This window comes from Ectobacillus sp. OTK, from assembly GCF_059698935.1.
Genome location: NZ_AP048547.1, coordinates 1,940,245 through 1,990,000, shown reverse-complemented (window position 1 = coordinate 1,990,000; position 49,756 = coordinate 1,940,245). Strand labels below are relative to the sequence as shown.

Annotated in this window: 48 protein-coding genes (1 of these 48 cut by a window edge); 13 read left to right on the top strand and 35 right to left on the bottom strand. The window is 43.2% G+C overall.

What is annotated here, in order from left to right; all coding sequences use genetic code 11:
* From AC6HZ4_RS09685 to AC6HZ4_RS09635, 11 genes are all read right to left on the bottom strand, one after another.
* Window positions 1-608, bottom strand: the 5' portion of a protein-coding gene (locus AC6HZ4_RS09685) for an inositol monophosphatase family protein (RefSeq protein ID WP_497494780.1). 142 nt of this gene lie to the left of the window's left edge; 608 of the gene's 750 nt are visible here — the first part of the coding sequence; its start codon is at window positions 606-608; its stop codon lies off the left edge, out of view.
* Between the two features lie 164 nt (window positions 609-772).
* Window positions 773-1,237, bottom strand: a complete 465-nt coding sequence (locus AC6HZ4_RS09680) for a nucleoside deaminase (protein WP_497494778.1) — start codon at window positions 1,235-1,237, stop codon at window positions 773-775.
* A gap of 32 nt (window positions 1,238-1,269) precedes the next feature.
* On the bottom strand, window positions 1,270-3,015 hold the full coding sequence (gene ade / locus AC6HZ4_RS09675; protein ID WP_497495660.1) for an adenine deaminase: 1,746 nt from the start codon (window positions 3,013-3,015) through the stop codon (window positions 1,270-1,272).
* Between the two features lie 12 nt (window positions 3,016-3,027).
* Window positions 3,028-3,561: a (2Fe-2S)-binding protein gene (locus tag AC6HZ4_RS09670; protein ID WP_497494777.1), complete on the bottom strand. Its 534-nt coding sequence runs from the start codon at window positions 3,559-3,561 to the stop codon at window positions 3,028-3,030.
* Window positions 3,543-5,825: a xanthine dehydrogenase subunit D gene (gene pucD, locus AC6HZ4_RS09665; protein WP_497494776.1), complete on the bottom strand. Its 2,283-nt coding sequence runs from the start codon at window positions 5,823-5,825 to the stop codon at window positions 3,543-3,545. Before pucD ends, AC6HZ4_RS09670 begins: the two co-directional genes overlap by 19 nt.
* Before the next feature lie 14 nt (window positions 5,826-5,839).
* Window positions 5,840-6,709, bottom strand: a complete 870-nt coding sequence (locus AC6HZ4_RS09660; RefSeq protein ID WP_497494775.1) for an FAD binding domain-containing protein — start codon at window positions 6,707-6,709, stop codon at window positions 5,840-5,842.
* A gap of 48 nt (window positions 6,710-6,757) precedes the next feature.
* Entirely contained in the window at window positions 6,758-7,786 is a 1,029-nt protein-coding gene (locus AC6HZ4_RS09655; RefSeq protein WP_497494774.1) for an XdhC family protein, read from the bottom strand.
* A 389-nt stretch (window positions 7,787-8,175) separates the two neighbouring features.
* A complete protein-coding gene (gene trxA / locus AC6HZ4_RS09650; RefSeq protein WP_497494773.1) occupies window positions 8,176-8,490 on the bottom strand; it encodes a thioredoxin in 315 nt (104 codons plus the stop codon).
* Window positions 8,491-8,584: 94 nt separating this feature from the next.
* Window positions 8,585-8,980: an IDEAL domain-containing protein gene (locus AC6HZ4_RS09645; RefSeq protein ID WP_497494772.1), complete on the bottom strand. Its 396-nt coding sequence runs from the start codon at window positions 8,978-8,980 to the stop codon at window positions 8,585-8,587.
* A gap of 223 nt (window positions 8,981-9,203) precedes the next feature.
* Entirely contained in the window at window positions 9,204-9,623 is a 420-nt protein-coding gene (locus AC6HZ4_RS09640) for an RrF2 family transcriptional regulator (protein ID WP_497494771.1), read from the bottom strand.
* Window positions 9,624-9,751: 128 nt separating this feature from the next.
* Window positions 9,752-10,774, bottom strand: coding sequence for an NADH:flavin oxidoreductase/NADH oxidase (locus AC6HZ4_RS09635; RefSeq protein WP_497495659.1), 1,023 nt, complete (start codon window positions 10,772-10,774; stop codon window positions 9,752-9,754).
* Window positions 10,775-11,003: 229 nt separating this feature from the next.
* On the opposite strand from AC6HZ4_RS09635, the gene AC6HZ4_RS09630 reads away from it, so the two are divergent.
* The 3 genes from AC6HZ4_RS09630 to AC6HZ4_RS09620 all read left to right on the top strand — a co-directional run bounded on the left by AC6HZ4_RS09630 (window position 11,004) and on the right by AC6HZ4_RS09620 (window position 13,431).
* Window positions 11,004-11,366 (top strand): winged helix-turn-helix transcriptional regulator, encoded by a 363-nt coding sequence (locus tag AC6HZ4_RS09630; RefSeq protein WP_497494770.1) that lies wholly within the window; start codon window positions 11,004-11,006, stop codon window positions 11,364-11,366.
* Between the two features lie 285 nt (window positions 11,367-11,651).
* Window positions 11,652-12,509, top strand: coding sequence for a carbon-nitrogen hydrolase family protein (locus AC6HZ4_RS09625; protein WP_497494769.1), 858 nt, complete (start codon window positions 11,652-11,654; stop codon window positions 12,507-12,509).
* 250 nt (window positions 12,510-12,759) lie between these two features.
* A complete protein-coding gene (locus AC6HZ4_RS09620) occupies window positions 12,760-13,431 on the top strand; it encodes a GNAT family N-acetyltransferase (RefSeq protein WP_497494768.1) in 672 nt (223 codons plus the stop codon).
* A gap of 83 nt (window positions 13,432-13,514) precedes the next feature.
* On the opposite strand, the gene AC6HZ4_RS09615 is transcribed toward AC6HZ4_RS09620, so the two are convergent.
* The 5 genes from AC6HZ4_RS09615 to AC6HZ4_RS09595 form a co-directional block, all read right to left on the bottom strand.
* A complete protein-coding gene (locus AC6HZ4_RS09615; protein ID WP_497494767.1) occupies window positions 13,515-13,691 on the bottom strand; it encodes a hypothetical protein in 177 nt (58 codons plus the stop codon).
* Between the two features lie 122 nt (window positions 13,692-13,813).
* Window positions 13,814-14,191, bottom strand: coding sequence for an SHOCT-like domain-containing protein (locus tag AC6HZ4_RS09610; protein WP_497494766.1), 378 nt, complete (start codon window positions 14,189-14,191; stop codon window positions 13,814-13,816).
* Between the two features lie 11 nt (window positions 14,192-14,202).
* Window positions 14,203-14,574 carry a DUF2089 domain-containing protein gene (locus AC6HZ4_RS09605; RefSeq protein ID WP_497494765.1) on the bottom strand — a complete coding sequence of 124 codons (372 nt, stop codon included), beginning with the start codon at window positions 14,572-14,574 and terminating at the stop codon, window positions 14,203-14,205.
* A 296-nt stretch (window positions 14,575-14,870) separates the two neighbouring features.
* Entirely contained in the window at window positions 14,871-15,068 is a 198-nt protein-coding gene (locus AC6HZ4_RS09600) for an IDEAL domain-containing protein (RefSeq protein ID WP_497494764.1), read from the bottom strand.
* 327 nt (window positions 15,069-15,395) lie between these two features.
* Window positions 15,396-16,817 carry an aminotransferase-like domain-containing protein gene (locus tag AC6HZ4_RS09595; RefSeq protein ID WP_497494763.1) on the bottom strand — a complete coding sequence of 474 codons (1,422 nt, stop codon included), beginning with the start codon at window positions 16,815-16,817 and terminating at the stop codon, window positions 15,396-15,398.
* 99 nt (window positions 16,818-16,916) lie between these two features.
* Here AC6HZ4_RS09595 and AC6HZ4_RS09590 point away from each other — a divergent pair, with 99 nt between their 5' ends.
* Window positions 16,917-17,519, top strand: a complete 603-nt coding sequence (locus tag AC6HZ4_RS09590; protein WP_497494762.1) for a LysE/ArgO family amino acid transporter — start codon at window positions 16,917-16,919, stop codon at window positions 17,517-17,519.
* A 328-nt stretch (window positions 17,520-17,847) separates the two neighbouring features.
* On the opposite strand, the gene AC6HZ4_RS09585 is transcribed toward AC6HZ4_RS09590, so the two are convergent.
* The 6 genes from AC6HZ4_RS09585 to AC6HZ4_RS09560 form a co-directional block, all read right to left on the bottom strand.
* A complete protein-coding gene (locus AC6HZ4_RS09585) occupies window positions 17,848-18,357 on the bottom strand; it encodes an SRPBCC domain-containing protein (RefSeq protein ID WP_497494761.1) in 510 nt (169 codons plus the stop codon).
* Between the two features lie 19 nt (window positions 18,358-18,376).
* Window positions 18,377-18,715, bottom strand: a complete 339-nt coding sequence (locus AC6HZ4_RS09580; RefSeq protein ID WP_497494760.1) for an ArsR/SmtB family transcription factor — start codon at window positions 18,713-18,715, stop codon at window positions 18,377-18,379.
* Window positions 18,716-19,292: 577 nt separating this feature from the next.
* A complete protein-coding gene (locus AC6HZ4_RS09575) occupies window positions 19,293-19,574 on the bottom strand; it encodes a hypothetical protein (protein ID WP_497494759.1) in 282 nt (93 codons plus the stop codon).
* Between the two features lie 67 nt (window positions 19,575-19,641).
* A complete protein-coding gene (locus tag AC6HZ4_RS09570; protein ID WP_497494758.1) occupies window positions 19,642-20,430 on the bottom strand; it encodes an ABC transporter permease in 789 nt (262 codons plus the stop codon).
* A gap of 1 nt (window position 20,431) precedes the next feature.
* Window positions 20,432-21,205, bottom strand: coding sequence for an ABC transporter permease (locus AC6HZ4_RS09565; RefSeq protein WP_497494757.1), 774 nt, complete (start codon window positions 21,203-21,205; stop codon window positions 20,432-20,434).
* Window positions 21,195-22,175 (bottom strand): ABC transporter ATP-binding protein, encoded by a 981-nt coding sequence (locus AC6HZ4_RS09560; protein ID WP_497494756.1) that lies wholly within the window; start codon window positions 22,173-22,175, stop codon window positions 21,195-21,197. Before AC6HZ4_RS09560 ends, AC6HZ4_RS09565 begins: the two co-directional genes overlap by 11 nt.
* A 354-nt stretch (window positions 22,176-22,529) precedes the next feature.
* On the opposite strand from AC6HZ4_RS09560, the gene AC6HZ4_RS09555 reads away from it, so the two are divergent.
* Window positions 22,530-23,591 (top strand): lactonase family protein, encoded by a 1,062-nt coding sequence (locus AC6HZ4_RS09555; protein ID WP_497494755.1) that lies wholly within the window; start codon window positions 22,530-22,532, stop codon window positions 23,589-23,591.
* Between the two features lie 743 nt (window positions 23,592-24,334).
* On the opposite strand, the gene AC6HZ4_RS09550 is transcribed toward AC6HZ4_RS09555, so the two are convergent.
* The 3 genes from AC6HZ4_RS09550 to nirB all read right to left on the bottom strand — a co-directional run bounded on the left by AC6HZ4_RS09550 (window position 24,335) and on the right by nirB (window position 30,028).
* The gene (locus tag AC6HZ4_RS09550) at window positions 24,335-25,339 is read right to left on the bottom strand and encodes a DUF3231 family protein (RefSeq protein ID WP_497494754.1); all 1,005 of its coding nucleotides are present in this window, start codon (window positions 25,337-25,339) and stop codon (window positions 24,335-24,337) included.
* 157 nt (window positions 25,340-25,496) lie between these two features.
* On the bottom strand, window positions 25,497-27,647 hold the full coding sequence (gene nasC / locus AC6HZ4_RS09545; RefSeq protein WP_497494753.1) for an assimilatory nitrate reductase catalytic subunit NasC: 2,151 nt from the start codon (window positions 27,645-27,647) through the stop codon (window positions 25,497-25,499).
* Between the two features lie 20 nt (window positions 27,648-27,667).
* Window positions 27,668-30,028 (bottom strand): nitrite reductase large subunit NirB, encoded by a 2,361-nt coding sequence (nirB, locus tag AC6HZ4_RS09540; protein WP_497494752.1) that lies wholly within the window; start codon window positions 30,026-30,028, stop codon window positions 27,668-27,670.
* 916 nt (window positions 30,029-30,944) lie between these two features.
* Here nirB and AC6HZ4_RS09535 point away from each other — a divergent pair.
* A complete protein-coding gene (locus AC6HZ4_RS09535) occupies window positions 30,945-32,012 on the top strand; it encodes a permease (RefSeq protein WP_497494750.1) in 1,068 nt (355 codons plus the stop codon).
* 74 nt (window positions 32,013-32,086) lie between these two features.
* Here AC6HZ4_RS09535 and AC6HZ4_RS09530 read toward each other — a convergent pair whose 3' ends face one another.
* Window positions 32,087-32,812 (bottom strand): M50 family metallopeptidase, encoded by a 726-nt coding sequence (locus AC6HZ4_RS09530; protein WP_497494749.1) that lies wholly within the window; start codon window positions 32,810-32,812, stop codon window positions 32,087-32,089.
* Between the two features lie 162 nt (window positions 32,813-32,974).
* Between AC6HZ4_RS09530 and AC6HZ4_RS09525 the strand changes: the two genes are divergently transcribed.
* The 4 genes from AC6HZ4_RS09525 (at window position 32,975) to AC6HZ4_RS09510 (ending at window position 38,073) form a co-directional block, all read left to right on the top strand.
* Window positions 32,975-34,405: a hypothetical protein gene (locus AC6HZ4_RS09525; protein ID WP_497494748.1), complete on the top strand. Its 1,431-nt coding sequence runs from the start codon at window positions 32,975-32,977 to the stop codon at window positions 34,403-34,405.
* 19 nt (window positions 34,406-34,424) lie between these two features.
* Window positions 34,425-35,174, top strand: coding sequence for an oxygen-insensitive NADPH nitroreductase (gene nfsA / locus AC6HZ4_RS09520; protein ID WP_497494747.1), 750 nt, complete (start codon window positions 34,425-34,427; stop codon window positions 35,172-35,174).
* A gap of 850 nt (window positions 35,175-36,024) precedes the next feature.
* Window positions 36,025-37,137 carry a hypothetical protein gene (locus tag AC6HZ4_RS09515; RefSeq protein ID WP_497494746.1) on the top strand — a complete coding sequence of 371 codons (1,113 nt, stop codon included), beginning with the start codon at window positions 36,025-36,027 and terminating at the stop codon, window positions 37,135-37,137.
* 579 nt (window positions 37,138-37,716) lie between these two features.
* Entirely contained in the window at window positions 37,717-38,073 is a 357-nt protein-coding gene (locus tag AC6HZ4_RS09510) for a DUF805 domain-containing protein (RefSeq protein ID WP_497494745.1), read from the top strand.
* 221 nt (window positions 38,074-38,294) lie between these two features.
* Here the strand turns inward: AC6HZ4_RS09510 and alr are convergent, their stop codons facing one another.
* The 3 genes from alr to AC6HZ4_RS09495 form a co-directional block, all read right to left on the bottom strand.
* Window positions 38,295-39,434 (bottom strand): alanine racemase, encoded by a 1,140-nt coding sequence (gene alr, locus AC6HZ4_RS09505; protein WP_497494744.1) that lies wholly within the window; start codon window positions 39,432-39,434, stop codon window positions 38,295-38,297.
* 48 nt (window positions 39,435-39,482) lie between these two features.
* Window positions 39,483-40,616, bottom strand: a complete 1,134-nt coding sequence (ald, locus tag AC6HZ4_RS09500) for an alanine dehydrogenase (RefSeq protein WP_497494743.1) — start codon at window positions 40,614-40,616, stop codon at window positions 39,483-39,485.
* Window positions 40,617-40,719: 103 nt separating this feature from the next.
* On the bottom strand, window positions 40,720-41,931 hold the full coding sequence (locus AC6HZ4_RS09495) for a PucR family transcriptional regulator (protein ID WP_497495658.1): 1,212 nt from the start codon (window positions 41,929-41,931) through the stop codon (window positions 40,720-40,722).
* A 300-nt stretch (window positions 41,932-42,231) separates the two neighbouring features.
* On the opposite strand from AC6HZ4_RS09495, the gene alaP reads away from it, so the two are divergent.
* Window positions 42,232-43,626 carry an alanine permease AlaP gene (gene alaP, locus AC6HZ4_RS09490; RefSeq protein WP_497494742.1) on the top strand — a complete coding sequence of 465 codons (1,395 nt, stop codon included), beginning with the start codon at window positions 42,232-42,234 and terminating at the stop codon, window positions 43,624-43,626.
* Between the two features lie 278 nt (window positions 43,627-43,904).
* Here alaP and AC6HZ4_RS09485 read toward each other — a convergent pair whose 3' ends face one another.
* Window positions 43,905-44,372: a hypothetical protein gene (locus tag AC6HZ4_RS09485; protein ID WP_497494741.1), complete on the bottom strand. Its 468-nt coding sequence runs from the start codon at window positions 44,370-44,372 to the stop codon at window positions 43,905-43,907.
* Between the two features lie 455 nt (window positions 44,373-44,827).
* Here AC6HZ4_RS09485 and AC6HZ4_RS09480 point away from each other — a divergent pair, with 455 nt between their 5' ends.
* A complete protein-coding gene (locus AC6HZ4_RS09480) occupies window positions 44,828-45,373 on the top strand; it encodes an HD domain-containing protein (protein ID WP_497494739.1) in 546 nt (181 codons plus the stop codon).
* A 55-nt stretch (window positions 45,374-45,428) separates the two neighbouring features.
* Here the strand turns inward: AC6HZ4_RS09480 and AC6HZ4_RS09475 are convergent, their stop codons facing one another.
* Genes AC6HZ4_RS09475 through AC6HZ4_RS09465 form a run of 3 tightly spaced genes read right to left on the bottom strand, consistent with a single transcriptional unit; the run spans window position 45,429 to window position 47,223 of the window.
* On the bottom strand, window positions 45,429-45,971 hold the full coding sequence (locus AC6HZ4_RS09475) for a hypothetical protein (RefSeq protein WP_497494738.1): 543 nt from the start codon (window positions 45,969-45,971) through the stop codon (window positions 45,429-45,431).
* 1 nt (window position 45,972) lies between these two features.
* Window positions 45,973-46,854 carry an FAD:protein FMN transferase gene (locus AC6HZ4_RS09470; RefSeq protein WP_497494737.1) on the bottom strand — a complete coding sequence of 294 codons (882 nt, stop codon included), beginning with the start codon at window positions 46,852-46,854 and terminating at the stop codon, window positions 45,973-45,975.
* Window positions 46,855-46,857: 3 nt separating this feature from the next.
* A complete protein-coding gene (locus tag AC6HZ4_RS09465) occupies window positions 46,858-47,223 on the bottom strand; it encodes a hypothetical protein (protein WP_497494736.1) in 366 nt (121 codons plus the stop codon).
* A 182-nt stretch (window positions 47,224-47,405) separates the two neighbouring features.
* Here AC6HZ4_RS09465 and AC6HZ4_RS09460 point away from each other — a divergent pair, with 182 nt between their 5' ends.
* Entirely contained in the window at window positions 47,406-47,525 is a 120-nt protein-coding gene (locus tag AC6HZ4_RS09460) for a DUF4023 domain-containing protein (protein ID WP_497494735.1), read from the top strand.
* A gap of 76 nt (window positions 47,526-47,601) precedes the next feature.
* On the opposite strand, the gene AC6HZ4_RS09455 is transcribed toward AC6HZ4_RS09460, so the two are convergent.
* Together AC6HZ4_RS09455 and AC6HZ4_RS09450 are read right to left on the bottom strand one after the other, a co-directional pair.
* Window positions 47,602-48,921, bottom strand: a complete 1,320-nt coding sequence (locus tag AC6HZ4_RS09455) for an ABC transporter permease (RefSeq protein WP_497494734.1) — start codon at window positions 48,919-48,921, stop codon at window positions 47,602-47,604.
* Entirely contained in the window at window positions 48,908-49,588 is a 681-nt protein-coding gene (locus AC6HZ4_RS09450; protein ID WP_497494733.1) for an ABC transporter ATP-binding protein, read from the bottom strand. Before AC6HZ4_RS09450 ends, AC6HZ4_RS09455 begins: the two co-directional genes overlap by 14 nt.
* Window positions 49,589-49,756: the final 168 nt, after the last annotated feature.

Below are 49,756 nucleotides of genomic sequence, written 5' to 3'. Positions count from 1 at the left end.
ATAACCGCATCCCAACGGCCAGCCGCAATATAAGGAAGCGTCACTGCCGCCGTCCCGATAATGCGAACCCGATATACTTCATTTACAATTTTACTTAGCATACCCAAGCGCTCTTCATTACTTTGCTTATCTCCATCCTTCGCAAAATCACCGAAGGATAAAAACGATTCAGACAGATCAACATCTCTCACTCGAATCCGTTCTCCATTTAGAAAAGCACCTTCTCCTTTTACAGCCCAAAACAACTCATCTAAAGCAGGTAAAGAAATGGCAGCCACAACTGGTTCGCCTTGATATGTAAGAGCAATCGAAACCCCGTATAAAGGAAAGCCTATACTATAATTAATCGTACCATCAATTGGATCAATGACCCATTCAAAATCCTCTGTTCCCGAAAGCGAACCTGCTTCTTCACTGAAGATGCGATGGCTCGGATACTGTTCTTTAATGCGATCAATAATGAACTTCTCCACACGAAGATCCATCTCTGTTACAAAATCCTTCGCTGCTTTTACAGTTTGCTGACCTGCTTTCCCTGCATGCGGAAGAATAAATTCCCCTGCACTCTTGGCCAGGTCAATCATAAATGGCAAATATTCATTGTACATATTTTCTTTCTCCTCCCCTTTTTCTGTACTGATACTATCATACACTAAATTCAAGATAAGGTCTTGAACATAAACGCTCATTTTGAGACTAGATCTCAATTCAACATAAAAAGAGCCTTCCTAAATAAAATCACATTTAGGAAGGCTCTTTTATTACATAACTTTTAATACTCTACCTTCTGCTTAGAATGCTTCCACAGCTCAAATGGATGCTTCGTTGTATCAATCGGCAGATGCTTCATCGGTATAAGCCTCTTATCAAGGGGCTCTGATATTTGTTCGTAAATAAGTGCGTCATCAAACCCAATAGCAGCGGCCTCTTCTCTCGTATTATAAAAGTACACAGCTTTCGGTCTCGCCCAGTAAATGGCTCCTAAACACATCGGACACGGCTCACAGCTTGTATAGATTTCACAATCCGTTAGTTGAAAGCTGTTTAAATAACGGCAGGCATCCCGAATAGCCTGCACCTCTGCATGCGCAGTCGGGTCATTGGAGGCTGTTACCTCATTTTTCCCCGTCCCGATAATTTTCCCATCCTTCACAACTACAGCACCAAACGGTCCACCATGGTGCGATAATGCATTTTCGTAAGCTAAATTAACGGCTGTTTGCATAAAAGCCTTCATCCTTGCTCCCCCTCCCTTGATGAAACAAGCAGCTAGTTGTTTACTGCGACCTCAATATGTTCAAAACGGCCTACATGAAATAATCCTACATCAGTTAATTTAAGTTCAGGAATGACCGGCAAGCTTAGAAAAGAAAGTGCTAAAAACATATTTTCGGAAGCAGGCGCAACGCTGTGCAATGCTTCGTGCAATTTACTTAATTCATCATTGGCAGTCTCGTAGTTTTTCATGGACATCAATCCCGCAAGAGGCAAGGACATGCTGCCGATAACCGTTTCTTTAGAAACAACCGCTAACCCGCCGTTCATCAGATGAACAGCTCGAATTGCAGCCATAATGTCACGGTCATTCGTACCGGCAACGATGATATTATGAGAATCATGAGCAATTGTCGAAGCGATTGCACCCTCTTGTAGCTGCAGTCCTTTCACAATTCCTAACCCGATGTTTCCCTTCTTTTTATGACGCTCTATCACTACAAGCTTGACTTGATCATGATCGACCGAGGGAATAAAGCATCCATTCTCTGTTTGTACCGTTTCAATAAGCTCCTTTGTTATAAGCTGGTTTGGAATGACGCCAATAATGCGAGCTTGCTTATTTGGACCAACTGGAATTTGCAGGTCCTCCTCTGATACAGGCAGCAGCTGCACGGATTCGGTCAGGCGGCTTGGCGGTGCAGCAGCGCTAGGCGGCTCATCATACACAGCAATTCCATTCTCTGCAACAATGCGCCCTGCTTTTAACACCTTGGCAATTTCAATTTCTTGTATGCTATCTAGTAGGAGCAAATCGGCTTCATAGCCGGGTGCCACAGCGCCTTTTGTGGATAATCCAAAGCATTCTGCTGCATTTAGCGACGCCATTTGGATGGCAAGAAGCGGATGCAAACCGGCACGAATCGCTAAGCGAACGCTATGGTCAATGCTGCCCTCACGAATTAATTCATCCAGATGCTTATCATCTGTACAGAACAGAAAACGGCGTGCATTTCCCAGATGAACGGCAGGAAGAAGATCAAGTAGATTTTTGGCGCCCGAGCCTTGCCGCATCATCACATACATGCCGCGTCTCACTCTTTCCTTTGCTTCTTCTACTGTAACGCACTCATGATCTGTGCTGATATAGACGGAACGATATATATTGATAGCATTGCTATCTAATCCAGCACCGTGTCCGTCAATTTTATTCGTATGCCGCAGCGTCATGGATAATTTATCTATCATGGACAGCTCACGCTGCTTCACGGCTGGATAGTCCATCACTTCCGCTAGACCAAGTACACGCGGATGTGAAAAAAACGGCTCTAAGTCAGCTGCTGTTAATACAGCGCCATTATTTTCAAAGGATGTTGCGGGAACGCAGGAGGGGAGCATAAATAACATATCCATTGGAAGATGCTCAGAATCCTCAAGCATGAATGATATGCCTGTGCAGCCGGCAACATTGGCGATTTCATGAGGATCAGTAATGATCGTTGTAATGCCGTGCGGAAGAACAGCCTTTGCAAATTCTCTCGGTCTAACCATAGAGGATTCAATATGAACATGTCCGTCAATAAAGGCAGGTACAACGTATTGGTTGGTCGCATCGATTACTTCGTGTCCTTCATATGCTCCGATACCGACAATTACACCATCCGTAATGGCAACGTCGCCAGAGATGATTTCTAAATTAAAAACATCGACGATACTTCCGTTTTTTATTACAAGGTCGGCAGGCTCATGCTTAGATGCAACAGCAATTCGTTTTTGCAATTGTTCCTTCGTTAGCATCATCATTCCCCCCTTCTACACACTCCCTCCCGAACCGCACCTATCAATAATGAGCTTCATTGCGGCTGCCCGCTGCACCGCGCGGATAATGCTACTGTAGCCTGTGCAGCGACATAGGTTGCCTGAAAGCGCCTCGCGAATTTGCTTCTCCGTCGGAATCGGCACGACATCAAGCAGGGCCTTCGCAGCGATAATCATGCCTGGCGTGCAATATCCGCACTGAAATCCCCCCTCCTTTAAAAAAGCGTCTTGAATAAAAGCGAATCCCTCTCCTTCAATTGTTGTAATCGAAGCATTATTCGCTTGATAGGCCATAACAAGGCAAGCGTTCACTAATGAATCGTTCATGATTACAGAGCACGCACCGCAGCGGCCAATATCGCAGGAGCGTTTTGTTCCGGTTAGCTCTAAATCATTTCTCAGCAAATCAATTAGACGCGCGGCAGGCACAGCCTGCAGCTGCTTATCTTCGCCGTTTACCTGAAGCGTGATAGGAATGGATTCGTCCAGAGGCAAGGATTGTTCATGTATTATTTTTTTCGCATCCATGCTTTCATCTCCTTCGCGCTGCTAGCCTGCAATATTTCCTCCGGCGAAACTGGCAAGCGATGCACCCAGTGACCTGTTGCATCATGGATCGCTTTAGCAATCGCAGGAGCTACAGCAATCGTACCGATTTCACCGACACCTCTTGGCCCGTACGGGTCACCATCACATAACCCTTCAATCGCTTCCACTTCCATTTGGTCGGGAACATCACAAACCGTCGGAATTAAATACGAGTCAAAATTGTTCGTTACATAACAGCCATCATGTATGAGAGCTTCCTCCATTAACGTATATCCTAGCGCCATCATACCGCCGCCTTCGATTTGTCCGAGATATCCAACCGGGCTCACAACAGGACCTGCCGCGATCGCTTGATCAAGACGCGTTACCTTTACCCTGCCTGTTAATACATCGATCTCTACCTGCGCTAACACAGCAGCAAATGCGTATAAATAATGTCCCCCGATGAATGGATCAGGACTTGCAGGAAAATCAAACTGGGTATTTACAACAATCCTCTCTTCTTCATCCATGCACCTTGCTAATTGCGCATACGATAGATAGAGTACAGGCGAATTCATTTCATCCCGTTTCCAAATGCCGCCAGGTCCGAGATACAGCTCATTGACTCCCGCGCCGCCAAGCCGCGCCGCACATTCAAGCAGCTGCTGACGGAATGGCTCCTTCATTCGCTGCAAAGCTTGCCAAACCATACTCGTTGCCCGAGAAGCGGTTGAAGATCCCGATGATGGGACGAGCGCCGTATCACCGATTGTAATTTTGATATCTTCGGGCGAACAGCCAAATTCCTCTATGACAAGTGTTTCGATTACAGCAAGAAGCCCTTGACCGCACTCCTCAAAGCCAAAAGCGGCTTCAATTTTGCCGTCGCTCCCAAACGAAAGACGTCCTCCAGCAGGGTCTAACCGTCCGTATCCAAGCCCGCCGCCATGCATAGTGATCGAAATGCCTGTTCCCGTTTTTTTCCACGCTCCTGGTATCTTCCCCTGCAAACTAGATGCTTTTTTACAAATTTCTTCCAAAACCTCATGTGCTCCATTTGTCGGTGCAATCCGCTGTCCAACCGGCCCGCGGTCATGCTCCTTTCGCACATTTCGTCTCCTGAACTCAAGCGGATCAATCTGGAGCTGCTCCGCCAACCGATCGATCTGCCCCTCAAGAGCAAAGGTAACTTGATTACCCCCAAATCCCCGAAATTCACCAGCAACTCCATTATTTGTATAAACGGATAACCCTTCTGTGCTCACATTTGGAATGATATAAGGACCTGCTGCATGTTCAACAGCAAAGTCCAATACTGCAGGACCTAATGTTGCATACGCACCCGTATCTGCAACAATGTACGCCTCATGAGCAATAATTTTCCCGGTTTCATCCGCTCCCGTTTTCATGGTAATTTTCATCGGATGACGCTTTAATCCAGCTCTTACTGATTCCCGTCTTGTTTGGTGAATCTTTACCGGACATTTCGTCATCAGCGCAAGCAGCGCTGCGTACGGCTGAATATTTAATTCATCCTTTCCGCCAAATGATCCGCCCATCGGACTCGAAACAACGCGTATCTGTGCTTCTGGCATAGCTAAAATGCGCGATAGCTGAAATCGGTCCTTATAGCCGTGCTGCGTACCTGCATATACAGTAATCGTACCGTCACTTTCAGGAATAACGACTCCTCCCTCTGTTTCCATATAAGCGTGCATTTGCCTCGGCAGCTCATACGTTTCTTCTATTATTACAGAACAGCTTGCAAACCCCTCTTTTACATCCCCTTTTTCATAAGAAGCCCGGTGCAAAATATTTCCGTTTGGATGAAGCTGCGGCGCATCGGCACTCAGCGCTTTTTCAGGGCTGTCTATCACCGGCAGCGGCTCGTAAGTCACCTCGATGAGTCCCAGAGCACGCTCAGCTATTTCCTCTGTTTCCGCTGCTATGGCCGCCACAGCATCTCCCACGCAGCGAACCCGATCCTCACACAGTACCGGTTGATCCGGAAAAACAATTCCATATCCATTTAAGCCAGGCACATCACGATAGGTTGCAACAGCCTTAACACCAGGAAGCTGTTTTGCATTCTCTGTACAAATAGATAGGATACGCGCATGCGGATGTGCGCTCCTTAAAATTTTCCCATGCAGCATATCAGGGAAGGATAAATCTGTCATATATTTAAGTGTTCCAGTTACCTTAGCTGCGCCATCTGGACGGATGCGCCCCGTTTCCCTTGCCATCTCCAACAGTCGCATGCTATCCCCTCCTTCTACTGCGCAAATATAGCAAGCTCCGAAACAATTACATTAGCTGCTATTTGTTTCCTGTAATAAGCGGAAGCAAATGCATCTGAAATCGGTTCAAATTCCTCCAATATGCTCACATACACTTTTTCTAAAACCGTCTCATGTATAGATGCTCCTTGCAGCAGCTCCTCAGCAAGTTCCAACCGCTGCGGAGGTGTCTCTCCACCGCCGGCCGCAAGCCGAATATTGGCAATTGTATCGTCTTCCTTTCTTATACAGCACCCAGCGACGGTTACAACAGATGGAATAAACGCCTCTCTTCGGCCGATCTTTCGATAAAAACAATCCGCTAGCCTTTGCTCAGGCAATTCAATCTGCATTACAAGATCAGGAGAAGGAATTCGGTTTACGCGTTTTTCTCGTATCCACTGCCAGAGCGGCTTTGTTAATCTTGCATTTCCATCAAATACAGAAACAAGAGCATCAAGCGCCAATAACGCAGGGATGGCGTCCCCAATTCCGCTCGCGACATTACCGCCGATTGTGGCTCGATTACGTACAGCAGGAGCTGCTATACCGCGTACAGCTTCGGTAACAAGCTGACTCTGCTGTATAACAAGGGAGTCTGCAAGTAAACTCCCTAACGTTGTCAGAGCACCAATACGCAATACCGAACTGCCATTCAGCGTGTTCCTGCTCACTCCCTTGATCTCATCAATTCCCTCTAAGCTAATGAGATGACAAGGACGCGCCTTTCCTTTTTCCCACTCCGTTTGCAGCAGCGTTCCAGCAGCAATGAAGCAGGCATCAGAGCCGAGCTGCTGCTTCATCCTCCACGCCTCCTCTACATCCTTAGGAAGCCAAATTGCCGGGGAGAGAATCTCTCTAAGCATAAATGATCGCTCCTTTCACAAGTTCATCATCCCTTGCAGCGTCTTCCATCAGGAAAGCAACGCGCCTTTTTGATGAGCCGTCCGCTGAAGTGAAATGAGTTCTGCAACAATACTTACTGCAATCTCTTCTGGTCCCTCAGCCCCTATCGACAACCCAATCGGGCTTTTAACAACAGGAGGCACGTTACTCCCGCCGAGCAAACGCTGCGTTCGCAGGATCGATCCCAATACACCTATATAGCGTACAGGTTTCGTCAGAAGCAGCTGCAACACTTGTTGATCGCGCTGAAATTGATGGGTCAAAACGACTACAAAATCACGTGAAGTAAACTGTATGCGTTGAATCGCTTCTTCAGGAAACGCGACAATCAGTTCATCGGCTTCAGGAAAATTCGTACGGCTGCACAGTGCTGGCCGCCAATCGGAAACGATGACAGAAAAACCGCTCTGCGCCGCAAGTCTCGCCAACGGGATTGCATCCGCCCCAGCCCCAAATATAATGACGCGTGATTTTGGCCAAATGGTATGCACATATACATATGCAGATAGCTCCGAAACAAAAAATACGCCGCTTTTTTTATTTCCTTCATTTATAAAACGCTTAACTTGCTCTGGTACATGTCCCGTCCATTCGCCAAATATATGCCGATCCGTAAAAAACAGATAATCCGAAACAGCCCGGGCATCGTTTAGCTTCTTAAGGATCGTCACTGCTATCCCCTGATCGAGATACGACTTTACAGCTTTTAGATGCTTTTGCAAGCGCTCATCTACCAGCTCAAGAAGCACGTGTACCGCTCCATTGCAGCCTGCTCCCTGCCCCCAAGAAAGGTCATCCTCCGCCCTCATATCAAATACAATCGTTTCGGATCCCCCTTTCCTTCGCAAATCATGCGCACGCACAGCTGCATCGGCTTCCAAGCAGCCGGCACTCAATAGGCCAATTTGCGTTCCGTCTTCCCGAAACAGCATGCAAGCTCCTTCCCTTCGATAAGCGGAACCGTCTACATGAATCACCGTTGCCAACACATCTTGTTCACGTGTGTCAACATTTAGAATTTGGTGCATCCCTTCCATGAACGACTCCCCCTTTCAAAATCTCCAGCCGCTTTAGAACAAAAACGCCTCCCATCACTTTTTACCTACTGTATACAATGAGACTCATATCGTCTATTTATATGTTAGATTTTTTAACATAGAAGATACCAAATGAGTAAAATACCGTAATTTATGTAAAAAACAGCTAGTTTCTCACATTGTTTCGTTTTTTGCTTGTTCGATTTATGCTAGAAAAAACAGAAGCGGCCGGCCTTGCTCCTACGGGAGAACAACCCGTGCACAAAACGCACGGTTCGGGCGGAGTCATATACTGAAGGCAGAAGCAGGTAGATGAAGCTGCCAATATCCATAAAGCTATACTTTTTCGCAAAAAAATCCCTCCTGTGCTGAACACAGGAGGGACGCTCTTATATATGCTGAGAAATAACCTCTGTTAATGCTTCCTTTGGCTGATAACCGCTAATTGTCTCTACAACCTCTCCATCCTTGAAAAGAAGCAGAGTCGGGATGCTCATAATTCCAAATTTTGTTGGTGTAATTTGCTGTTCATCCACATTCATTTTCAAAATCTTCACTTGACCGCCAATTTCTTCATCGATTTCCTCTAATACAGGTGCAATCATGCGGCACGGTCCGCACCAAGGTGCCCAAAAATCTACAAGTGTTATCCCTTCGCTTACTGAAGCGTCGAAGCTTTGATCTGTTATATGTTCAATTGCCATGCTATTTCACTCCCGTTTTTCATTTTTTTAAAAGCATGTTGGATAATGGCACACTCTTCTCCCCTGACCATAGTCTCCTTCGATTCGTCTCCTGTCATTCCAAGATGCCGGATATCCCGAGTCTATGCTTCGGAGCAGAGATACCTCTTCTTTCTGCCTTGCTTTCCTTCGTATGCTTTTTTAAGGCGCCTAATGTTTCAGATAACTCCAGAAACCATTGTTCATCTCTCGTTTCTAACGCTAGGTCGATAAGTGACAAAATATGTCCTTCTCGATCCACTGCAGAAGCCGGTAGCTTTTCTACCCATTTGCGGAGCAGTTGAATTGTTTTTCCAACCGTTTCCTCGTTATCACATGCCACAACGTGTACCTTTACGATATCCTGCAAGGAATTTACGCTCTCAATATAACCGCGCAGCAGCTCGCCATTACCCGACTTACCCTTTACCCAATCCCCTATTTCCAATCGTGATTTACCATTTGTTAACATGTGTATTCACCGCCGTTTCAAATGTTATAAAAAAAGTTACAGTTTTTCCAAAAAAGTGGACCTGAACCGTTTTTGCTTCCATAGAGGAAGATCCTCACTGCATGAAGCAGGCTGCGGCGATAGAACAACTTCCATTGAAAAAACAATGCTTCCCTTCTGTAATTAAAAAGAGTATGAAAAACATCTGTAATAAAAAAAATTACACTTTAAAGAAATAAAAACGCTATGGACATTTTTTAATTTTCTCCAAAACGGAGCTAATTGTAATATTCCCTAAATACGCTTCTAAATAAGTTTCCGCTTCGTGGAAAATTCCATCCATTACAGTCTGAATGTTTGCTGAAACAAGACAATGCTTCTCGGGATTGCCTGTACACCAGCTTGGCTTTAGCGTACCGTATGAGACGGCGTGGTAAATTTGCGCTAAAGTCATATCCTCAGGTCGGCAATTCAGCATATAACCGCCGCGAATTCCTTCCTTCGTCTTCACAAATCCACTTTTGCGCAGACTGCTCATAATCTTTCGGATACGTGCCGGGTGCGTACAAACATTTTCCGCCAGCATCTCGCTGCTCGCCATATGATCGGGTAGATAGGCTAAATAAACTAGGCTGTGCACTGCGATTGTAAATTCACTATTCATTTAACCCTCGGCCTCCTCAAGCATCTTACTGTAATCATAATTAGTACAGTTCAAAAAGTCAAATAATGCTGCTTACACTTCAAAAAAAGCGAAATCCCTCGCCTAAAGCGAGGGACTTCCAGCCATATTTAAAATGCTCGTGCATACTGATTCGGCACCTCTGGCTTTTCCTTTAACGCCTCTGCCGCATGAATCGCCCAATACGGGTCACGAAGCATGCCACGCCCCACAGCAATAAGATCCGCCTCTTTATTTCCAAGAGCCGCTTCCGCTACAAATGGATCATCCAAGTTTCCAACCGCAATAACCGGACAATCAAGCTTTTGCTTCAGCTCTCTTGCAAACGGCACCTGATAGCCCGGGTGAATACCCGGCTGGCCGCCGGAGCCAATCGGTCCTTCCCCGCCGGATGATACATGGAAGATATCCGCCCCAGCCTTTTGATAATTTTGGCATATTTCTGCAATATAATCGATGCCATAGCCGCCCTCAACATACTCAACACCAGACACGCGGAAAATAAGCGGCATATCGGATGGCATCTCTGACTTAGCAGCTTCAACGATCTCCACCCCGAACTTAGACAAATCTTGTCCGTATTCGTCACTCCGTTTATTTGTCAGCGGAGAATGGAATTGATGAATGAGATAACCGTGCGCACCATGGATTTCTACTGTGTCAACACCGGCCTGCACTGCACGCCGGACCCCATCACGGAACTTTTCAACCATTTGCTTTACTTCATCAGTTGTCAATTCACGAGGCACACCGTATCTCTCACTAAATTGAATAGCGGACGGCGCGACAGGAGTATGTATATGCTCAGCCTTACGTCCTGAATGCGCAATTTGAATTCCAACCTTTGCACCATGGGCATGCACAGCATCAATCACTCTTTGGAACGCCGGTACATGATCATCCGACCAAATCCCAAGATCGAATTCCGTTAACCTGCCGTCCGGCTCTACATCTGTCATTTCAATAATAATCAGTCCAGCTCCGCCAATGGCGCGGCTCGTATAATGAATCAAATGCCAATCATTTGGCTTTCCATCCTTGTTCGTCACAGAATACTGACACATCGGCGGCATCACGATTCTATTTTTTAATTCCAGGCCTTTGTAGGAAAATGGTGTAAACAGATTTCTCATCAACAATCTCCCCTTCTTCATGTTCTCTTCCTTTCCAAAGTAAGAAACAGCCTGACTGTCTCTACGGAAGGTTACTGTAATACATATATCCATACTACCATGATTCAAATCAAGAAGATAAAATTCTGCTCTCGGTACAATTGCATAGCCCATGCCTTCTGCAGTGACTGATACCTTGAGGCATGATAAAAAACAGACTGTCATGTATACTATATAAGAGGTGAAAGACATGGCGCATATTGATGAAAACTTTAACTGCGAAAAGGAATTAACACTTGCGATTATCGGCGGGAAATGGAAAATGCTCATTTTATGGCACTTAGGAAAAAGCGGAACAAAGCGGTTTGGAGAGCTAAAAGCACTCATCCCCGGCATTACACAGCGTATGCTTGTGAATCAATTGCGAGAATTGGAAGAAGATATGATTATTCACCGTGAGGTCTATCCAGTTGTTCCTCCAAAAGTAGAGTACTCCCTTACAAGGCAAGGGGAAAGCCTTATGCCAATTCTTGATTCGATGTATGAATGGGGTAAGAACTATATGGAAACCTTCGGAGGACGGATTGCGCAGCAAAGTACATCCGGCGAGTAAGCGTATAAATCATCCAACAAAAGCAAGCATCTGTGCCCGTTCCTATCTGGGCTGCAATTTGTTTTCACAAGATTACATCATTACATAGCCACATATCCTTCTATGGATATTCGAGACCCTTCATTACATACAATTTCGCAAAGCAACACTACTTTTCTTAGTATAGATTTTTACACTATGTGCCCTATAAGTGCGTACTTGCGCAAAGGATTCATTTGTCTAATAATAGCAATAGCACTCTTATGAGCAAAGCAATATATTCATTCCTAAGATAAGGAGGAACCTATGAAACTTAGAGTCTCAGCAGTTCAATACCATCTTCACACGATTCAATCCTTCGACGAGTTTGCAGAGCAAGTCGAGCATTATATAAAAACAGCCGAGGAATTCAGCGCTGATTTTGTTTTATTCCCGGAATTTTTTACAACGCAGCTCATGTCTATCGGCGATGAAAGCAAAAAAGCGTTAACAATAGATGACCTGCCAAATTTCACTGAGCAATACCGCGAATTGTTTATTAAGCTCTCGAAGCAAACAGGTATGCATATTATCGGCGGAACGCATGTCGTGCGCAAAGGCGATAAACTATACAACGTAGCCCACTTATTTTACCCGGACGGCAGAGTGGCAGAGCAAGCAAAGCTTCATATCACGCCAACTGAGGTAAAAGAATGGAATATGGCACCCGGCGACGGCTTGCAGGTATTTGAAACAGATAAAGGTACAATTGCAATGCTAACGTGCTATGATATCGAATTCCCGGAAATCGTACGGATGGCAAAAGCAAAGGGTGCTGATGTCATTTTCTGCCCTTCCTGCACAGATGACCGTCACGGCTTCCACCGTGTTCGTTACACAAGCCATGCAAGAACAATCGAAAATCAAGTATACGTCGTTACGACAGGTACGGTCGGTTCCCTTCCTACCGTTGACTTTATGAGAGCAAACTTTGGCCAGGCAGCCGTACTTACACCAAACGATATCCCATTCCCGCCTCGCGGCATTTTAGTTGAAGGAGAGCTCAATCACGATATGATTGTCACAGCGGACCTTGATTTAGAGCTCCTCTATCAAGTACGTGAAAGCGGATCTGTCACAACATGGCGCGACCGCCGTACAGATCTTTATACAGATTGGAAATAAAGAAAACTCGCCGATTGGCGAGCCGTTAGGCGAAGACAGAGGCGTAGCTGCACTTATACTTTGTTCCTAAAATTTCCTGGTACGTCGAACGAACTGCTAGCTGGAAATTTATACCTTCCTAAAGTGTAACAAAAGCGGAATCGGCCCGTTTTCGCTTGCAAAGGGGGAAGATTTTTCTCCACTGCAAACAGGCCGATGGCGCTGCATCATACAGTTAACTTTATTCTCAATAAAAAGGAGCATGCGGCATATGGAGTATATAAGAATTACAAACATACAAGACCCTTTATTTAAGCAAATGCACCAGCTTATGCAGGACGTATTTCCTCCTGAGGAGGTATTGGAGTTTGAATTATGGAAGGAGCCTTTAGAGGACCCAGGCATCCGTGTGTTTGTAGCGGTTCATGAGGGCAAGGTTGTCGGCGCGACGGAATACCGCTATTATGAGGATTTCAATGTGGCGATGACAGACTTTACAATCATCGGTCAAGCAGGGCTTGGCATCGGTACGTTTTTAGCTGAAAACCGCCGTGATGATTTGCTTGCATTAGCTGCGGCGAATGGTAAAGAGCTATACGGCATGTTTGCAGAAATTTATGATCCATACCGCGTAGAGCATCATGAATTCGGCGGCGTGAAGCCAATGGACCCGTACGTTCGCCGCGAGGTATTATCTCACCTTGGCTATAAACGTCTCGATTTCCCTTATGTTCATCCATCCTGGAACAATGATGGCGAGGCAGTAGAAGGGTTGGATCTTTGCTTCCTGCCGATGCAAAAAGGAACGACCGGCATTTCTTCAAGGCTCATCGTCCAATTTTTAAGACGCTATTACACAGTACTGCCAAACAAACCGCAGTCTTGGTATGAGATGGTAGAAAAGCTGGAAGAAAAAGAAACGGTTGCATTGCTGCCGTTGTAATAAGAGGTTCAATAGACAAAAAGGGAAGCAGCAAATTCATTTGCTGCTTCCCTTTCTTATTATGATCCGTACAATCCTAGTTGTTATAATCTTATCATCACCTGGGTGCCATCCTGCAATGTTACATCAACAATCACAAGCCCTTTTTGATGCTTGAGCTCTTTAATAATGGCACTTAGAAAGTACTTTATCTCCGCCGCATCCAAAGGTTCGATAGAAAAAGTTGTTTCCCCTGACTGATGGTGTATCCATTTATTCACCTGTCTCCAAAAGAATCTAGAAGACAACAAAGAGCTAAAGATATACAGAAATCTATAGGGGACCGGAATCGTAAATCTACGTTTATGATTTGTTTGAATGTTAACTTTCATCATTGAAAAACCTATTCAATAATAACAGCTACAGTATCGCCATTAGCTGATTGAATATCAACAATTTGACCGTCCAATTCATTTTCAATTGCATCAATCAACAAATCAATATCCAAATCTTTTACATATTTTTCCGCTTGCGGTACGTTTAACGCAACACCATGGCCTGCTTTTAACACGGCTTTTACAAGTTTAATTGGCAAATTCACATTCACATTATCGTGCTCTTTAGAAACGACACGTATTTTTAAGATTTTATCCAAATAAGAAGCAGGCGTTGCACGTGGTGAATCTTTCTCCTTCAACACATGAATCAGCTCAGCCGCTTTGTCAGAATCTATTTTTCCTTCCTGCACCATCGTTAGTACCTTTGAAATCTCTTCTTTCATTTGAACTCCCCCTATTCACTTTTTAATAATCGAATTGCTTCTTCGGCTGTGATTTCACCGTTTTCTAACATAGAAACAATTTTTTTCTCATCACGCTGATGCTTTTTCGTTGTTTCCGTGTCATATCCAAGTGCAGTAATAATATCATTTAACTTCCCGCGCACAGTTGGATACGAAATGCCAAGCTCCTTTTCCACCTCTTTAATGTTTCCTCTGCAAATCAGAAACGTTTCAACAAATTGAAGCTGTTCTGGAGATAAAGATGCAATCTTTGATAGTTTAAATTCATTCTCAATTGTCGTATGACAACGCGAGCAATGCAGTTTCGTAATATGCAGCGAATTGCTGCAAACTGGACAGCTAGTAAGAACAGAATATGTCATAGGAAAATCCTTTCTTTCATTTGATTCGATTATATAACCAAAAATTAACAAAGTAAATACTAAAATTAAATAAATTAAATGTATTTGTTTATAAAATCAATTTTATAAACACAAAACTTCAAATAATTAAAAACAATCATTAAATAATCAATCTAATTGTTTACGACGTATGTACTCTTTGAAACAGAACACCCTTCGCAGCTCAGAGAACCTGCATCGATATCGAGCGCACCACAAAAAGGGAAGAAGCACACCGCTTCTTCCCTTTCCTATTATTATGTAACACATTATATGTCCTAAGCTAACTTCTTTAACTCCCCTGTTAATCGCAGGAATGCTTCTTTGTCTCCAAGTTCCAGTGAGCGATCGATTTCCTTTTGCAGCTTCTCTGTGCGGAATTTACGAATTGATTCTTCCAAAACCATTTCAGCAAACAGCGAATACATAGCGTCTAATCCAGCTTGTTTCGGTGCATTCAGCATATACTTTTTCATAGAAATCAACTCCCTGTCCTTTTTTACATTATATGCTAAAATGTCAGATTATTCAAACATTTTTTTATTTTTTTTATTGGAATATTTTTCATATCAGAGGTTCTGCTGACATACCACGGATTTTATACACTAAGAAAAAAACACAGCCCTTTTGAGTCTGTCTGTTGACATATGATGGCTTATGGGCAGTTATCGAACAGCCCATAAGGCTGTTTTTTTAGTATATAAAATTGCACAAAAGAGCATATTTGGTTCTTGTGAGAATAAGAGGACAGTACAAACACCTCCTCTCCACAAATAGAGTATTTTATACATACTAGATAAGAATTAATGCCGGCTTAGTGCTAATAAAATATTTAATCCTTCTTTTAATTCTTCCAACGACGCGTAGACATAGGAAAGACGAATGTGATGTAAATCGCTTGATTCATAAATATAACCTGGGTTAATTAAAACATTTTGATTAAGTAATTTTAAAAATAGTGTCTTATTTACAATAGGTTTATGAAACCTGAGCCATATATAAAATCCCCCTTCAGACTTTTTCCACGTAGCAATTTCTCGAAATTGCTGTTCTAGTATTTCTTCTACAAATGCAGCCCTTCTTTTCAATTGTTCACGAAGTTTAATCAAGTGCTTTTCGTATAAGCCAGTTGATATCCAGTGTGCAACGATTTCTTGAGAAAAGGCACTTGAACCATAATCCGTTTGCATTTTAATATCAGCTAATCGCCCAATAACAGGTGAAGGTGCAACAACCCAGCCAATCCGTAATCCAGGGCTTAGCGTTTTGGATACACTGCCGATGTAAAGCACTTGTCCTGATGTATCAAAAGACTTTATAGCGGGTGAAGATGATTCAAATAATAGTTCGTGATACACATCATCCTCAATAATCGGGATTTGCAGCTCTCTGCACGCATTGTATAGACTTTTCTTTTCTTCCATCGACCAATTATGTCCTGTCGGATTGTGTAAGGTTGGTACACAGTAAAATAAAGATTGTCTTTTTCTTTTGAGTGTCCGTAAATTATCTGTTAAATGTGCATCCCGTGAAACTGAAATCATACGCATTCCAGCGGATTGAAAGGGATGTACAGAATTTAAATACGAAGGTTGTTCTTGAAAAACAATGGATCCTTCTTCTAATAATCCAATTGCAATTAATTGAAGCGCTTGAAGTGCACCTGAAACAATTAAAATGTTCTCTGGTGCTGTATGAATACCTCGTTTTTTTAAATACTTACATAAAATTCCCCGAAGCTTTTCACTTCCTTGCGGTGATGAATAGCCAATTGCCTTTGGTTCAAGTGAAATTGCTTTTAACGACTGTTCAATTTGTTTCGTTGGGAGCAGTTCTGGTGATAATTCACCTGTTCCAAGACGGATGATATGATCCATTTGCTCATATTCATTGATGAGTTGAATCGTATGGTAGTTTGGTTTATGAATACTTGATTCAATGTGTTGCTGCCAATTCGGTTGAACTCTGTTCAAAAGCATATTCCATGAATTACTGGCTACAAATACTCCTGATCCCATTTTTGATTCGAGCAAACCATCTGCCTTCAATTCATCGAGTGCAAGCTGCACGGTGCTTCGATTCACATTAAATTGCGCTGCGAGTTGGCGCTGTGTTGGAATCTTTGTGCCAACAGTCCAATCCCCTCGTTCAATACGAGATTTTATCCAATCTACAATTTGCTCTTGAACGGTCAAATGAGAATGACGATTTGGCTTCCACTTCATCCAATCCCCTCCTAAATTGGGTGGATAAAAAACCATCCAATTGGTTGTTTTCTTTTAGTTGTATCATAGTACGATAGTAATTGAAAAGGAGTTGACTATATGGAAGCCATTCTTCATGGAATAATACTGGCATTCGGCCTCATTTTACCATTAGGAGTACAGAATGTATTTGTATTTTCACAAGGAGCCGCACAGCCAAAACTGCTTCAAGCACTTCCGGCAACCGCTGCAGCTGCACTATGTGATACATTTTTAATTCTTTTAGCTGTCTTTGGACTATCAATTATCGTTTTACAATTTGAATGGCTGCGACTTAGCCTAATCATTGCTGGGATGTTGTTTTTGCTTTACATGGGATATGCTATTTGGCAGTCCGAACCAACAACGGCTGAAGCGAATAAAGCATTACCAATCCGCCGACAAATCCTCTTCGCTTTTTCAGTTTCTTTATTAAATCCGCATGCCATCTTAGATACAGTAGGTGTTATCGGGACAAGTGCATTAAAATATGTTGGGACAGAAAAAGTTTTATTTACAATCGCATGCATTGCAGTATCTTGGATTTGGTTTTTTGGATTAACTCTAGCAGGGACAGTCATGAAGAAGTTAGATGGTACGGGAGGCTTAATGAATATATTCAACAAATGCTCCGCCCTGTTTATCTGGGGAACTGCCATTTATCTTTTTAGTGGATTAATGTAACATACAGTAAACTATAAAGATATTATGTTCAGTGCATAACATACTTGTCACAATATATGGGTTTTAGTTGGATTGTAAAAAACTAAATATAAAGTCTGATAATAATGGCTGCCAACCTTTCGCGGACATTATACACTAATACAGTTTCTGAAAGAAAAAAATCTTGCCATTCCGCCCAGAAACGAAAAACCAGCCCCTATTTTAGGGCTGGTTGGCATAAAATCCGTTCTCGGCAGTTCTATTAGATAAGCTGTACTATATTAGCGAAATGTCGGTAGTCCCTTTTAAATATGCGGAGATGTTTAGACTCTAGCGGTTAATGAAGCTGTTATTGAAGGGATTGCAAATGCTCGGCGAGGCGATCCCAAGTTTGAGTAATTCCTTGCTCCATACCCATATCCAAGACGGCTTTGAGCGCTTCAGCGGAAGCGTATTGAGCCTGGCTGATGATCTTCGTCTTGCCTTCATGTTCTGCAAAAGTTATTGTAATCCTACTCGAAGGCATCTCCTTCATTTCATTGCCCTCTGCATCAGAGAAGTAGTCGACATATACGATCTTTTCTGCTTCTACGATTTCCTGGTATACTGCTTTTCCCCAAGATTCGTATCCATAAAAATCCCCTTGATTCTTATCGATGCATTTCATGCAGTAATGCCAGATGCCTCCCGGACGAAAATCCACGTTGCAAACCGTAAGCGTCCAGCCGCGCGGACCCCACCAGTGCTTTAGATGCTCAGCCTCGGAGAACGCTTTGAATACCAGCTCGCGCGGCGCATCAAAAACACGCTCCAGAATTAGTTCCTGACCCTCTACCTTGGAAATCATTTTGTTTAACATTGAAAAATCCTCCCTAGATTTAGTTTTGTTTGTCCTCTTTGGATTGCAGCTTCTGCAGGTAATTCTCCAGGTTGTCGAATCGTTCCTCCCAAATACTGCGGTAAGTTTCAAGCCAAGTGTCCAGCGCTTGGAACGGCTCTGATCGGAGCTTGTAGATTCGCCGATTAGCAACCGCTTGCACCTCGACGAGCCCGGCTTCACTAAGTACACGGAGATGTTTAGAAGTTTGCGGCTGGAGAAGACTAAGTCGTTCAGCAATTTCCCCTACAGTAAGGGGGCCATCACGCAAAAGCTCAACGATGTTTAGTCGGTTGGGTTCGGCAAGTGCATTCAAAGTTGTTGTGATTTTGACACCCATATACTCTTTCTCCTTTCACCCTAAATATAACTCATTAGGAATATTCCTGTCAAGGAATATTTATGGATTATTTTGTTAAAAGATCTTTGACTGACTTACCTTTTAGCTAAACAAGGAACTATGTATGCTGTATTCATGTCAGGTTTACATAATCATGTATTATGAGCATTTCGCCCTCAAACACAGCAATGGACAAGGCTCCCCGCTCTTTCCGTTTTCTAATGGTATGCACATTTTCTTTGTCACAGCAGCGTTTTGTGAGAAAGAAAATCACACCAGGCTGTATAAAATCCTGCGTATCCTTAGCGTATAATATCCGTAAAATGGCAGCGGGATCCCTATACTAAAAAAGGAGGAGACAAATACGATGCTTTAGTTATTAGATTTTGATTATATTTTGAGCTATATATTTTTCATAGTTTTTTGAGTATGAGCGAATGTTTAGCTCTTTCTGACCAAAAACGACCGTTTACATTATAATTTTTGGGAAAGTTCTTATAGAATCTTGCTAATACAACGGAAATTACCTTAAAAATAAAACAAAGCAAGGCCGCTTTAGGCAGCAGCCTTGCTTCCTTCATTCAAGCCATAGCATAATGTTCAAAATGATATACCAGACAAGCGGAAACAAACTCCATGAAACAGATTTCTGATACGCTCTTTGTTTAAAGGCGCGCCATCCCATGATTGCTGAAAGGAACACAAAAAGCGGATATGAGCCAACAAATGCAGCAAACATCCAGCCAATTTCAAAGGAAAAGACAAAACCAATATACCAGAATAAAAGCGAACAAACTAAGACGGCCTCGCTCACAATCAGCCAAATCAACGTCAATCGTCTCACCATTGTCTTGTCCACAATATCCCCTCCGCCGCTTCCTTTATTTATCTATATGCATGCATAACGACAGTACTGACCGATTTCTTCAGCTGCTCGCACTCGTATACGACCGAAGGGCATACCGCCAAAATCGTCGCGATAGCCATAAAAATATGCCGGCAATCAAAATTGATGCTGCAGCAGCAGTTATATTCCATTTCCCCAGCAGCGCTAAAGCTGGTGTACTTGTAATAAAGGCTGCAGGCAAAACGTACGTAAGCACTACGCGCAGCCAGCCGCGATACATACCGATCGGAAAACGTGTCGTTTCAAAAAAGGAATTAAACACAAAGGATAAATCATCCATGCGGATTACCCAAAAGGCTGTCGTCATAAGCATCATCCAAAGAGCATAGATGATGACAAACGACAAGCAAATGGTAACGCAAAACATGATCACATCCACTGCGGACGGGATATACTGCTTTTGCACCAATGCATATAGAACAAGACCGATGCCAAGCAGCACATCAATGAGCCGCCAAAACACTAAATGACGAAAGCTTACGTAAAACATGCTATCTACCGGCTTTGTGAGCACATAATCAAATGTTCCTTTTCGAATATGCTGCAGCAGCCGCGGCATATTCGGACGAAGCGCAAAATCAATAAGGCCCTGCAGCGTATTGAACACGCCAAGCAGCAGCAATACATCCGCATACGCCCAGCCGCCAAGCTCATTCGTTTGATAAAAAAAGATATGAATCGTCAAAATGGCAATTCCGATGCCAAACAGGCTTGACAGCAAATTCCCAACAAATTCGCTGCGATACTCAAGCTCCTCTACTAAACACGTTCGAAAAAACTCACGAAAGATGCGCCAATATCTTCGCATACTATCCCCCCACCGCCTGGTTTTTCTTAAGCCCTGCCTTCCAAAGCAGGCCGAGTACAATCGCGAAAAAGAGCGACCAGCTCGCTGCCCCGATAAACCCGTACATAACAGCTGTTCCTTGTATACTTCCCGTCACAATTTCAATCGGAAAGCCGATCATATAGCGGAACGGCAAATACAAGCTAATTTGCTGAATGAGCGGCGGAAGCAGCGACAAAGGCGCAATGCGGCCCGACAAAAAGAGCGAGATGGCTTCAAACATTCCGTAGACAGCCGTTACCTTCGTAATCCAAAAGCCAAGAAGACCGAATGAATAGCTAAACAAAAACCGAATGGCAGCTGCAAGTATAAGCGCCGCAAGAAAAAGAAGCGCCTGCAGTGCGCTCATCTGAAAGCGCAAAGCTGGAACAAAGAGAGCGAGCAGGCCCCATACCGGAAGCAAAATCACAAAAAACAATGCCTTATATACAAAATTCTCAGCGATCGCCCAATGGATCGGATGAAACGGGCGAACGATTTGATAGGAAAATGTCCCTTCCCGAATTTCACGATCAAGCTCCCAAACATCCCAGGCGCTTGTCATCCGTTCTACAAAAATAAGAGCGGCAAAATAAAAAATAAATGCATCCTCTTGCTTTGGGTAAATATTCATCCATACAAGCATCGTAATGAGCGGCTGCACCATCGCACCTGTCATCCAAACGATGGTGGCCAGCTGATAGGCGAACATTTCTACATACTTCATGCGAAGAAGAACAACGTATTTATGAAGCATGAGATCCCTCCTGAAACGCGAGCGTGATAACCTCCTCCATCGGCGGGTCCTCAATATTTAAATCATGCACCTCAAACTGCTGCAAAAACTGCGCAGACACCTCCGGAATACGCTCACGCGGCACGCGCAGCGTTACCTTTCCTTCTTCAAGTGCAACAAGCTCGCCGTATGCATTCCATGAGATATTCGGGACATCCGGCAGACGCAGCTCCAGCAGCTTATATGGCGTTAATTTTTCTGTTAATACCTTTAAATCACCGTCATACAATAGCTTTCCATGATTAATAATTAATACGCGGTCACAAAGCGCCGTAACGTCACCCATATAGTGCGATGTTAATAAAATCGTTGTTTTGTGCTCACGATTGTATTTCCCGATAAACTGACGTACCTTTTCCTGCGTATGCACATCAAGTCCAATCGTTGGCTCATCCAAAAATAAAATCTTTGGTCTATGCAATAAAGCAGCCGCCAGCTCACACTTCATCCGCTGTCCAAGCGATAGGCTGCGCGTCGGCTTTGTTAATAATGGCTCCAATTCTAACAGCTCAACAAGTTCATCCAGCGTTTGCCGAAATGCCCGCTCTTCAATTTCATAAATAGCCTTATTCACCAAAAACGTCTCCATCGGCGGAATATCCCAAATGAGCTGGCTTTTCTGCCCCATCACTAAGCTCATCATTTTTTTAAATTCCGCTTTTTGCTCAAAGGGAACATAGCCCCCGACCCGAATCTGTCCAGCGGTTGGATGAAGAAGTCCAGCCAGCATTTTGATCGTCGTTGTTTTCCCTGCCCCATTCGGCCCTAAAAACCCGACAATTTCCCCGGATGGGATGTGAAACGAGATATCCTGCACCGCTTCCACAAGGCGGTACTCCCGCTTGAACAAGCTGCGCAGCGCATCGGTCCATCCCGCCTGCCGAACATGGATTTGAAATTGTTTGTTTAACTGCTGCACTTCAATCGACATACATACCTCCACCATGATTTATTAAGAACAGCGGACACAGCCCGCCCCGCTTCCAAAGGAGACAGTTCTCCGCACATTGAGGAGCCTTTGGCCTCGGCGGTCGGAGGTCTTTCCCCGCAGCAAGCAGCTCATGGGAGCAGGGCGGCGTCGCCTCACAAAGCTATCATTTTTTATCTTTTGAAAAAGCCGCTCCTTTTCCAACTAGGAAAACAAGCGGCTGCTCTATCTTTTATTATAATGATTCCCCTGTAGCATGCCCAATTCTTTCTATTTTTCAGATAAAAAATTTTTACTAGATAAACATATGCGCTATAATGAAATCGATAACATCTTTTCTGAGAGGAGCATACAAGCATGACGAGCAGCAAGCAGTTTGTTGGATACATTGGTACATATACAAAAGAAGGAAGCAAGGGCATTTACAAATTCACACTTGATACAGAGACGCGTACAATGAGCGAGGTTGAGCTGGCGGCAACATTGGACAACCCCACATATGTAACAATTAGCAAAGACAATCAATATTTATATTCCGTTATCAAAGAAGGCGACTTAGGCGGTGCCGCTGTCTATTCCATTAACGGCGAAGCAAACACTCTAGAGCTTGTGAATAAGCAGCTTTTAGAAGGCGCTTCTCCATGCCACATCAGTGTTGATTCTGACAAACGCCAAGTTGTTACTGCAAATTACCATAAAGGGACAATTGAGCTATATGTAAGCAATGAAGGCGGCGCATTAAACCCGGCTTCATCCATCGCGGAGCATCACGGCTCTGGCCCAAATGCAGCTCGACAAGAAAAGCCGCATGCGCATTACGCAGGCTTTGCCCCTGATGAAAAATACATTGTCGCAATTGATTTAGGAATCGATAAGCTCATTACATATACAGTGAAAGATGGTGCTTTATCCGAGGTGCATGCATTATCCGTGAAGCCTGGAAGCGGCCCAAGACATTTGGCATTCCATCCTAACGGAAAATACGCGTATATCATGACTGAGCTTAGCTCAGAGGTCATCGCCCTCGCCTATAACGCGGAGGACGGCAGCTTTACTGAACTGCAATATATCTCTACTATTCCGGCAGATTTCACAGAAAACAACCAAGGAAGCGCAATTCACCTTTCCGCGGACGGCCGCTTCGTATATGCTGCAAACCGCGGACATAACAGCATTGCGATTTTCAGCGTAGACCAAGACTCTGGAGAACTTACTTTCGTAGAGCGTACACATACAGAAGGCAACTGGCCGCGTGACTTCCGTATCGATCCAACAGGTGCTTTCCTTGTAGCTTCCAACGAGGAATCCGGAAACCTTGTCTTATTTGCAAGAAACGAACAAACAGGAACACTGCAGCTGCTGCAATCAGACGTACGCGTACCGAAGCCTGTATGTGTTGCGTTTTTGCATACGATCTAAGAAAAGCGGACATCTCTGTTAAATTAAAGATGTGTATCTAAAAAAAGCCGCCCTTTCGTACAATATCTGCGAAGAGGCGGCTTTTAGTTGCTTCGAGCCCGTTTTTCAAAAGCCGGTCTTCTTCATGACAGCCACTGTCGCTATATCGCCATGTTTCACACTCTTCGTATAGTTCATGAAACTTATTTTTACGAACAAAAAACTGCTTTTTAGCTGATAGTAACTTTTGCTCTATAAGGATTACCACCTGCTCCAAAGGTTACAGGATCTATATAAACAGGAGCCGCAACAATTGTCCCCCCTGCCGTTTTTCTTGTGTATTCAAGTTTTTATACACCTCTGTCATAGCAACGTTTTATGAGGGATTAAACCACTCAAAATTGCATGAAATTCTGCATATCCTTCGCTTCGGGTATAACATTGACATGATGACGTCGGAGCTCTGTACCTATCCGGCTAGGCAATCACGATCCCCTAGAACGGAGAATTTGTGCGAATTGTTCACTTTTATCGTTTTGAGATGGTTTGTTTTTTAGGTTGATGGCTATGTAGCGGGGCTCTATGATGAAGATATATACGTACGATGATGCAGAATAGCTTGAAGAAAAATTGGCGTAGTGCAAAATGGTAAGCTTCAATCGTATATTCCATGCTCAATTATAACATTCATTAAAAAGGAAGTGCCCAAAAGGCAGTGCTATGTTCTGCTCTTTTTGGACACCTTCCTTTTGTTATCAAATCAATTATTTCGTAAGTTGATTTCGATCCTCAACCTGCGGAGGCTCCTCCATCCACCCATTTTTAATCATAATCTGCCCGCCTTCTTGGGCAAAGGAAAAAATATCCTTTGCAAGCAAGGCCATTTTTGCCGGCAGGTCACTTCGTAAACTAAATGCTCCGCCTAATGCATTACTTCCGAGCCCAAAGGAAGCTAATAAACTGGTGTGGTACATCATCAATTTATCAGAAAATGGTGCCGTTTTTGACGCAGTTGCTTTACCAGCATGAGTTGCCGGCGGTTCAATAAAGCTTTGACGCAAAAATTCACCTAAATCAATTTCGATTTTTTTTGATAATTTCATTCCTTTGACAAGATAGTTCTTTACCTCTTCATTTGCAGCAACTTGAGCAAATCCAATCATTAATTGCATCCCTATAAGGTTTGTTTCAATGGCATGATGGATGAGAGAAACTTCAACTGTGTTTAAGGATCTCGTTTCACTAAACCAATTCAATCCGCCCATATAATTTTTATCATGCACAAAACGAACCTCTGTTGGCATGGATACAAAAGGGGGGCGTACTAAAACCCCTTTTTGTAGAAGAAATTGAGTGGATTGGCTGTTCATCGCTTGGGATTCTGCGGTTAAGCCTATAAAAAAATCTTCAATATCTTTTCGATAGGACATACCTGTAAAAAGTGCATACAAACTCATTTCCACCTTAGTAATCATATGCAGATACATGATATCGAACACATAATCATACAGCTTAGGAACACCTTTATGTACATCACTTTCTGTAAAGCCGATAGGAATGACTGCCCCTTCTTGCTTAAAAATATTTGCAATCACCTCTACACTTTTGGCAGCTCCATCGTAATGCAGCTGCAACAGTTGTTTTGCTTCCTCATCAGCGTGCTCGATAAAATGTTCCAGCACCCTAATAACCATCGTTTTTTCATGATAAGTCATCCATAAATTAGCTAATTCTGATGACGTGATAGGTACTTGACTCGAGGTCGTCATGCTGCATCCTCCTAGTTTTATTTTTTAATATAACCACGAGGATGTTATTTTATGAGTAAAGACTACTCGCAAAAAATCATCCCTCCGTACAAAATCTACGAAAGGATGATCCTAAATAAAAATTACTTCATAATCAGAAAATAAAAAGCCGCCTCCCTTAATGGGAGATAGGCTCTACTACTGGACTTATTTTCACCGCACTTGCCTTAAATCCAGGCATTCTACATGTTGGATCCAAGTCCTTTGGAACTAAAAAATTCACATTTTGCGAATCAGCCCAGTGAAATGGAACGAATACTGTATCCTGCCTAATTTTATCAGACCACTGACTTCTTACCACAATGCTTCCCCGCCGTGATTCTACCCTTACAAGACTCTGATCCTGCACATTATATTTCATCGCTGTTGCCGGATGAATTTCCATAAACGATTCGAAGTTCCGCGCTGCGAGCGACGGGCTTTTTCTTGTTTGTACACCTGTTAAGTAGTGCGACATAACGCGCCCTGTTGTTAAATACAGCGGGAACTCTTCATCCGGCTTTTCCTTCGGAACGACCGAGTTGTTTGGAACAGCCGCCATTACCGCTTTACCATCAGGATGCGCGAACGATTCTTCAAATAATCGCTTCGTTCCCGGATGCTCCGTATCCGGACACGGCCATAAAATGCCGTTCTCTTTACGCAAACGATCATATGTGATACCAGAATAATCCGCAATGCCCCCGCGGCTCGCTATGCGTAATTCATTAAAAATTTCCTCGGCAGATGAAAATGAGAAGTACTCTCCCTTACCAAGCACTTTCGCAATGTCACAAATAATTTGCCAATCGTGTCTCGCCTCTCCCGGACAAGGCATACTTGCTTCCCGCAATGTAACGCGTCCCTCTACATTTGTAAGCGTTCCTTCATCCTCTAAATAAGAGGAAGCCGGCAAAATTAAGTCTGCTAATCTAGCAGTCTCAGAAATAAATAAATCAACCGCCACGAAAAACTTTAATTTTTGTAACGCCTCCTGCACAAGATGGGCATTCGGGTTGGATACAATTGGATTAGAGCACATGAGCAGCATACCGGTGATCTCGCCGCTATGAATTTTCTCCATCATTTCGTATGCCGATACGCCTTTTCTTGGTAAGTCCTCAGCACGAATTCCCCACACATCCGCAATATATGCCCGATGCTCCTCATTTTCAATCGAACGGTAGCCTGGCAGCTGGTCCGCCTTTTGACCGTGCTCTCTCGCTCCCTGACCATTTCCTTGGCCCGTTACAGCTCCATATCCGCAATATGGCTTGCCAATTTTACCTGTGGCAATCAGAATATTAAGGAAATTACGGACAGCAGCAGATCCGTCTGTTTGCTGTTCCACTCCTCTTGCCGTAAAAATCATTCCCGTTTCTTCACGTCCAAACATGATAGCTGCCTTACGGATTTGCTCGGCTTGAACACCTGTTAATTCCGCAATTTCATCCATATCTAAAGCAGCAACATGCTCCGCTACCTCATCAAAGCCTTTTGCCCGTTCGCGAACAAACGCTTCATCCACTAAACCTTCCTCGATAATTGTTTTTAGTAGACCGTTCGCAAGCGCAGCATCCGCTCCCGGCTTCACTTTCAAATGCAAATCTGCCATTTTCGTCGTCGCCGTTTCCCTCGGGTCAATCGCGATAATATACGCCCCGTTTTCCTTTGCTCTTTCAAAGTACGGCATCATCGTTGGCTGACATTCAGCGATGTTTGTACCCGCCAAAATAATACAGCGTACGTGAGGAATTTCAGACATGCTGTTGGTGAATCCGCGATCCATACCAAACGTTTGGCTCGCACCTGATGCAGCTGCTGACATACAGAGTCTTCCGTTATAGTCGATATACCTTGTTTGCAGGGCAACACGGGCAAATTTCCCCAGCAAGTATGCCTCTTCATTCGTAATCGATGCGCTTCCGTACACCGCTAGCGCATCGCGTCCATCTTCAGCCTGAATGCTCGTAAACTTCTCGCGTATCTTCTCAAGCGCCTGCTCCCATGAAATACGGACAAACTCACCATTTACCTTGAGTAACGGATACGTAATCCGATCGCTATGCAAAGCGTGCTGGTGCGCATTCATCCCCTTAATGCACAACCGTCCTTCAGAGGTTGGATTGTCCTTTCCAATCGTTTTATACTGCTTACGCGTGACAATTGACTGCTCAATAAGCTGCATTTTGCATTGCATGCTGCAATATGGGCATTGTGTATCATATACACGCTCCGTTTCCGCTTCCTGCTGTCTGGAGCGAAAATACTTTAATAACAACTCGGTCATAACTGTCCATCCCTTCCTGCTTATGAGTAGCTTTTATTTGATGTTCTTTGATAATAAGCTGCATCTGCTTCCAGCCGCTCTAGCAATTGCCTGCGAAGCTCTCTATCAAACAATACTTCCCTTACATGGATGATGCCGACTCGATCTAACCACTGCCATGTGCGCTCCAAATAATTGGCTGCCTCACGGTAATACTGAATAAAGCCGCCAATGATTTCAATTGCTTCCTCATCCGTCTCGGCAATGCAAAGCAATTGTCCGCTGCGTACATTGCGCCCGCTGCTGCCGCCAACGTAGATTTCCCATCCTCTGTCCATTCCCATAATGCCGATATCCTTCGTTGTTGAGCCTGCCCCATTATGCATACAAGCTGATACACCCATTTTGATTCGATAAGGCGTTGTTACAAATTCAGCTTGCTTTTCTAGACGAACAGCCAATGCGAGTGCCTTCTCCTTCTCACATTGACAAACATGCTCACCAATGCATGTTTTCACATTTTGCACCATATTGCCGTACGTCGCACTTAACGGCATATCCAGTTCAGCCCACACACCCGTTAAATCCTCTTTCTTCACACCCATCAGTAAAATGCGCTGCTCGCTCGTTATAGCTACATTCGGAATACGATATTTCTCAGCCACATCAGCAATCTTCCGCAATTGCTCTGCCGTCGTTAAGCCGCCGTACATTTGCGGAACGACGGAATATGTCCCATCGCTTTGTACAATCGCGTTCATCCTTCTATTCATGTACAAAACTTCACGTTTGCTTTCGTACTCTGGGTCAATCATTCCTAAATAATACTGCAAGGCAGGACGGCAAACCGAGCATCCAGTGCTGCTTTTCCACTGGAGTGCCCTCATGACCTCTTTCACAGACACAAGGCCACGCAGCTGCATCTCCCGCACAACCTCATCCTCAGTAAGTGTCGTACAAGAACACATTGACTTTTGCTCGATTACTTCCTCAAAGTCATCACTTTGTATATATGCTAATAAATCTGCTACCACCGGCTTACATCCGCCGCAAGAGCCGGAAGCCTTCGTGCATGCCTTAATTTCTTCAACTGTTGTTAAGCATTTTGTTTGAACCGCTTCGATAATACTTCCCTTTGAAACACCGTTACAGTTACAAATAATGCTGCTGTGAGCCATAGCAGCAACCTCATGCTCACCCCCGTTTGATGATTGAAGAAGAGCTACTTTATCTGCATCGGATATATCTCGTTGCTTCACAATAATATCAAGCAGCTTTGCACCGTCCTTTGTATCCCCGAACAATACAGCACCAACCATTTTATTTTCGCGGAACACTGCCTTTTTATAAATTCCATCCGCTGCATTATGAATTGTAACAGCCTTCGCTGTTTCATCCTCCGTAAACTGACCGACTGAAAACACATCAACACCGGATATTTTCAGCTGCGTAGAAAGAACCGATCCTTCATATCCACCTGAATCGATTCCACAAACGCGCTTAGCTAATACCTTCCCTTGCTCATATAAGGGCTTTACGAGTCCATACACCATCCCTCGGTGCTCAGCACATTCGCCGACTGCATACACATTCGGTACACTTGTTTCCAAATAGTCGTTGACGACAATCGCCCTGTTTACCTCTATGCCGCTTTCCTTTGCCAGCTGCACATTCGGCCTTACCCCGACAGCCATGACAACTAAATCGGTTTCTACTTCTGTTCCATCCTTAAAAAGCAGCCTCTCTACCCGGCTTCCCCCCGCAATCTCTCCTGTTTGCTTTTCCAGAAGAAACTTCATTCCTTGCGCTTCCAGTTCCGCCTGCAGCATTTGCGCCGCTGTTCGATCAAGCTGTCTTTCCATAAGATAGTCAGCAATGTGAACAACATGTACATCCATCCCAAGGTTTAACAGTCCTCTCGCAGCTTCCAACCCTAATAATCCGCCGCCAATGACAACTGCTCTTTTATACTGCTTTGCTGTTTCGACCATCGTCTGGCAATCTTCAATTGTTCGAAATGCAATGACTCCATCCTTATCAGCTCCTGGAAGCGGAAGCATAAATGGAACCGACCCTGTCGCTAAAATTAAAATATCGTACGGCACTTGTCGATTTTGATCTGTCGCAATCACTTTCTTCTCAGTATCAATTGCAACAACCGTTTCCCCGGTAAACAGCTGAATGTTGTTCTGCTCATACCAATTGCGGTCATTAATTACAATATCTGCAATCGACGTACTGCCCTGCAGCACAGTCGACAATAAAATACGATTATAGTTTACATGCGGTTCGCTGCCGAAAATTGTAATCTCAAAAGCATCTGGATTCTGTTGTAAAATTTCCTCAATGCAACGAACACCCGCCATCCCGTTCCCTACTAATACTAGCTTTTGTTTGTGCATGTCAAAACCTCCGGCAAGTTATGAAAAATTGTCAATAAACCTCTGCATGCTTCTTATTATTTCATAAAACGCAGGGAAATGGAATCTCTAATGTTATAATTTCTAACACTAAAGTTACATAAAAACTATTTGTTTTTCCTTTTTCTTCATGTATAATACTTATCTTCTGGAAAAAAGCCATCCATTTTGTAATACACGAAACAAAAATCCATTTTCATCCTTATAAATTCTTGTTACTTTCCTCTTTAACAGAAAAAAACGAAAATTAAACGTTATATTTCCTAACATCTAACGTGACAAAGATAGGGTTTATATATTATTCTTAACTCAACAAGCATTACAAATTTAAATGCAACGGAGGTATCACAATGAAACCCATCGGCTTATTCTCATTCATCATCCTGCTTGGAAGAGCAGCATTTTCTAAAAAGTATAGTGTGGGTTGGTAAAACAACTCGCGAGCTGAATCTTCATTGTTCGATATCGGTTTACATCTCAAAAAAGGAGGAGCACTCATGAAGCATACTGATTTATTCTCATTCGTCATCTTACTTGGAAGGGTAGCATTCTCCAAAAAATATAGTGTCGGTTGGTAAATTACAAACAGGTTGAACACTTTATTGTTCAAAATCGTTTTTTATAATAAAACGTATCGAAAAGGAGGAATACTTATGAAACGTACCGGCTTATTCTCATTTATTATCCTGCTTGGAAGGGTAGCATTCTCTAAAAAGTGCAATGTAGGTTGGTAATCATTCACTTACATTATAGAAATTTTTTAAGGCGGACATTGTCCGCCTTTTCTCTTGCATATAATACAACTGCTAGTAATCTTCAAAATTACTATATTTCCTATACATTGTGATATAATTAAAAATCAATTGTAATTTTAATTTTATATGCTGGAGGGTTACACATGTCGCAACTTAGTACGTCACTTTCCATGGAACAAGCCGACAGCAAAAAAACGCGCCGGCTTGTGTTCCTCTTTCTGTTCATTGCTGCTGCCGGACTTCTATATGTAAAATGGTGGCCGTATTATCAGAAAACGATCCTAGCTGCTACCACACATTCAATAGGATCATCCATTTTAGGTGCAAGCGATGCCTCTCCTTCTTGGGACGCTGCCTGGTCCTACACGATCGTTTATTTTAAAGCTGTTTGGAAAGCTGCCGTGCTTGGCATTCTTCTTGGATCATTACTTCAGGTAATGCTTCCATCGCAATGGCTATTGCGTGTACTTGGCAAAACATCGTTTAGCAGCACTGCTGCAGCCGGACTTGCTTCGGTTCCTGGTATGATGTGTTCATGCTGCGCTGCACCAATCGCCGTTGGACTTCGTAAAAAACAGGTTTCTGTCGGTGCGGCCTTAGCATTTTGGATTGGCAATCCAACCATTAATCCGGCTACCCTTATTTTTATGACATTTGTATTGTCATGGAAGTTCACTGTGCTCCGCCTCGTATTTGGTCTTATTCTTACATTCGGTATTAGTTATTTTGCCAATCGTTTTGCAAAGGATGCAGAGCCGGCATTTATGACTGAAAAATTAACGCAGCAAATCAAGCAGCAGGAAAGCGGCTCCTTCTTAGAGAGATGGTTCAAAAGCATGGGAAGCATGATTTTTTACACAGTACCTGCATATATACTAGCAGTGCTCGTGCTCGGAGCTGTACGTGTTTGGCTATTCCCGGAATTAAGCGATGCTGCTGCTAACAGTTTGCTTGCTGTAATCGGCTTTGCTATTGCCGGTATGCTGTTTGTCATTCCAACTGCAGCGGAAATTCCAATTATCCAAGCGCTTATGGCTGTCGGAATTGGTACAGGTCCTGCTGCTGCGCTGCTTCTTACGTTGCCTGCAATCAGTCTGCCGTCTCTTCTTATCGTTTCTAAAGCATTTCCAAGACGAGTGCTTGTCTTTGTTGCAGCTTCCGTTGTCATACTTGGCATTGCCAGCGGAATTGCAGGAATATTTCTTCTATAAGAAATAAAAAAACGCACTGCGTACTCTTCTAAAGCTGAGTATGCAGCGCGTTTTTTTGTTTCAGTAATTCCTTCCTACAGCATAAATGTTTTCATCACATAGTACCCTGCGTACAATGCCTGCCCGAAAAATACCAATCCCCACACGGCAGCTGGAATAAACGTAGCCTGCGCCAAGCTTGCCGCATCTCCTGCCTCACGCCGATTCGTCACACTTAGCTTACAAATCGTCCATGCCGATGTAATGGAATCTACAAGCACTACAACCGAGAAGAAAATGCTCGTATGAAGAATAAGCACTGTATATTGTTTATAGACAATATATCCGATTACTGACAAAAAACTAATCGCCCAAAGAAATCCATACAAATTCCGAACCCAAAACAAAGCAGAGACAGCTGCAATACCAAGAAAAATAAGCAAAATTGTATAATAATCGCCCTGGTGCAGCAAATAAAACAAGCCGACCGCTGCTGCGGAAGAACCGGTATAACCGGCATATGCGACTAATGCCCGTATGATGCGGGATCTTTTTGTTCTTGTAATAGCTAAACCGCTCGTATCGCGATGCAGCGTAATTTTATGGATCTTCCCGCCTGTCACAATCGCCATTAAGCCATGGGACAGCTCATGTATGAGTGTATTAGCTAATGCCGCGTACATCTCTGCTTTTCGCACAATCCGATACACTACTAACAATCCCCCAGCTCTCGCTCCGGGAAAGCTGAATATGACCGGCAAAGCGATAAACACAAATGCTACAAGCGCCATATATGTATAAATCAAATGAATATTTGGCATAGCTGCTCCCCTTACTTATAGGTAATCTTTCATAGTATACCATGCCTTCTTTCCCTCGTAGTAGCATGTCCAAATTCCACCATGTGTTCATCTCTGCAAAGTTTGGTTCCATACATTGAAAACTCTTGCCTGACTTTGGTACAATCTGTACAGGAAAGACAGGTGATAGCATTGGTACAAACTTCCGCACTAACAAGCGAGGTTATTGATAGAATTTCAAGATCGAATATCCTTTCTGTCTATGAAAAATATATGAAACAGGATTTAGAGGATGCCATCCTTTCGATTTATGAAGAAAAATATCATGATAAAGACATCAAAGATGCGCTTCGCATTATTAAGCGCAATTCTTTAAATCGGACAAAGCGGCGCTGGGTAAACAGTGCGATACAGGATTACGAAAATAAGAAAAAAGGACGCAAGGAGCTGGCAGAGGAATATGATTTGCTGGAGGCATATTATACGAAATACGGAGAAAAAGCATTTCAGCAGCAATTCCACAGCTTTTCTTCGCCCGCTGAGGTCATTGCATCTAGAATAGAGGAAATTACAAAATGGAGCGAAGACGACTCGCAGTTTTTATCAGACTATCGCTATATTCACGCAAAAACACGTTCGCAAATCGAAAAAGCATTATACGCGGACATCGCCGTCATCCTTGGCATCACATTAACGGATAACTCCTTCTCTCTTCTAGACGAGCTCATTATTGAAAGTCCGTTCAGCACAGTCGAGCACCCATTCTTTTCTAACACGCGCGGCAAGGTACAGCTTAATCAACCAATGCTTGAGCGCGAAGGAAAACATTACTTTCAAAGCTACTACAACCTTGGCGATGGAACAGACTATCAATTTCTCATTGAGAAGGAATATGTAGAAGAGCACGGCAACAAGGTAAGTGATCTAGACCGGCTGGATTATAAAATTTTTCTGGAAGTCATGAGCAACCGTGACGAACGCTTTGCGTCCCGTAAAATTATTGAAATTAAAATCGGTGACCTCGTCAAAAACCTATATAAAACGGACGGCACGAAAAACTATAAGATTGTAGAAGAGCGCATTACAAAAATGAAGCATTTCAGCATGACAAAGCGGCAGGATGACGATATTGTGTCATATGGCATCTTTGATTTTGTCCGCATCTATACGCAGCCAAACGGTACGCGCGTTGCTGAAATTCATGTAAACGAAGTGATCTATCACGACTATATCCAAAAGCAAACGATTCGCATGTATAAAAAGAAGGTGGAAAACCTCAGCCTTGACTCTTCCTACCACCTGCTGTTTGCACTGCAAAAGGAACGTCTGTATTGCTATGAGTCGAAATCATCCTATCAGGTAAAGCTCAATTATATCTACTTCGCGACAAAAATCCGTTTTAAAAAGAGGCGAAAATCAGAAAACTTAAAAGAAGTTGAGGAAGCGCTAGAAGAGCTCATTTCACAAAAAATTGTCGTCCAATCCTATCGCCGCGTCGGCGAGGTATTTTGGGTCACCTTTATTCCGCTCGAGGAAAAAGAAGTGCGCGACCTGTTAGAAGGCAAATACGAATATATGCCGATGGAATACTCCAATTATGATGCGCTAACCTAAACGGAGGGATACACGAAGAATGAATGAGGTTATTGAACTGCTGCTAAAGCATCGATCCATTCGAAAATATGAAGATAGACCGTTATCTGATGAGCAAATTCGGCTTATTGTAGAAAGCGCGCAAGCCGCATCAACATCTAGCTATATCCAAGCGTACTCGATTATCGGCGTGCGCGATAAAGAGAAAAAGCAGCGGCTTGCCGAACTTGCCGGGCATCAGCCTTATGTAGAAGCCAATGGTCACTTTTTCATCTTCTGTGCAGATTTATACCGCCACTTTGTCATTGCTGAGATGGAACAAGCCAGCCTTACTGATTCTCTCGAAAGTACGGAGAAATTTATGGTTGCTGTCATCGATGCAGCGCTTGCGGCGCAAAATGCGGCTGTCGCTGCTGAGGCGATGGGTCTTGGCATCTGTTATATCGGAGGATTGCGCAATAACTTAGATGAGGTAGCGAAGCTGCTGAACATACCGCAATACGTCATTCCGCTCTTTGGCATGACAGTCGGCTATCCCGCTCATGAACCTGGCAAAAAGCCGCGCCTGCCGCTTGCGCATATCTATCATGAAGATGCCTACAACCAGAACGAGGAAACATACAAAAAGCAGCTGCAGCAATACAATGAAACAATCCAACGCTATTACACGGAAAGAACAGGCGGTGTGCGAACGGATACATGGACCGGACAGATGGCGCAAGCTCTTTCACGTCCTACAAGAATGTATATGAAGGAATTTGTGGAGAAGCAAGGAATGAATAAAAAATAAAGAAAACTCGCCGATTAAGGCTGTTGGCAAAAGGGGTGAGCGCGTTGCGCTCACCCCTTTTGATTCACTAGAATGTGCCAGTAGACCCGCATCTCAATCATTTCATGCATAGAACCCACTCATCCAATCTCCTGCTCTTTTAACTTTGAACCAATTCTCCGTACCAATATGTCAAAAGTTGAACCACTTCTCCGTACTGTTTTGCAGAAAAAGTGAACCAGATCTCCGTACTTTTTCTAAAAAATGAACCAGACTTCCGTACTTTTCGTAAAAAGTGAACATAGCTTCCGTACCTTTTTGACATAGTGAACAACAACTCCGTACTTTTTCGACAACATATGCTAAATGGCTATATTTTCTACGTAAATCCCTCTTTTTCTGTGTTTTTTCGCATTTTAATTATGAACATTTTGTGAACAAAGCAGCTGTATTCCTTATAATTTGAACCAAATCCCCGTACGAAACATGCCAATTCACAAAAAAATAACGATGAGCTTTGAAAATGAACCACACCTCCGTACTATTCTGTCATTCCGTATGATTTTTCTATGCAGAAACCGCATCCCGCTTACAATTCTACACATAACAACGATGAACAAATAGGGGCAAATCACAGCAAAATCTATCATATGTGACCATTTTTGAACCAAAACTCCGTACTCATTTGTACAAATTCTCTGTCACACATAAAGTTGAACCATTCCTCCGTACCAATATGACACTACTCAAAAACGTTGATATATCAAGCTTTTAAAGAGAAGTGAACCAACTTCCCGTACCGTTATGTCGTTTTACACCCTTCTTCTCCCCCACTATACTGTAATAAGGAAAATAGAAGGGAGGGGTACACATGGAGCAAGGAAAGCTGATCTTAAAGCGCCATATTCTTGTGGCAAACAAGCTTCTCGCTGTGATGAGCGGCTTGAATCGGCAAACGAAGCAGAACGGAAAATACCAATATGAACAGCACAATCTCGGCATTCGCGACGCATTTCTATCCATCAAATGGACTGCTTCTCTAATGAAGCAAATGCTCACGTATGCATCCAAATGCACAAGCGATGGCACAATTACACTAATCTCCGAACAAGAAATGGCGCGCACGATGGGCTGCTCCGTGCGTACCATCCAAAATAACAACATCCAGCTCGCAAACGCCGGCATCATCCGATGGGATAGACTATGGGGAGAGTATATCGAAGTCTCTCTTTGCAACTATTTAGAGGACTTCCTTGATTTGCATACAAAGGAAGCATCACAGGAGAAGGCTGAGGATTTCCAAGAGGATGAATACTATTCCAAAGGCGGCTACACATCTATTGCAGATGAAGTCATGTACCTGCTGCTCGATATCCGCAGCGTAAACGTACTGCGCCTCGCGCTGCGCGCACTCTATACATACGAAAAGGATGTAAATGTAAAAAAAGAAACGGAAGCCTTGCTCTCCTACAGCGAAATCAAGCATGTTTTACCCCGCTATATCGGCTACAAACGAGCAATTCGCCAGCTAGCAGACAAGCTCAGCTCCATCTTCAAGGTAGAGCTATTTGAAAAGGAAGACTGCATCAAAACATTTATGGAAGAAAAGAATATGAAAAAATCCATCCTTGAAAAAGTGAAGGATGGGTTTATTCTGTCATGCAGCTTAATCGGCTCGCGCGACAGCAAAAAGCAAAAAACGATAGAAAAGGCATATGCCGAACACTTATTCACACGCTTCCAATCGTTCTTCCAAAGCTTTGGCCGCTGTGAAATCGACAAAAGGCACATTCATAACCTTGCACTTGAATTTGGAATAGACACGCTCGAAAAAGCCCTGCAGCGCATTCAGCATGACCTTCACTCCTTCACGCTGCAAGGCTATGAAGCTGCGATGACGATTGTCCGTGAGATTGAAGCTGATTTGGCCTCTTATGTTCAAAAAATTGCCCAAGGGTACTATCAGGCAAAAATTTCCGCATAACGTACCCTTATTTTCTTATGCCCTTTTTTAGGGCTTTTTTATTTAGCCATAAAGAAGCTGGAAATCCGGCCGCAGATCAGCTTCCCTTCTCATATTTCTTTAGCAGGAAAATATAAATAATTGAGAACGATAATCGTTTTCATGAAGAAAATCAAATTTTTATTGAAGAAATGCAATTTTTAATCGTAAAAAAAAGAAAACTTATGCAAAATATTCAATTTCTTAGAAAAATATATTGTGAATAGATGAAAAACATGCTTTGGACAACTGTGTAAAACTGGGGAGTAGAAATGGCTGAATCCCTTGGGGCTGTAAGGCTAAAGAAGAATGATGTTTTCACAATTTTTATAATAAAAGTAATAGGAATTCTAATGAAATAAAAATAGAAAGAAATAGTTATGAAAAAAGAACAGATAAATGAAATCTTTATTTTTAATAGAGCCTTATTTACACCGAAACTAATGAATAGACTTTTATTTTTTTAAACAAACAGTTTAATAATTTGGAACAAGGCTACATATGTTAATAATGAAGCGTCCACTTTGCAGTCAACCATTACATTCATAAGGGGGAACTTACATGCAATGGTATTTGAAGGTGTTAAAGAATTACGTAGGATTTCAAGGGAGAGCCAGTCGTCAGGAATATTGGATGTTCGTCCTCGTTCATGTCATTATCTCTATTGTACTTTCAATAGTAGATGCGCTTGCAGATCTTTCGTCACTGCTAACGGGCATTTATTCTTTACTCATTCTATTACCATCCTTAGCTGTTGGAGTTCGTAGATTGCATGACACAGGAAGAAGCGGATGGTGGCTCTTAATCAGCTTAATTCCCCTCATCGGCAGCATCATTTTAATTGTATTTGCATGCCAGGATAGCCAAGAGAATGATAACCAATATGGACCAAATCCTAAGCGCAGTGTAAGTCATTGAGTTGCTAAAACATAATAGCTTAGAAAAAACCGCCTAGCGATAGGGCGGTTTTTCTAAGCTATTAATAAAGAAAGAAAACTCGCCGATTGTCAAAGATAAAGGCGCAGTTGCACTTTGTTCCTAAAATTTCCTGATACATTGAATTGGCTTCTAGCGGGAATTTTATACTCCTTCTTAAAGTGTAAAAAACAGATCTGCCAGTTAACAATCTTCTTTGCCTATCAGAGGATTGTATCCTGCACATACAACCGAGGTACGCGTTTCCCTATTAAACAAACCACCTCATAATGTATCGTTCCTATGATATCCGCAATTGTGTCGATAGCTTGAAAGGCATGATCATTTCGTCCAAACAACACTGCTTCCTCCCCTTTTTGACATCCCGACAAATGCGTTACATCAATCATCATTTGGTCCATGCAAATTCGTCCGGTTATCGGCGCGAATGTCCCTCGCACCAGCACACCTCCTCGATTAGAAAGCGAACGGGATACACCATCAGCATAGCCAATTGGCAGCGTTGCAATTTGTCGATCCTCTTCATGTATGTATGTACATCCATAGCTGATTGGCTGCCGAGCCGAAACGGTTTTGACCGCGGCAATTTTCATTTTTAAGCTCATTGCTTGTTTAAGCTGGATAGGATGGTCTCTTAACGATGCACTCGGGCATAGTCCGTATAAGGCAATGCCGATGCGCACCATATCCAAATGCATTTCTGGAAATCGCATTGCAGCGGCGCTGCTACAGCAATGCTTGAGCGGGATCTCAATGCCATGCTGCTGTAAGATCTCTATGATTTGTAAAAATGTATGAAACTGCTTATATGTATACGATTCATCTATAGCGTCAGCATTTGCGAAATGAGTAAAGATTCCTTCGAGCTTAATAAACGGAGCAGAAATCGCCTTTCGCGCCAGCATAAGCACCTCATCCGCTGAGGTAACTCCAATTCTTGACATCCCTGTATCTACTTTTATATGAATACAGGCGGTTTGCTGCTGCACCTTGGATTGCTGAATTACTTCTTCCAGTACCTCGTCACTAAAAACAGTAAGTGTAATATTCTCTGAAACTGCTTTGGCAACGGAGCGAACCGGCGTGCAGCCAAGCACCATAATAGGATGAGAAATACCCGCATCCCTTAGCTGCAGCGCTTCATCTAGTATAGCCACACCAAGACAGCCAGCCCCTGCCCGGATTGCCGCTTTGGCAACCTCAATCGCGCCATGGCCATAGCCATCTGCCTTGACCACGGCCATCAGCTTTGTATGCTTTTGTATGAATTTCCGAAATTGTTTAACATTTTCTTCGATATCATAAAGCGAAATCTCTGCCCACGTATCACGATAGCTACCCATACATATCCCCCTATAGATAAACAGCTCCCTCATAGAGGGAGCTGGCATTTATGCGAATGTTACTTCCTTTTCAAACACGCTCTCAGCTGGCACATACTTATAACCAAGATCTCTTGCAACTGCTTCGTACGTAATCTCTCCATTTGCCACGTTCAAACCAAGCTTTAACGCAGGATTTTCTGCAATTGCTTGATATACGCCTTTGTTTGCGATTTGCAGTGCATACGGAACCGTGACGTTTGTTAACGCAAGCGTTGACGTTCTTGGTACTGCTCCTGGCATATTTGCAACAGAATAGTGCACTACGCCGTATTTTTCGAAGGTTGGATTGTCATGCGTTGTTACATGGTCACATGTTTCCACCACACCGCCTTGGTCAATCGCAACGTCGACAATCACAGATCCCGGCTTCATCGTTTGTACCATTTCTTCTGTTACAAGCTTCGGAGCCTTGGCACCAGGAATTAATACAGCACTAACGAGAAGATCGGCTTCCTTCACCGCTTCAGCAATATTTAGCGGATTAGACATTAACGTTTTTACATTTGTTCCAAAAATATCATCCAATTGACGGAGGCGATCCGCGCTTACATCAACAATTGTCACATCAGCCCCAATACCGATTGCTATTTTCGCTGCATTTGTACCAACGATACCGCCGCCGATAATCACAACCTTGCCGCGCTTTACGCCTGGTACGCCTGCAAGCAAAATACCTTGCCCTCCATTTGACTTTTGCAGAAATTGTGCCCCGATTTGAACGGACATACGGCCTGCTACTTCGCTCATCGGCGTGAGAAGCGGAAGCGTACGATTTACTTCCACTGTTTCATATGCAATTGCGGTTACGCCGCTATCCTTTAACGCCTGTGCCAATGACGGCTCTGCAGCTAGGTGCAAATAAGTAAATAAAATCAGCCCCGGACGGAAGTAGCCGTACTCGCTTTGGAGCGGTTCTTTTACCTTCATAATCATTTGTGACTTTGCCCAAACATCAGCTGCGCTCTCTAGCATCGTCGCACCTGCATTTGTATAATCCTCATTCGTAAAGCCGCTTCCTGCTCCAGCATTCTGTTCAATTAATACGGTGTGCCCTGCATTTACGAATGAAAGCACTCCTGCTGGTGTAAGCGCTACGCGGTTTTCATTGTTTTTGATTTCCTTAGGTACCCCAATAATCATATGATGTTTCCCCCTTAACAACTTTGTAGCCTCAGTATAAAACGCTTTCAAAGTTTTTGCCTTGTGGAGAAAGGAGAAAAACAAATAGCGCTTTTGGGGAAATTCACAAAAACTTCTCTAGCTTTAAATCAAGATATAGCATCAGCTTCTGATTGGGATCCTTAAAGTGAATGCCGCCAATTTCAGAAATACGCTTCAAACGATAGGCCAGTGTATTCGGATGAATATTTAACATTTTTGCGGCATCATTCACGTTACTATCTTTATTTAAGAACACATCTAACGTTTCAACGAGATCGCTATTATGCTTTTGATCATACTCATGCAGCCGCTCTAGCGCCCGATTGCGATAGTCTGTCCCTTTCCGGTTTTCCAGCAGCAAATCAATCAATTGATACATTCCCATGTCACCATAGCTATGAAGGGCTGCCGTTTCAAGCGGAAATTTCTTCTTTATCGTCAGCACGTTGAGCGCCTCCTTGTATGCCTTTTCAATTTTTGCGTAATTATCGTATATATTACTAAAGGCCGGCTGAATGCCGGAAATATGGAATCGTTTTTCCAGCTTGCAGACGAATTCCTCTACAAAGCGGTTCATTTCCGGATGATCCATAGCCGACAGGAATAGGACAAGACGATCTCTGTCTACCGTATGCAGCATCACCCGCACATGCTGGCTCGTTTGCAGCAAATACATCATTTGCTTTTCCTCTTCGCGCGTAATTTCATGCTGAAACTGAAATACCGCAAGCACAAATGAAGAAGCCGGCTTAATTTGCAGCAGCTGAAGATAATCAGCAATTTCATCCCGCTCCTGTATATGACCTGTAAGCAGCTTCCAAAAAAACTCCTGCGAACGCTCTTCCTTCTTATTTTTTCGCGCTTGCAGCTGCAGCAGCTTGCTTTTCACAGCAATGGCAGCTTCCTTTAGCAATAGGAAGTCACTGTCGGTAAACTTCTTATCTACCTCCAAAGCCCAAATAAATCCCAGCACATCCCCCTTATTGCGAATCGAAATAGCCATGCGATCACCAAATCCAATGCCATCAAGCGATTTCACATGAATGGCTTCATCGCTCTCAAGCAGCGCAGGAATAATCCCCTCCTTCCATAAACTATTAATCACCTTTTCTGGCACGCGCCGCCCAATAATCGTCGCAATGCGGGCTGGATCTGTCCGCTCATCGTGCGTACTATACGCAAGCAATCGATGATTTGCATCCTCAATCGTAATCGGGCATGCCAGCACCTCACTAATAAGCTCTGCAAATTCCTCTAAGCTATCAAAAGCAATTCTAAACGGATTTTTTTCTATATATGTCAACAAATATTCATCCCCTGTCTTTTTGTGGAAATCAACAAAATGATACCATAAAATTCTCGTATTTCTACAAAAATTTTTATTCACAAAACTGTTACAATCAAAATGCGTAAGGTTCATCATGCTTTAACCGAGATTAAAATTATGTAAGCGTTAACAAATTCTCGGAATGGATGCTAGATTTTGTTATACTAAAAAAGCATCCTCTATTTTTCAAAAAAAAGAAACGGGAGGGGGCAATAAAAAGCAATCTTGTAATCTTTCATTACAACGTTTTATAAAGGGGAGAAACGCATGAAAGAAAATCAACAGCAATTGCATCGCGGATTAGAAGAAAGACATATCACACTTATGTCCTTAGGAGCAGCGATTGGAGTCGGACTATTTCTCGGCTCGGCATCCGCTATTAAGCTAGCAGGGCCGGGGATTCTGCTCGCATACGGCTTTAGCGGCCTTATTATGTTCTTTATTATGAGAGCTCTTGGGGAAATGGCGATTCAAAAGCCGGTTGCCGGCTCCTTCAGTAAATATGCGCGCGACTATCTCGGTCCGCTCGCCGGCTATTTAACAGGCTGGAACTATTGGTTTCTCTGGGTTGTAACGTGTATGGCAGAAATTACAGCAGTCGGCATTTATATGAAATATTGGTTTCCAAACGTTGCAACCTGGATTTGGGCATTGGCGGCGCTCGTCCTCATGACAATGGTCAATTTCCTGGCAGTAAAAGCATATGGAGAGCTTGAATTCTGGTTTGCACTTATAAAAATTGTCACGATTATCGCCATGATCGGCCTCAGCATTTGCATGATTCTATTTGGAATTGGCAACGGCGGTGTTGCTACAGGCATCAGCAATCTATGGGAAAACGGCGGCCTTTTCCCGAACGGCATAAAAGGCGTTCTGCTATCGCTGCAAATGGTTATGTTTGCATACCTTGGCATTGAAATGATTGGAGTAACAGCGGGAGAAGTCAAAAATCCAGAAAAAACACTCGCCAAAGCCGTTGACTCCGTATTTTGGCGCATCCTCATTTTCTATGTTGGCGCATTGTTTGTCATCATGGCTATTTACCCATGGCAGGAAATCGGAACACAAGGCAGTCCATTCGTACTAACATTTGAGAAATTTGGCATTCGCGGTGCGGCGGGCATCATTAATTTCGTTGTACTAACAGCAGCACTCTCCTCCTGTAACAGCGGAATCTTCAGTACAGGACGCATGCTCTTTAACCTAGCGGAGCATAATGAAGCGCCAAAAGCATACAGCAAGCTAACAAAGGGCGGTGTCCCAGGAATCGCCGTTCTTGTATCAGCAGGCGCACTTTTCATCGGCGTTGTGTTGAACTACATTGTTCCAGCAAAGGTATTTACATGGGTCACAAGCATTGCTACCTTTGGCGCAATCTGGACGTGGGGAGTCATCTTGTTATCGCAAATTCGTTACCGAAAAAGCTTAAGCCTAGAAGAACAACAGCAAATGAAATATAGGATGCCGTTTTTCCCTTACTCCTCCTACATTTCATTAGCATTTCTAGCTGGAGTCATTGGAATTATGGCGTATAACCCAGATACGAGAATTGCGTTAATCATTGGACCGCTTTGGCTGGGTATCTTGACTGCGGTTTATTATGGGAAGGGATTTCATAAAAAGGCGCAGGCTGGGGCTGTACAGGAAGAAAAGATTGGTTAGGAATGAGAGAGAAAATGTATCCTGGTGAGAAGTATTGATATTGAAAAGGTAAACTGAAAAGAAGCCCCTTCTCTCATAATGAGTTGGGGCTTTGATAATTTATTATTAATAGAATATAGTTTATTTACAAACTGTTTATTGGTTTAAGTATGTCTGGAGTATCATTTTTGGGTGTGTTTACTAACGTGAGACTTCATATTTCATCATTTCCTCGGCTGGATAGGGAACAAGAAGAGATTTTAAAAAGGTGCTTGCATGGTCACACTCAGGTCGTCAAATTAACTAAATCTTTTTATTTTCTCAAACAAATACTGTACTCCATATAATAAATATGCTTTATAGTGTAAGTATGTAAAAAATTGAAAATGATTTAACCGATTTAGACTTGCGATTTTAAATTTTTTAAGAACATCAGCAAAAAGAAAAGCAAAGAGCCCATCAGCAATAGCATTAAGTAACACAAACTTTTTAAAGTTTCCGTACGAAAATTTTAGTAACCACATGGAAAGAGGCATATAAGGACCAATACTAAAAGGAAGTTCATCCTTTATAAATGATTTTCGCTTATCGTAAAACTTCCACCACTTCCTCTTGTGTCCATACATATGATTTATGATCTCAAAAATGACAATAAAAACACCTGCCAAGGAATAACGTTTTATATTACGCTTTCCTATAAATAACAACGATAACCATGGAATCATTATTATAGATATATTAAATATTAAGTGCCTCCTTGATATCATGAGCGATTTCACCTCAATCTAATTTTTCGCCTCTTTTTTAAAGTATCCCAATATCATAAAAAAAAATCACGCATTTGAGCGGTCATATCCTTATTCAACAACCTCTAAAGAAGCAGGGAGAACACCTAGGCATATCTTCATCTAATTCATTTTTTTAAATTATAATATATAAACGAATTAATAATTTTACGAGAACAAGTCTATCTATTAATTTCCCCCTCTTTTTGGTTTAAGATACCTTGATATTACATCTTCCACTAACCAGCCCTGTAGTTTAAGAAGAAAATCAATAACACTCTTTAATAGATCTTTAATTTTATCCTATTTATAGTCCAGCAAAATAGACAAATCACCACTTTGCGCTTTACTGCACAACCAATTTGTAGTATGATATTCTGAATATCCACCTTTTCTTCCCGTCCAATTTTATATTTAGAAAAAAGGAGTGAAGGTCTATGCGTCATGTTACACTAGAACAAATTTTTCAGCATCCGATTGCTCAAAAGTATATTAACCGTTCGGGAATGGTGCATGCCATCGCAGTTGCGTATCATGCATTTCGTTTAGCTAATGAGCGCGGTCTTTCCGTTGATTTGGCGGTAAAGGCTGGATTTCTCCATGATATTGGACATTATACGTGGTATCGTGATGGAAAATGGGATTATGAGCTGTATAAAACGAATGATATTCATGCGGTGAAGGGTGCGGAGCGGGCGCATAAGCTGCTGATCCGGCTCGGCGAGGATCCGCGGATCGCAAAGGAGATTGCCCTTGCGATTTTATTTCATACCGATTCGTTTTTACCAAGCAGGCCGATTGAGTTAAATTCATTGCAAAGCATTATTAAGCAAGCCGATGAAATGGATGAGGAGCCGGGCGGTCAGCATCATTACCGTACCATTCCTTATGATAAGGCGTTAAAGGCGATTCAACGGCTGGATGAGCTGGTGGATCGTACGTTGAGCCATCGTGCACATGTGAAAAAATATGAGCAAGCATAATGAGATGATGTACATTCCTCAGAGTGAATTTCAATAGGAAAGCCCGGTTCTATTTTCAGGAAACCGGGCTTTGTTTTGTGCTTTCCGCTTCATCATGCCGGACGAGAAACATCCAAACAAAGAGTGCGAACGGAATGATGTTAAGAAGCAGAAGTATAGCCTTTTGAAAGTCTGTGCCGAGCCAGACACCATGGACTGTAACGAGTATATATAGAATTGGTGTGAACATATGCAGCGACCGCCAAAGCTTTATGCCGATTTGCTTGCGAAGCTTTGTTGTGATCCATGTTAAGATCAGCAGGTACAGCGAGAAAATGCCAATTGCCATTGGCAATGGTTTATAATCCGTTGCAAATGGAATGAGCAGGTCTTTCCAGTCGAAGGAGACATACGTATCGAAGAACAAAAGGGTGAGGTGAGCGATGGTAAGAGTGAATGTCCAGTTGGAGAGTGCTTCATGGGCATGAAGCGTACTTGTAACTTTTTTCTTTTTCCGCTTCTGGATTTGTGAAAACAGCCCAACCATCACTGACCCGTACATAAGCAGATAGGCGACGAGGCCGGTTGTCCGGATAAAGTACCAGATATATTCCTGCATATTAACCAACCCTCCATATCTCTCCGAATTCGTTCATCCAAACGGCGCATTCACCCTTTTGTTCAATCCACGCGCCGCCTTGTTCCTCCCCGAGCAATAGTACCGTTTTTGCCCACACATCCGCCTGCACAGCAGTTGGGGCTGTGACAGTCACGGAGACAATTCTGCTGTTTACCGATGTGCCTGTTCTCGGATCAATGAGATGGTGCTTCCATTCTCCATTGCTTTTCCATCTTCGCTTTGCAGTAGAGGATGTTGCGAGCGCGCCGGACGATAGAGAAAGTGATGACATGCTTTCACCTGTTATATAGGGATGCTCGATACCGACATTTAGTGCATTTGAGAGCGTACCGAATATGCGCATATCTCCTCCCGCATTGATAAAGCCGTCAGCATGCGCCTCTAGAAGCGCCGCAGTATAATCGACAGCCCAGCCTTTGGCGATGCCTCCTAAATCGAGCTTTTCTTCCGCTATAATCGATATTTTCGTATCATCCAGTATATATGGAAGCTTTGATGCGACAATAACAGACCCAGCTCTTGAGACTCCTACGTCTTGTCCAAGAATATGCTCAATCGATTGCTGGTATCCTGCCTCCTCTAGCGCAGATAAGATACCAGGATGAAACAGCCCGTTTGTTTCTTCATAGCATTTGGCTGCTTGCTGCAGAATGGAAAATAGGAGCGGAGATAGCAATACCTCCTGTCCGGCTTGTTCGTTTAAGCGTGATAGCTCGCTGTGTGGCAAAAATCTGCTGCAGGCATTCTCGACCATTTCAAAGATTCGCTGCGCTTGGTCAAGCAGCTCTTCGCCTGATCTTCCATTCCGTTCTATACCAAGCTGAATGTTTGTATTCATTGCCGAAAAGCTGTATGTCTTCATTGGTTATGATCCTCCTGTCATTGTGTCAAAGCTGCGGGAATTTTGCTGCGTGCTTCCTTCGCTTTGCGCGTTTTCTCCATATTGGCTGCTCGTCCCTGATTGATCGTCTGTTCCCGATTGCTCATTTTCTGTGCTTTGTTCATTGAATGTGCCAGGACCGCGATGTCCGCGTCCTCCGCCGAATTGCTGATTGCTTTCGGTTTGTCCAGTTTGCGGCGCCAGTGTGTCATCCTGCTGCGAGGAAGTGCTGTTTTGCTGTACTGAAACTCCTTGCTGCTCGGCTTCCTGTGCGGACATATAGGCAGCTAAGCCAACCGCCAGCGATATACTTCCAAGGCGAACGCCCCAAGTGATTGCTTTTTTATTCATGTTTTATTCCTCCCTTTCAATAGCTTGTCTTCATCTTACAGGAGAATGGTTAAAATACGGTGAAAAAACAACAGACACTCAAATCTGTATATAAAAAGCCCTCCGGTCAATGTATGCATGTTTTCGCAGTGAAATGGTTAAAGTACGAACGAGGTCTTATATTAAGAAGGAGGGGTCGTGCAATGAGTAACACAAATATCTCACTCGAGAGCATACAAGAGAAACAAGCGAAGGATGAACAAAATAGAAAACGTCAAGGTAAGGGCAATCCAAGCCAAAAGCTTCCGACTAAACAACATTAAAGAGGCTGTATACCGCAGAGCCTTACGAATGTAAAAAAGCATCGGCCTTGTTATAGCCGATGCTTTTTTATATATTTTAGTCTCCATAACGCAACGCATGACTTGGCTGCAAGCGTGCAGCCTTTAATGCAGGGTAAATTCCAAATACACAGCCGGTAATGAAGGAAGATCCGATGGCCAGTTTAATAGCCCACATCGGTAAAACTAATGAAAACGTCGCAATGTGTTCATTCCAAAGCTCAATTGCTGCATATCCAAGCAGCAAGCCGATCACACCGCCCGCTGTTGTCAGCAGAAGCGTTTCTAAAAAGAATTGATATAAAATATCTCTTGTCTTTGCTCCAAGTGTTTTGCGGATGCCAATTTCCTTTGTTCTCTCCCGCACGGACATACTCATGACGTTCATAATGCCGATGCCGTTAATGAGAAAGGCCATGCCCGCAATTGCGATAATCATGACTTGTAAAATGTGCGTAATTTTATTTGTGATCTGAAGCATTTCCGTTTGTTCGACAACACTGAAGTCTTTTTCCGGATGATGCTTGCGAACAGCCTTAGCGATTTCCTTCTGCGCCTGAGACATGTTCTCTTTGTTTTTTACCTGCACATAAATTGTCGTTAGATTCTTCATATTTGTCGTTTCAAGCGCCATCGAAATCGGCATAATAATTGCATTGTTAATATTGGAGCCCATTGTGTTTTGCTCCTGTAATACACCGATTACGCGAAATGTCTGATCTTTTATCTGAATGTCTTTTCCTACAAGCGTATTTTCATTCTCTGCAGCGCTTGCTGCTGTGCCAAACAGCCAATTCTTTATGGGCGCCCATATTGAAGAATCTTGCTTCTGCTTAGTTTTTTTCGCTTTGTCCTGCGTCATGCCGAGAAGGCTTTTCTCCATATTGCTTCCAAGAACGACAACGCGTCGTTTTTCTTTTTCATCTTCGTCTGTTAGAAATCGGCCCGATGCCATTTTTAGATGCATCACCTGCTTGTATCCGGCTGTTACGCCTGTTGCGATTCCTTCGGCAGTTTTCTTGTCATAGGATGCACGCAGGACCGTTTCTAAATGAGGCGTTGCGTTCTTAACAGATGGCTGCTTCTGAATTTCCTTAACATCATCATAGGTTAGCGTACTTGAATTGTTCGTCATACCGTTTAGGAAATCTTGCGGCCCTTGATTCGTATGCAGGACGCGGCCTGGCATGACTGTAATTTGATCGGAGCCGAGTCCATTCATTTGCTTCGTGACAGTCTTCTCCGCTCCTGTTCCAATAGAAACAAGAATAATAATAGCTAATACACCAATTGCAACGCCGAGCATAGAGAAGCTGACACGGATACGGTTTGCCCAGAGACCAAAGCAAGCGAGCCTAAATGCTTTAAGAAAACGCATAATGGTTTTCCTCCACTTTTCCATAACGCAAATGCAAAATGCGGTTTGTACGACTCGCAACCTTGTCATCATGTGTAATGAGGACAATGGTTGTGCCTTGTTGGTGAAGCTGCTCAAACAGCTGGACGATGGTCTCTGAATTTTGTTCATCCAAGCTTCCCGTCGGCTCGTCGGCAAGTAATAGCGCAGGCTCATTAATGATAGCACGGGCAATGGCGACACGCTGCTTTTGTCCCCCGGACAGCTGATGCGGATATTTGTCCGCATACTGAGCCATTCCTACAGATTCTAGAGCCTGAAGTACCTTTTGCTTTTTATTTCGGACAAAACGATTGTGATATGTGAGCGGTAATAAAACGTTTTGATATACAGAAAGATTTGCGATGAGCTGAAAGCTTTGAAAGACAAAGCCGATTTGTTCATTTCGGATCGCTGTCCGTTTGCGCTCTGAGACACGCTCCATTGCATAGCCTTGAAACATGTATGTTCCTTCACACGGACGATCAAGCCCGCCTAAAATATGAAGAAGCGTACTTTTTCCGCTTCCTGACGGTCCCATAATAGCGGTAAACTCTCCTTCGTTAATACGCAAGGATAAATCCTTCAGGATGCTTTCTCTTCCTCCAGCTGTTTTGTAATGCTTTGCAATTTTGTCGAGCTGAATCATCGTGCTCACCTCTATCTATTTTAATATATCAGAAATATAAAAAAGGGTAAAAGGTTCACAAGTGATGAACTTTCTACCCCATATAATATCATGATATTCGACAAATTTCTCGGTTGTTTTACAATTTTAACGTTATTTTAATATTGTTTATTAAAGTTTAATAGACAG

Excerpts from the sequence above, each read along its gene's own strand:
- AC6HZ4_RS09680 (WP_497494778.1), bottom strand. The coding sequence starts at position 1,237 with ATGAAGGCTTTTATGCAAACAGCCGTTAATTTAGCTTACGAAAATGCA.
- ade (WP_497495660.1), bottom strand. The coding sequence starts at position 3,015 with ATGATGCTAACGAAGGAACAATTGCAAAAACGAATTGCTGTTGCATCT.
- AC6HZ4_RS09670 (WP_497494777.1), bottom strand. The coding sequence starts at position 3,561 with ATGGATGCGAAAAAAATAATACATGAACAATCCTTGCCTCTGGACGAA.
- pucD (WP_497494776.1), bottom strand. The coding sequence starts at position 5,825 with ATGCGACTGTTGGAGATGGCAAGGGAAACGGGGCGCATCCGTCCAGAT.
- AC6HZ4_RS09660 (WP_497494775.1), bottom strand. The coding sequence starts at position 6,709 with ATGCTTAGAGAGATTCTCTCCCCGGCAATTTGGCTTCCTAAGGATGTA.
- AC6HZ4_RS09655 (WP_497494774.1), bottom strand. The coding sequence starts at position 7,786 with ATGGAAGGGATGCACCAAATTCTAAATGTTGACACACGTGAACAAGAT.
- trxA (WP_497494773.1), bottom strand. The coding sequence starts at position 8,490 with ATGGCAATTGAACATATAACAGATCAAAGCTTCGACGCTTCAGTAAGC.
- AC6HZ4_RS09645 (WP_497494772.1), bottom strand. The coding sequence starts at position 8,980 with ATGTTAACAAATGGTAAATCACGATTGGAAATAGGGGATTGGGTAAAG.
- AC6HZ4_RS09640 (WP_497494771.1), bottom strand. The coding sequence starts at position 9,623 with ATGAATAGTGAATTTACAATCGCAGTGCACAGCCTAGTTTATTTAGCC.
- AC6HZ4_RS09635 (WP_497495659.1), bottom strand. The coding sequence starts at position 10,774 with ATGAGAAATCTGTTTACACCATTTTCCTACAAAGGCCTGGAATTAAAA.
- AC6HZ4_RS09630 (WP_497494770.1), top strand. The coding sequence starts at position 11,004 with ATGGCGCATATTGATGAAAACTTTAACTGCGAAAAGGAATTAACACTT.
- AC6HZ4_RS09625 (WP_497494769.1), top strand. The coding sequence starts at position 11,652 with ATGAAACTTAGAGTCTCAGCAGTTCAATACCATCTTCACACGATTCAA.
- AC6HZ4_RS09620 (WP_497494768.1), top strand. The coding sequence starts at position 12,760 with ATGGAGTATATAAGAATTACAAACATACAAGACCCTTTATTTAAGCAA.
- AC6HZ4_RS09610 (WP_497494766.1), bottom strand. The coding sequence starts at position 14,191 with ATGAAAGAAGAGATTTCAAAGGTACTAACGATGGTGCAGGAAGGAAAA.
- AC6HZ4_RS09605 (WP_497494765.1), bottom strand. The coding sequence starts at position 14,574 with ATGACATATTCTGTTCTTACTAGCTGTCCAGTTTGCAGCAATTCGCTG.
- AC6HZ4_RS09600 (WP_497494764.1), bottom strand. The coding sequence starts at position 15,068 with ATGAAAAAGTATATGCTGAATGCACCGAAACAAGCTGGATTAGACGCT.
- AC6HZ4_RS09595 (WP_497494763.1), bottom strand. The coding sequence starts at position 16,817 with ATGAAGTGGAAGCCAAATCGTCATTCTCATTTGACCGTTCAAGAGCAA.
- AC6HZ4_RS09590 (WP_497494762.1), top strand. The coding sequence starts at position 16,917 with ATGGAAGCCATTCTTCATGGAATAATACTGGCATTCGGCCTCATTTTA.
- AC6HZ4_RS09585 (WP_497494761.1), bottom strand. The coding sequence starts at position 18,357 with ATGTTAAACAAAATGATTTCCAAGGTAGAGGGTCAGGAACTAATTCTG.
- AC6HZ4_RS09580 (WP_497494760.1), bottom strand. The coding sequence starts at position 18,715 with ATGGGTGTCAAAATCACAACAACTTTGAATGCACTTGCCGAACCCAAC.
- AC6HZ4_RS09570 (WP_497494758.1), bottom strand. The coding sequence starts at position 20,430 with ATGCGAAGATATTGGCGCATCTTTCGTGAGTTTTTTCGAACGTGTTTA.
- AC6HZ4_RS09565 (WP_497494757.1), bottom strand. The coding sequence starts at position 21,205 with ATGCTTCATAAATACGTTGTTCTTCTTCGCATGAAGTATGTAGAAATG.
- AC6HZ4_RS09560 (WP_497494756.1), bottom strand. The coding sequence starts at position 22,175 with ATGTCGATTGAAGTGCAGCAGTTAAACAAACAATTTCAAATCCATGTT.
- AC6HZ4_RS09555 (WP_497494755.1), top strand. The coding sequence starts at position 22,530 with ATGACGAGCAGCAAGCAGTTTGTTGGATACATTGGTACATATACAAAA.
- AC6HZ4_RS09550 (WP_497494754.1), bottom strand. The coding sequence starts at position 25,339 with ATGACGACCTCGAGTCAAGTACCTATCACGTCATCAGAATTAGCTAAT.
- nasC (WP_497494753.1), bottom strand. The coding sequence starts at position 27,647 with ATGACCGAGTTGTTATTAAAGTATTTTCGCTCCAGACAGCAGGAAGCG.
- nirB (WP_497494752.1), bottom strand. The coding sequence starts at position 30,028 with ATGCACAAACAAAAGCTAGTATTAGTAGGGAACGGGATGGCGGGTGTT.
- AC6HZ4_RS09535 (WP_497494750.1), top strand. The coding sequence starts at position 30,945 with ATGTCGCAACTTAGTACGTCACTTTCCATGGAACAAGCCGACAGCAAA.
- AC6HZ4_RS09530 (WP_497494749.1), bottom strand. The coding sequence starts at position 32,812 with ATGCCAAATATTCATTTGATTTATACATATATGGCGCTTGTAGCATTT.
- nfsA (WP_497494747.1), top strand. The coding sequence starts at position 34,425 with ATGAATGAGGTTATTGAACTGCTGCTAAAGCATCGATCCATTCGAAAA.
- AC6HZ4_RS09515 (WP_497494746.1), top strand. The coding sequence starts at position 36,025 with ATGGAGCAAGGAAAGCTGATCTTAAAGCGCCATATTCTTGTGGCAAAC.
- AC6HZ4_RS09510 (WP_497494745.1), top strand. The coding sequence starts at position 37,717 with ATGCAATGGTATTTGAAGGTGTTAAAGAATTACGTAGGATTTCAAGGG.
- alr (WP_497494744.1), bottom strand. The coding sequence starts at position 39,434 with ATGGGTAGCTATCGTGATACGTGGGCAGAGATTTCGCTTTATGATATC.
- ald (WP_497494743.1), bottom strand. The coding sequence starts at position 40,616 with ATGATTATTGGGGTACCTAAGGAAATCAAAAACAATGAAAACCGCGTA.
- alaP (WP_497494742.1), top strand. The coding sequence starts at position 42,232 with ATGAAAGAAAATCAACAGCAATTGCATCGCGGATTAGAAGAAAGACAT.
- AC6HZ4_RS09485 (WP_497494741.1), bottom strand. The coding sequence starts at position 44,372 with ATGATATCAAGGAGGCACTTAATATTTAATATATCTATAATAATGATT.
- AC6HZ4_RS09480 (WP_497494739.1), top strand. The coding sequence starts at position 44,828 with ATGCGTCATGTTACACTAGAACAAATTTTTCAGCATCCGATTGCTCAA.
- AC6HZ4_RS09475 (WP_497494738.1), bottom strand. The coding sequence starts at position 45,971 with ATGCAGGAATATATCTGGTACTTTATCCGGACAACCGGCCTCGTCGCC.
- AC6HZ4_RS09470 (WP_497494737.1), bottom strand. The coding sequence starts at position 46,854 with ATGAAGACATACAGCTTTTCGGCAATGAATACAAACATTCAGCTTGGT.
- AC6HZ4_RS09465 (WP_497494736.1), bottom strand. The coding sequence starts at position 47,223 with ATGAATAAAAAAGCAATCACTTGGGGCGTTCGCCTTGGAAGTATATCG.
- AC6HZ4_RS09460 (WP_497494735.1), top strand. The coding sequence starts at position 47,406 with ATGAGTAACACAAATATCTCACTCGAGAGCATACAAGAGAAACAAGCG.
- AC6HZ4_RS09455 (WP_497494734.1), bottom strand. The coding sequence starts at position 48,921 with ATGCGTTTTCTTAAAGCATTTAGGCTCGCTTGCTTTGGTCTCTGGGCA.
- AC6HZ4_RS09450 (WP_497494733.1), bottom strand. The coding sequence starts at position 49,588 with ATGATTCAGCTCGACAAAATTGCAAAGCATTACAAAACAGCTGGAGGA.